The following is a 56170-nucleotide window of genomic DNA, read 5'->3' as shown; positions in this document are numbered from 1 at the left end:
CGCAGCCGGACGTGGCCTCGCAAGGCTCGTCAACTGCTACGGGGGGAGCGTGAGCTCTGTGGAGCTGCCGAAGGCTGCGATCTTTTGACGGTATTTTGGTGGGCACAAAAATGCCGCGCAATGCGCGGCTTTTAATGTGGTGGGCCCAGCAGGACTCGAACCTGCGACCAAGGGATTATGAGCCCACTTAAAACACCAGGGTTCATTGGTAAAACCCAGCAAATAAAGGTTTTTACGAATATTTATTCCCATATTTCCCGCATGTACTCGATGGATCTGGACACGCTTTGAGACTGGCTTCTCACAACCCTACAAAACCTTTCACTCTGGCAATGGCCTCCAAGCTGTCAGACCCCAGACACGACGTGGCCTAGCTGATTGATTGCACTCCCCCCTGGGTTTGCACAAAAAAAGGACGCGAAGCCCGTCGGCGGGAGGGGGATAAGTGCTTTTTCAGATGTTTTTTTATTGGCATAAGGATTTTTTCAAAAGATTGGTGGTTATAGTGTTGATAGTTTTTTGCTGGTGGGTATAATAACTACAAAATGAGGCGATAAGGAGGTGATGTGAATAGCCGACAGCTGATTAATGCAATAGAAGCTGACGGTTGGTATCTGGTACGGAGTAAGGGGAGCCACCACCACTTCAAGCATCCAACGAAGCCGGGACTGGTAACGATTCCTCACCCGAAAAAGGATCTACTGACCAAAACGATAAACAGCATTTTGAAACAAGCCCAACTCTGATGAGCTGGGTGCTACACCAAGTCCTATGGAGGGCCAGATAATGCTTTACCCAATTGCGGTTCGCCCCGGTGATACGCAACATGCATGGGGCGTAGAAGTCCCGGATATACCAGGATGTTTCTCTGCTGGGGAGGATCTTGATGACGCGATGGCAATGGCACGTGAAGCCATTGAAGGACACCTAGAGATTTTGGCCGAGGATAACGCCAAGATTCCTGTAGCAACCAAGGTAAGCGCTCACGTATCCAATCCCGATTACGAGGGTTGCATCTGGGCTGTAGTCGATATCGACATCACCAAATATCTTGGGAAGGCTGAAAAGCTGAACATCACCTTACCTGGATACCTACTGAACCGTATTGATGAGTATGTGAAGCACCACCCGGAAGAAAAAAGCCGTTCTGGATTTTTAGCATCAGCGGCATTAAAGGTCCTGCAGGAAGCGTAGACCGACAGGAAATAGCCTGTTTCCTAGCACCTAGTGTTAGGGTTGAAATGGATGTCAGAGAAGAAAGCGCACCCGCCCTATGGCGGGTTTTCTTTGCCTATCGAAAAAAATGTTAAAGTTGATTAAGCCGACGCATGTTATGGCTGCCATATCAGAGAACCATTTCAAGCGAATATTCATCAGAATTAATATCCTGATCTTTCGATCATTTTAGTCTAAGCCAAAGCATATTGGATCCGAACAGAAAACCTTGCTGTTGCACTGGCTGACTACATGCTTGTTATATATGCTGAGCGATTGAATATCATTATGTATGTGAAAGGATTTAATTTCTTTTGTCGCTTTAAAATTTTCGATCTCTTCCTCTGTCATTCTTCCCGGGACGATAGAGTCAATGTCCGTGAATATGTATCTAATGAAACTTTTCGAAGTTAAATTAAAATCAAATGAGAGGTGGTCATTCTCAGGAAGCGGTGTGCTGAATCCTCTATCAGACAAAAGGCAAGAATGATCTTCAAAAGTATAAATTATAACAGCTACATAGTAATTTTTGTTGGAAAGTAGATGTTCAGTCATGGTGTTTATAAAGTTGCTTTCATTTTTCGCTAAGGGAGCTAGCGCAATAAATATTATTCCTAGCCAGTCAGTGTAATCTTCTTTTGATATGTTGAGTAATTCGCAAAGGTATTTTTGCTGTGGTTTACTACCGTTAAGTACTCTTTCAAAGTTAGCTAGATGGGAATTATCTGTTGGTTTGAGATTTCTTAAATGGGGGAGAGTGTTAAGTACTTCTTTTGCTGAGTAAGGGTTTCGGACAAGGTTCATATATTTAATAGCAAAAATGCTCTGTATCTCTGAGGCTACATCGGTTCCTGGAGTTTTCAACTTGCTAAGCAGGTTTAAAGTTATGTCTCTGACTTTGTGTTCGTACGTTTTGAATAGGTCTTCGAAGTTATATCTATCATCGCCGTTGCTAGGGATATCAAAGCTGAATAAGTCGATAAAACTAAGTGATTTTCTTATTGGTCTGCCTTTTTTAGAGCATGGCTCGATCTTGAAATTCTCTCGATCAATAACATTGAATTCGAAAATTCGTGCATTTTTGTGATCGGAGGGGATAGGGTTGGATGCATTTAATCGTTGCTCTGACTGTGATAGGAAATGTTGATTTTTTGTTTTGTTTTTTAGATCCACTTTCACGCCTCTCCCCTGCTTATGTTTCCTCACAATACACTATGGATCTATACAAAAAAACGATGCGTATATTTACAAGGTGATTGGTCTCAGCTTTCCGGCGAGCATAATCGTTTTAGCTCGTAAAGCTATGAACGCAGTTGCCTCTACGGGGCTCGAGATCGGCCCCGGAGCATGTGTATGCTCCGCCATCCGCGTATTCATTTTCTCCACCAAGTCGAGCAAATCACACACCACCTGGAACAGGTTCACGCTCTCAGAGCCGATTCAGTTTTTCGGTGCGACCAACCGCTGGCTCTCCCCGGCCACACTCTTGCGCAGTCCCTCGATCTGCTCCTGCATATCGCTACCCGCGGTGGCGTTGTACTTATCCCCAACCACCAGATTCAAATCCCGGCCCGTGGCCTGGTGCAAGTCATCCACAGCCGCCACGCTCATCGATCCGCCTGCTAGCAGTTTCACGGCACCCATGGCTTCGATAGTTTTGATGCCGCCTACTGTCTCCTTTGAATGGTCGTCCACTTCTTGGGTGTGGCTTTGATAGTGCTCCTGGTTGTCCAGAGCCTGTACTTCGCGATCGGCTGAAAAGTCCTGTATGCGACCGTCGGTTTGCCGCGACCAGTTGCCGTCGGCGTCCACGCGCTGCTGGGCGGTTTCGCCGTGCTGCCAGACTTGATCCCCTTTGGGCACCTTGGGCAGGCTCAGGCCGTGGGGCAGGATGGTCTGGATAAAGGGCTTTATCGGTATGCCGTAGGCGAAGTTGACCACGACCATGCTGCTTTCCCCGTACCTGCATCCGGACAACAACGCGCAGTTGTTAGGTGCTGCGATTGCGTTGGGTACCGGGTTTTCGAGCAACCTTATTATTTTCGGCAGCCTGGCCGGGATCATCGTCGTGGAACAGGCGGCGGGGTGCGGTATCAAGATCTCGTTCGGGTCATTCGCAAAGTCCGGGGTGCCAGTGACCTTGGTGACCTTGCTGATGGCGGGGTTGTGGATTGCGTTTTTGTGAGGGGAGGGGCTCGGCAGCGGCTACAGGGGTTTAGTGTTCGCTGTCTGTAGGAGCGAGCTTGTCTCGCGATCTTTTCAGCGTGGTTTACGGCTGCTGCGCAGCCGGACGTAGCCTCGCAAGGCTCGTCAACTGCTACAGGGGGAGTGGGGCGATGAGCTCTTTGTTAAGGGCACAAAAAAGCCGCGCAATGCGCGGCTTTTAATGTGGTGGGCCCAGCAGGACTCGAACCTGCGACCAAGGGATTATGAGTCCCCTGCTCTAACCAACTGAGCTATAGGCCCTAAGTAAGCCGGGGATTATAACGATGGTTTCTTAGGAGTGCTATCCGAAAAATCTTAATTAGAGGTACGAAGAATTCTGTGTGCGAATTCTGTCGCATTTGAAGGCGTGCAGACGCTGTATTGCCCATAAAGCAAAACCCCCGGCAGGGCCGGGGGTTTTGGGATCACTCGTCGAGGAAGGAGCGTAAGTGCTCGCTTCTCGTCGGGTGGCGCAGCTTACGCAGCGCTTTGGCTTCGATCTGACGAATCCGCTCACGGGTAACGTCGAACTGCTTACCAACCTCCTCAAGGGTATGGTCGGTATTCATGTCGATACCGAAACGCATGCGCAGTACTTTGGCTTCACGTGCCGTCAGGCCGCCGAGTACGTCGCGTGTCGCTTCTTTAAGGCTCTCAACGGTGGCTACATCGATTGGCGACTGCATGGTCGAGTCTTCGATGAAGTCGCCCAGATGGGAGTCTTCGTCATCACCGATCGGGGTTTCCATGGAGATCGGCTCTTTAGCGATCTTCAATACCTTGCGGATTTTGTCCTCAGGCATTTCCATGCGTTCGCCCAGCTCTTCCGGGGTCGGTTCACGGCCCATTTCCTGCAACATCTGGCGGGAAATACGGTTGAGCTTGTTGATCGTCTCGATCATGTGCACCGGAATACGGATGGTGCGGGCCTGGTCGGCGATCGAGCGAGTGATCGCCTGACGGATCCACCAGGTGGCATAAGTCGAGAATTTGTAGCCGCGGCGGTATTCAAACTTGTCTACCGCTTTCATCAAGCCGATGTTGCCTTCCTGGATCAGGTCGAGGAACTGCAAGCCACGGTTGGTGTACTTCTTGGCGATGGAGATCACCAGACGCAAGTTCGCTTCGACCATCTCTTTCTTCGCGCGGCGGGCCTTGGCCTCACCGATCGACATGCGACGGTTGATGTCCTTGATCTCAGCAACCGTCAAGCCGGTTTCTGCTTCCAGTGCCGACAGCTTTTGCTGGCAACGGATGATATCCGGTTGCAGGCGGCCAATGGCTTCAGCGTATTTGCTTTTGCCTTTAGCCAGCGAATCGCTCCAGCTTTCGTCAACTTCGTTGCCCGGGAACAGGCGCAGGAAGTCGGCGCGTGGCATACGTGCATCACGTACACACAGCTGCATGATGGCGCGTTCTTGTGCACGCAGACGCTCCAGGGCACTGCGAACACGCTCAACCAAACCTTCGAATTGCTTCGGAACCAGTTTGATCGGCATGAACAGCTCAGCCAGGGCAACCAGTTCGATGATGGCTTGCTTGCTGTCGCGGCCGTGCTTTTTCAGCGCCTTGCGAGTGATTTCCATCTGATCAGAGACGGCACCAAAACGCTGGGCAGCAATGACCGGATCTGGACCGCTTTCGGCTTCTTCTTCATCGTCTGAAGATTCTGCTTCGTCATCGTCGCTGTCGTCGTCAGCTTTAGCAGCTTTGGCGTCGACAGGTGGCGGAACTTCGGCAGCAGGTGGCGTAATACCGTCGTCCGGGTCGATATAACCGCTCAGAACGTCGGACAGGCGGCCACCTTCGGTGGTGACGCGAGTGTACTCGGAGAGAATGTGGTCAACCGTGCCAGGGAAGTGCGCGATTGCGCTCATCACCTCACGGATGCCTTCTTCGATACGCTTGGCGATTTCGATTTCGCCTTCACGTGTCAGCAACTCTACCGTACCCATTTCACGCATATACATACGTACAGGGTCAGTCGTACGACCAATATCGGTCTCTACTGCCGCCAACGCTGCGGCTGCTTCTTCAGCAGCGGCTTCGTCGGTGTCAGCATCGGCCAACATAAGGGCGTCCGCATCCGGAGCACTCTCGTGTACGGGGATCCCCATGTCATTAATCATGCGGATGATGTCTTCCACTTGCTCCGGATCTGAAATATCTTCGGGCAGGTGGTCGTTGACCTCTGCGTAAGTCAGATACTTCTGCTCACGGCCGAGGGTGATCAACTCTTTGATACGAGACTGCTGTTGCGCTTTTCCGGACATAACACCCTATCCACTGAAGGTCTTGGCGGGCAAAAAACAAGCCGAGGATTATACCTTAGCTGTGACCTCACGCGCCAGTTGAGGTCGGGTTTGATGCAGGATTATTGCGACTCAAGAGGTCGCGTAACTGGTTTTTTTCCTCGGTACTAAGCTCGCCTTGACGTGCTTTTCGAAGAAGTTGCTCTAGATTTCGCTCACGTTGGCGTGCTGACAAGCTAGTTATGGTGTCGAAAAACTGTTGTTCAAGGTTGTCGGCGTCAATTAGCCATTCCTTTTCCAGCAGTCGTTGTAACAATCGACCCTGCTCAGTGCCGTGCCAGCGCGACAGCAACTGAATAGAGCTTAGCTTAGGATTTTTCTGTACGGCTTCTACCAGAGCAATCAGTAACTGATTATTGGTCTGGTCTTCGGCCGCAAAGTGCCCGGCGTCCTCAACTTTTTTTGCCAGTTGGGGATGGTGCAGCAGGGTGCGCAAGGCCGTTAGCGTGGGTGGTTCGACGCCGACCGGCACCCAGGCCTGCTCGCGCTCGGCGCCTCGTTTACCTTTTTTGTCCCAAGGTTTGTTTTCCCACTTTTTACCGCCAGCGCCAGGCTTTTTCGGGGTCCATTCCTGTTGGGGGATGTACACGTCCGGTTGCTGGAAGTCGCTGTAGTCGGGCATTGCGTCGTAATCAATGCCAGGGTCGTAAGCGGGTTGGGCCTGAGGTTTGACGGGCGCGCTTTGTGCCAGTTGGCTGACCATGTCGTGGGTCAGGCCGGTGATTTCGGTCAGGCGCTGACGCATCAGCGTGCGCAGGTTGGCGCCCGGCACTTTGTCGATCAACGGTGCTGCCAGCGTGACCATGTGGGCTTTGCCCTCAAGCGACCGCGGGTCGGCTTCTTCGGTCAGTTGCTGGAAAAAGTAATCGGCCAGCGGTTGTGCGTGCTGGTTGATGCGCGCCTTGAAGGCGTCGGTGCCTTCGGAGCGCACCAATGTGTCCGGGTCTTCGCCCTCGGGCAAAAACAGAAAGCGCGCACGGCGACCGTCCTGCAAGCACGAGAGGGTTGCTTCAAGGGCGCGCCAGGCAGCGTTGCGGCCAGCCTGATCGCCGTCAAAACAGAATAGAACGCTGGGCACCACGCGAAACAAGCGTTTCATGTGCTCTTCGCTGGTGGCGGTACCCAAGGTGGCGACGGCATTGCGCAGGCCTTGCTGGGCCAGCGCGATCACGTCCATGTAGCCTTCAACCACGATGATTTCATCGAGGCTGCGGTTGAATTTGCGTGCCTCGAACAGCCCGTAGAGTTCCTGGCCCTTGTGGAATACAGGGGTTTCCGGGGAGTTCAGGTATTTGGGCTTGTCGTCGCCGAGCACGCGGCCGCCGAACGCAATGATGCGGCCGCGGCTGTCGCGGATCGGGAACATCACGCGGTCGCGAAAGCGGTCGTAGCGTTTGCCGGTCTCGGCGTTCTCCACCAGCAGCCCGGCGTCAATCATCGCCTTTTGCTGCAGGGTGTCGTTGCTCAAGTGCTTGAACAGGTTGTCCCAGCCGGGCGGGGCGAAACCGAGGCCAAAGTCGCGAGCGATTTCGCCGGTCAGGCCGCGGCCTTTGAGGTATTCGACGGCGACTTTGCGTGCAGGATGACTCTTGAGCGCTTGCCGGTAAAAGTCGGCGGCAGCGGTCAGAAGCGGGTAGAGCGGTGAGTCGGTAGGTTGCCGTGGCTTGTGTGATCGGCCGCCTTCTTCTCGGGGGATCTCCATGCCGGCAGCTTTTGCCAGTTCTTCGACGGCCTGGGGGAAGTCCAGGTTGTCGTGGTCCATGATGAAGCCGAGGGCATTGCCGCCTGCGCCGCAGCCAAAGCAGTAATAAAACTGTTTGTCGGGGCTGACACTGAACGAGGGCGTTTTTTCTTTGTGAAACGGGCAGCAAGCCGTGTAGTTCTTGCCTGCTTTCTTCATTTGCACGCGCGAGCTGACGACATCGACGATATCGGTGCGGTTCAGAAGGTCGTCAATAAAGCTCTGGGGGATTAACCCGGCCATGGCGTTCTCGTCATCACGGAGCAGAAATTAACCCCGATGAGTGGCTTGGCATGATGGCGTGCACGCAGGTGCATGGCTCGATCGTGTGGCGTCTGCTCAGTCATTGTGGGGAAGTGTATCTGTCGAATCTCATCTGACTAGGGTTTTAATCAGTACGAATATGTTCGATAGGTGTTGCGCTCTGAGTCCGAATTGACCTGTGGTGGGTCTCGGGTGGCTCATAAGCAGGCACAGGAGAAGTACCTTGGGCTGATTGTCTTGGGAGAATCAGGAAAAGTGTGCTCGTCGGTAGCCTTGTAAGGCTCGTCAGTAAAGACGTGCACCGCTGGTTGTTAAAACCAGGTCTGACGTGGTGTTACGCTTTGTCGCGGTCGCATCTGCGGCCTTGACGGTAGAGCGTGTAACTTGCTGCAACTGCCTACGGCCCGGCTTTAGGCCGGGCTTGGCAGAAGCTTGCAACGAACGTCTGTGTATTAGTACAGACGAACGGCGCGGCGCTGCTCGCGCTGAACTTTCTTTGCGTGACGCTTAACAGCTGCTGCTGCTTTGCGCTTACGCTCAGAAGTCGGCTTCTCGTAAAATTCGCGGCTGCGAACTTCAGCCAGTACACCGGCTTTTTCGCAGGAGCGCTTGAAACGACGCAGAGCTACGTCGAAGGGTTCGTTCTCTTTTACTTTGACGGCTGGCATCCAGAGCTACCTTCATTCATTACCGGGGTCAACGTCCCAAGGCTAAATTGCGTTGTAAGACGTCGGTTTTTAAGGGTTGCGGATGTTAACCCCTCAACGCCCGGAATGCAAAGCCTCTGATCGAAAACCGCTGGTCGGGGGCGGGAGTGGCGACTATTATGCGCGCCTTCGAATTGAGCCTCAACAAGGCGTAAACCCATGCTAGTACTGGGATTAGAAACTTCCTGCGACGAAACCGGCGTCGCGCTATACGACAGTGAACGCGGGCTTTTGGCCGATGGGCTGTTCAGTCAGATCGACCTGCACCGCGCTTATGGCGGTGTGGTGCCGGAGCTTGCCTCGCGTGATCACGTCAAGCGCATGCTGCCCTTGATTCGTCAGGTGTTGGCTGAGGCAGATTGCGTGCCTACAGAGATTGACGCCATTGCCTACACGGCAGGGCCGGGACTGGTCGGGGCCTTGCTGGTCGGGGCTTCGTGTGCCCAGGCGCTGGCTTTTGCCTGGGGTATACCTGCCCTTGGCGTGCACCACATGGAAGGCCATTTATTGGCCCCCATGCTGGAAGAGCAGCCACCAGAGTTCCCGTTCGTCGCTTTGTTGGTGTCGGGCGGCCATACGCAGCTGGTGCGTGTCGATGGTATCGGTCAATACGAGCTGTTGGGCGAGAGTCTGGATGATGCGGCGGGTGAAGCCTTCGACAAAACCGCCAAGATGATGGGGATGCGTTATCCGGGTGGCCCTGAGATCGCGCGGCTGGCTGCACAAGGGGTTGCCGGGCGTTTTGTGTTCCCGCGGCCGATGACCGATCGTCCGGGGCTGCAATTCAGTTTTAGCGGCCTTAAAACCTTCGCGCTGAATACTTGGCAGCGTTGTGTAGACGCGGGCGAGGATACGGAGCAGGCGCGTTGCGATATTTCGCTGGCGTTTCAGCAAGCCGTTGTCGAAACCCTGACCATCAAGTGCAAGCGCGCGCTGAAGGCTGCCGGGATGAAGCGCCTGGTTATTGCCGGGGGGGTGAGTGCGAACAAGGCGCTGCGTGAATCGCTCGAGAAAATGCTCGGCGAGATGAACGGTCAGGTGTACTACGCTCGCCCCGAGTTCTGCACCGATAATGGCGCGATGATTGCTTATGCCGGGTGTCAGCGTTTGCTGGCGGGCCAGCACGAGAGCCTGGCGATCAGCGTGCAGGCACGCTGGCCGATGGAGCAGTTGCCACCGCTGTAAGGGTTCAGAAATGCCGTTCGCGCCCAGCCATCAGGTCGCGTAGATTGCTGCGGTGCCGCCACACAATGAGCGTCGTCAGAGCGCTCATGGGCAGCAGCGCTGCAGGTTCTTGCCAGGCCAGCAAGGGCAGGGTGAGGGGGGCGGCAATCAGTGAGGCCAGCGAGCTCGTGCGGCTGAGCTGGAAGGTCAGCAGCCATGCGACAGCAGCCAGCAGCGCGGCGGGCGGATAAAGGCCCAGCAGCATGCCGGCAGCGGTGGCAACGCCCTTGCCGCCGCGAAAGCGGAAGTACAGTGGGTACATGTGCCCTACAACGGCGCAGGCGCCGATCCAGGCTTGTTGCTGGAGCGTGCAGCCCAGTTGATAGGCCAGCAATACCGGTAAAAGCCCTTTGCACAGATCGCCAAGCAAGGTCAGGATGGCGAGCTTTTTACCGGCCAGGCGCAACATGTTGGTTGCGCCGGCATTGCCTGAGCCACTCATTCGCGGGTCGGGGTTTCCCGTCAGGCGGCTGAGCAAAATAGCGAAGGACATAGAACCAAGCAGGTAGGCGAGCATCGCCAGTAACCAAAACATGCTAACTATTCCGGGCAAGGACGCCCTGATTCTAACGGCGCATTGCGCCCTTGTCGTGCTGCGGAGAAGAGTGCTTGGACAGAGTGTTTATCGAAGGCCTGGAAGTTGACACCGTTATCGGTGCTTATGACTGGGAGCGCGGCATCCGTCAGTGCCTGCGGCTAGATCTGAGTTTTGCGTGGGATAACCGCCCGGCAGCGGCCGGAGACGACCTGACCCTGGCATTGGATTACGCCAGTGTGTCGGCGCGCATCCAGGCGTTTGCCGAGCAGGCTCAGTTCCAGCTGGTAGAAACATTTGCCGAACGTTTGGCGCAAGTGCTGATGAGTGAATTCAATATTCCCTGGTTGCACCTCAAGCTGACCAAGCCCGGCGCCGTTGCGGCGGCCACAGGGGTGGGTGTGGAGATTGAGCGCGGATGCCGCTAACAGAGGTTTATCTCGGGCTCGGTAGCAATACCGAGCGTGAACGGCATTTGTGTGCCGGGCTGGACGCGCTTGCGGGCTTTTTGCAGGGCATGACGTGTTCGGCGGTGTTTGAAAGTCAGCCGGTGGGCATCAAAAGCGGGCCATTTTTCAATCTGGTGGTCGCGGCCAAAACCGATTTGCCACTGATGGAATTAAGCCGACGTTTGAAGTTGATTGAAGCGGATAACGGGCGTTATGCCCCGGATCGCAAAGGGCTGCCGCTGGATATCGACGTGTTGTTTTACGGCGATCTGGAGGGCGACTTTGAGTTCCTGACCTTGCCGCGAGCAGAAATTCTCAAGAATGCGTTTGTGCTTTGGCCGTTGTCGTTGATGGCGCCAAATAAGGTACATCCGGGCGTAGGTAAAACCCTTGCCCAGATGTGGGCCGAAGCGCAGATCGACCAGGTATTGGCGCCTGTGGCGTTTGAGTGGCGGGGCGTGCAATTGACGCCGGCAGAGATGCTTGAACGCTCGGTTTAAGGGGGCGCGCAAAACCCTGTAGCAGTTGACGAGCCTGCGAGGCTACGTCCGATTGCGTAGCGATCGTAAACACCAACTGCAAGGTTTTACGGTCGCCCCGCAGTGTTTGATTTACGACTGCTGCGCAGCCGGACGTAGCCTCGCACGCTCGGCAACTGCTACGGCATCGTCTTGTGTTTGGCGGCGTCTTTGTAGGCTTGCAGGGCCTTGAGCCGTTCGTGCTTGAGGGCCTCGCCCAGTTCGGGGCCTTTGAAGCCTTGTTCGATCAGCGGTTGTACGGTCACGCCTTGTGCTGCCAGGGCCGCGCCGCGCAGATAATCCGCCTGCGGGTAAGGGCGGTTTTCCAGGCCTAAACGCCCTCTGGCGTCCATTTCGCAGGCCACCACAAACTCCTCAAAACGCTGAGGGCGGCGATACACATCAAACCGCTGCAGCAACTCCAGCAATGTCGATGCCTTGAGCTCCAGGGCGCGATGACCATGGGTGTGGTACTCGCCCACCAGCAGCGCCAGTTCCTGGCAATCTCTCGGTACTTTGTAGCGTTCGTTGACGGCTTTGATCAGACGCAGCCCTTTGTGCTCGTGGGCAATGTGTCGTGGCCACTGGCTTTCGGGTGTCAGCCCTTTGCCCAGGTCGTGCAGCAGGCAAGCCCAGCGCACAGTCAGCGGTTGGTGGTGCAAGGCGGCTTGTTCGAGCACGCTCAGCGTGTGCAGGCCGCTGTCGACTTCGGGGTGATGAACGGGAGGTTGTGGCACGCCAAACAAGGCGTTGACCTCTGGCAGTAGCACCTCAAGCGCGTCGCAACTGCGCAGCACTTCGATGAATACCTGTGGGTGATCTTCCATGAGTGCGCGAGAGATTTCTTTCCAGCAACGCTCGGGCGTCAGGGCCTGCAGTTCGCCAGAGGCGGACAGTTGGCGCATGAGTTCCAGGGTCTCGGGAGCGATGCTGAAACCAAGCCCTGCATAACGGGCGGCAAAGCGGGCAACACGCAGGACTCGCAAGGGATCTTCGGCAAACGCGGGGGAAACGTGGCGCAGAATGCGTGCCTCTAAGTCTCGCTGGCCGTGGTACGGGTCGGTGATATTGCAATCAGCGTCTTCGGCCATCGCATTGATGGTCAGGTCGCGGCGTATCAGGTCGTCTTCGAGGGTGACGTCGGGGCTGGCATGGAAGATAAAGCCACCATAGCCATGGCCGCTTTTGCGTTCGGTTCGGGCAAGTGCATATTCTTCACCGGTTTTTGGGTGAAGAAATACCGGGAAGTCTGACCCCACCGGGCGAAACCCTTCGGCGAGCATTTGCTCGGCAGTCGCGCCCACCACCACCCAGTCGATGTCGGTGACGGGTTTGCCCAGCAAGCGGTCGCGCACTGCGCCGCCCACTTTATAGATCTTCATAAAAAGCCTCCGTTAGCGCGACAGGATAACCCGTGTGCCGCGTTAGCGGAGGTCGATGTGGTTACAGGTGGACGGCGGACAAGTCCAGACGGCCGTAGTCGTTTTCACCATGCTCGCCTTTGGGCGGTACGTGCTGGACCTTCATGATCTGGTCGCCTTGCAGGGTCTCCAGATGGATATCGAAGCCCCACAGACGGTGCAGGTGCTTGAGTACCTCGTCGGTGGAGTCACCCAGAGGTTTGCGGTCATGTTGTTGGTGGCGCAAGGTCAGGGAGCGGTCGCCGCGTCGATCAATGCTCCAGATCTGCACGTTGGGTTCACGATTGCCCAGGTTGTATTGCGCTGCCAGCGTTTCGCGGATGGTGCGGTAACCGTTCTCGTCGTGAATCGCAGGCACCAGCAGGTCGTCCTTTTGATCGTCGTCCATGATGCTGAAGAGCTTGAGGTCGCGAATGACCTTGGGCGACAGGTATTGCAGGATGAAGCTCTCGTCCTTGAAGCTGCTCATGGCAAATTTGATGCTGGTCAGCCAGTCGCTGCCTGCAAGGTCCGGGAACCAGCGCCGGTCTTCTTCGGTGGGGTGCTCGCACATGCGGCGGATGTCCTGGTACATCGCAAACCCCAGAGCATAGGGATTGATGCCGCTGTAGTACGGGCTGTCAAAGCCTGGCTGGAAGACCACGCTGGTGTGCGAGGTGAGGAACTCCATCATGAAGCCATCGGTGACTAGCCCTTCGTCGTACAGGTCGTTCATCAGCGTGTAGTGCCAGAACGTGGCCCAGCCCTCATTCATCACCTGGGTTTGGCGCTGCGGGTAAAAATACTGGGCGATTTTGCGCACAATGCGCACGACTTCACGCTGCCAGGGTTCCAGCAGTGGCGCGTGTTTTTCAATGAAGTACAGGATGTTTTCCTGCGGCTCATCCGGGAAGCGGGCGTTGTCCTTTTCACTGGATTTGCCCACCCCTTTGGGGATGGTGCGCCACAGGTCGTTGATTTGCTTTTGCAGGTGCTCTTCGCGGTCTTTCTGGCGACGGCGTTCTTCTTCGGCAGAAATCGGATAGGGCCGTTTGTAGCGGTCCACGCCGTAGTTCATCAAGGCATGGCAGGAGTCGAGCAGGTCTTCGACGGCATCGATGCCGTGGCGTTCTTCGCACTGCATGATGTACTGCTTGGCGAACACCAGGTAGTCGATGATCGAGCTGGCATCGGTCCAGGTCCGGAACAGGTAGTTGCCCTTGAAGAAGCTGTTATGCCCGTAGCACGCGTGGGCCACGACCAGGGCTTGCATGCAGATGGTGTTTTCTTCCATCAGGTAGGCGATGCACGGGTCGGAGTTGATCACGATTTCGTAAGCCAGCCCCATCTGCCCACGGCTGTAGGACTTCTCGGTACTCAAGAAGTGTTTGCCGTAGGACCAATGGTGGTAACCCAGCGGCATGCCGACGGACGCGTAGGCGTCCATCATTTGCTCAGCGGTAATCACCTCAATCTGGTTGGGGTAGGTGTCCAGCGCATAACGTTCCGCGAGGCGGCTGATTTCGCGGTCGTAAGCCTGGATCAGCTCAAAGGTCCACTCGGACCCTGTGGAAATGGGTTGGCGTTTATGCTCTTTGGCGGTCATGTGGCTAACCTGCGCTGGAAGAGTTCACGGAAGACCGGGTAGATATCGCCGGCCGAGACCAGTTGCTGTTGAGCGAACGTGTCGGGGAACGAGTCTCTGATGCGCTCGTATTCGAACCAGAGCGCCTGATGCTCGCGCGGGGTGATCTCAACGTAAGTGTAGTACTGCACGAACGGCATGATCTGGTTGACCAGGATGTCGCGGCAAATAGGCGAGTCATCGTTCCAGTTGTCACCGTCCGAGGCCTGGGCCGCGTAGATGTTCCATTCATTGGCCGGATACCGCTCGGCCATGATCTCTTGCATCAGTTTGAGTGCGCTGGACACGATGGTGCCGCCGGTTTCCCGGGAATAGAAAAACTCCTCTTCATCGACCTCGCGGGCGCTGGTGTGATGGCGGATGAACACCACGTCAATCTTGTCGTAGTTCCGTTTCAGGAACAGGTACAAGAGGATGAAGAAGCGCTTGGCGATGTCTTTGGTGGCCTGGGTCATGGACCCGGAAACGTCCATCAGGCAGAACATCACCGCCTTGGAGCTGGGGTTGGGTTGTTTGACCAGCAGGTTGTACTTGAGGTCGAACGTATCAAGGAACGGCACGCGGTGTATCCGCGCGCTGAGTTTCTCTATTTCGGCCTCGATGTCTTTGATATCGCCGAAGTTGTCTGGTTCTTCGCGTTTTAGCCGCTCAAGTTCAGCTTTGGCTTCTTTGAGTTTTGCCCGGCTGCTGCCGGACAGCGCGATGCGCCGTGCGTGGGCCGAACGCAGGGTGCGGATGATGTTGATGCGCGACGGATTGCCTTCGTTGCTGATGCCTGCGCGCACGGTTTTGAAGGTGTCGGTGCCGGTCAGGTGGCGTTTGATCAGGTTCGGCAGTTCGAGGTCTTCGAACATGAATTCGAGGAACTCTTCTTGGGTGATCTGAAAGACGAATTCGTCCATGCCCTCACCGGAATTACCCGCTTTGCCAGGGCCGCCGCCCCCTCCGCCGCCCCCTTGCGGGCGCTGGATATGTTCGCCGCTGGTGAATTCCTTGTTGCCGGGGTGAACCGTGGTTTGCTTGCCACCACGGCCGTGGTGAAGCACGGGCTCATCAATGTCGCGGCCCGGGATGCTGATTTGCTCGCCATGCTCCATGTCGGTGATGGAGCGGTGGCCTACGGCCTCTTCGACCGCCTTTTTGATGTGGTCGCGGTAACGCCGCAGGAAACGCTGACGGTTTACCGTGCTTTTATTCTTGCCATTGAGGCGTCGGTCGATCACATAGCTCATAAGGCCCTCCGGGCAGCTTCAAGTTGTCAGCTGCAAGCTGCAAGTCGAAGCACAGCGCGTGTGTTTTCTTCTTGCAGCTTGAGGCTTGAGGCCTACAACTGCCTCACTGCGATTTTCTGACTCGCAGATACCACTCGGAGAGCAGTCGTACTTGTTTGTCGGTGTAGCCGCGTTCGACCATGCGGGTGACGAAGTCGTTGTGTTTTTGCTGGTCCTCTTTGCTCGCTTTGGCGTTGAAGCTGATAACCGGTAGCAAGTCCTCGGTGTTGGAGAACATTTTCTTCTCGATGACCACGCGCAGCTTCTCGTAGCTGAGCCAGGTCGGGTTTTTGCCATTGTTGTTGGCGCGGGCGCGCAGCACGAAGTTGACGATTTCGTTGCGGAAATCTTTCGGGTTGCTGATGCCGGCCGGTTTTTCGATTTTCTCCAGCTCTTCGTTGAGCGCTACGCGGTTGAGGATTTCGCCTGTTTCCGGGTCGCGGTACTCCTGGTCCTGAATCCAGAAATCGGCGTAAAGCACGTAGCGGTCGAAGATGTTTTGCCCGTACTCGCTGTAGGACTCCAGGTAAGCGGTCTGGATTTCCTTGCCGATGAATTCGATGTAGCGCGGTGCCAGGTATTCCTTGAGGAAGCGCAAATAACGCTCGCGGGTTTCCGCCGGGAACTGCTCTTGCTCGATCTGTTGCTCCAGCACATAGAGCAGGTGCACCGGGTTGGCAGCAATTTCGTGCGGGTCAAAGTTGAACACTTTGGAAAGGATTTTGAACGCGAAACGGGTCGACAGACCGGTCATGCCTTCATCCACGCCCGCGCTGTCGCGGTACTCCTGAATCGACTTGGCTTTCGGGTCGGTGTCTTTGAGGTTCTCGCCGTCATAGACCCGCATCTTGGAGTAGATGTTGGAGTTCTCTGGCTCTTTGAGGCGCGACAGGACGGTGAACTGCGCGAGCATTTTCAGGGTGTCCGGCGCGCAATGGGCCTTGGCCAGCGAACTGTTGAACAACAGCTTGTCGTAGATTTTGACTTCGTCGCTGACGCGCAGGCAGTACGGGACTTTGACGATGTAAATCCGGTCGATGAACGCTTCGTTGTTCTTGTTGTTGCGGAAGGTGTGCCACTCCGATTCGTTGGAGTGAGCCAGCAGGATGCCGTTGAACGGAATCGCGCCCAGCCCTTCGGTGCTGTTGTAGTTGCCCTCTTGGGTGGCGGTGAGCAGAGGGTGGAGGACCTTGATCGGTGCCTTGAACATCTCGACGAATTCCATCAGGCCCTGGTTAGCCCGGCACAGTGCGCCCGAGTAGCTGTAGGCGTCGGCGTCGTTTTGCGGGAATTCTTCGAGTTTGCGGATATCGACCTTACCGACGAGGGCCGAAATGTCCTGGTTGTTCTCGTCACCGGGCTCGGTTTTGGCCACGCCGATCTGATTGAGGATCGAAGGGTAGAGTTTAACCACGCGGAACTGGCTGATATCACCACCGAATTCGGCCAGGCGTTTAGTGGCCCAAGGCGACATGATGGTGTTCAGGTAGCGTTTTTGGATGCCGAAGTCTTCTTCAAGAATCGCGCCGTCTTCGGTCGCGTTGAACAGCCCCAGCGGTGATTCAAAGACGGGTGAGCCCTTGATTGCATAGAACGGGACCTTCTCGATCAGTTCTTTGAGCTTTTCAGCCAGCGAAGACTTGCCGCCGCCCACCGGGCCGAGCAGGTAGAGAATTTGTTTTTTCTCTTCCAGGCCCTGAGCGGCATGGCGAAAGTACGACACGATCTGGTCAATGCACTCTTCCATTCCGTGGAAGTCGGCAAAGGCCGGATAGCGGCGAATCACTTTGTTCGAAAAAATGCGCGACAGGCGGGAATTGGTTGAGGTGTCCAGTAGTTCCGGTTCACCGATGGCCATCAGCAGCCGTTCGGCAGCTGAGGCGTATGCGCTTTTGTCTTGTTTGCACAGCTCAAGGTATTCCTGGAGCGTTAGCTCTTCTTGGCGTGTGGATTCAAAGCGTTGTTGGAAGTGGCTAAAAATACTCATGACGTCACCTCGCTCGATACGTGGAGCCGGCGATTGATCGGTCAGTTCGAGTGCTGGCATGCAGCAACGTTGCAGTTGCCGTGTACCCCCCAGGACACCATCAAGGGGCTTAACCCCTTGAAGTTACTACTGATGATCCATACACCGGTGTACCGGCTCTCCCCAGATTCGGATGGCCTGCGCTTAAGGATAGTTGGTAATCGGGGAGGTCAAGAAGAGATGCGCGAATAGTTGGCGCGACCGTTGGTCTGCAAGAGCGCCAGCCCGCTCAGGACGCGGGCTTGGGCGGATGAAAATATTTTTCGGGCTACTTATTGGGACGTTTCTGCGGGGTAGGTGGTGCGCCACAGTTCGAAGCCGCCATCGAGGCTGTAAACGTCAGAAAACCCTTGGCTGATCAGGTAAGCCGCTGCGCTTTGGCTGGAGTTGCCGTGGTAGCAGGTGACGATCAGCGGGGCGTCGAGGTCGGCTGCGCGGATGAAGTCAGCGATCGACTGGTTGTCCAGATGCTGTGAGCCGGTGATATGCAGGGCGGCATAGGTGGGCTGGTCGCGGATGTCGACGACTACAGCGCCTTTTTCGCGCAGGGCTTGGGCTTCTTGTGGGGGAATGCGTTTGAATTCAGTCATGGGAGTTTCCTTTAGCCAGGCAGCGCGTGCGAATCAGGGCGCGAGCGGCGGTTGCGAAGAAGGGGTTGGAGGGCAAAGCAGTTGAGGGGCCGGGTGCCCCTGCTCATCACAGTCGCAGCTCAGGCGCAGGCCGGTATCGACATTGAGCAAGGTCATCGCCCCGCCCCAGACGCAGCCGGTATCGAGTGCGAACACGCCAGGCTCAGAGCATTGGCCTTCAAGTGCCGCCCAGTGGCCAAAGATGATCTTGGTGTCCCGGGTTTTGCGTTCTTTGTAGCTGAACCATGGCGCAAAGCCCGGCGGCGCGGTACCCAGACCTTCTTTGCTCTTGAGGTCGAGTTTGCCGTCGCGGGTGCAAAAGCGCATGCGGGTGAAGTAGTTGGTGATGACCCGCAGGCGGGTGATACCGGTGAGGTCACTGTCCCACTTGGCCGGATCGTTGCCGTACATGCCGTCCAGGAACGGCTTGATGAGGCTGTCATCGCGCAAGGCGTGCTCAACTTCACCGGCGTATTTGAGGGCTTTTTTCAGTGACCACTGTGGCGGTATCCCGGCGTGCACCAGCGCCGTGTTGCGCTCGGCGTCGTAGTGCAGCAGCGGTTGCTGTCGCAGCCAGGTGAGCAGGTCGTTGCAATCGGGCGCTTGCAGGATGTCGCGCAGCGTATCGCCCTTTTTCAGCCGTTCGATGTTGTAGGCAACCGCCAGCAGGTGCAGGTCGTGATTGCCCAGCACGCACACCACAGATTCGCGCATACGGTAGAGAAAACGCAGGGTTTCGAGTGATTCCGGGCCGCGGTTGATCAAGTCGCCGACAAGCCACAGTTTATCGTTGGCCGGGTCGAAGGCCACTTGCTCCAGCAAGCACTTGAGCGGCTGCAAGCAACCTTGCAGGTCACCCACGGCATAGACCGCCATCAGTGAAGCGCTCCGGGTACGGCCAGGCGGAAGGGCTTGATGATGGCTTTGAACTGATGGCCGTCATTTGCCTGCATCAGGTAGCTGCCCTGCATGGTGCCCACTGTGGTGGTGAGGACCGAACCGCTGCTGTACGTGTGCTGCTCGCCGGGCTCGATCAATGGCTGTTGCCCGACCACTCCGGCTCCGCGCACTTCTTCGACATGCCCGTCACCATCGGTAATCACCCAATGCCGGGACAGCAGTTTGGCCGCCACGGTGCCTGTGTTGCTTACTGTAATGGTGTAGGCAAAGGCGTAGCGCTGATGCTCGGGTTGAGATTGTTCTGGCAGGTAACGCGTGACGACGCTGACGTCGATCACATAGCGGGGCTCATGCATGCGAGAGGCCTTACTGAAAAGCGCAGACAACGTTCGGAATAAAACAGCTGCCTGAGTCTAGGCTAGAGGGCGGGTGCCCGGCCAGAGGCTATGTCTGGTACGGGCACCGTTTTTTCTCAGTAATCAGTCAGCGACGGGCGCGTTAGCCGCTTTTTCGCTGAGTGTGTCGGCCAGGCGCACGAAAGCGGCGAGGTCGAGTTGCTCCGGGCGCAAGCTGCCATCGACGCCGGCGGCTTCGATTTCGTCGTTGCTGAGCAAGGCTTTAAGGGTGTTACGCAGCGTTTTGCGGCGCTGGTTGAAGGCTTCACGCACCACGCGCTCCAGCAGGCGGTGATCCTTGGCCGGGTGGGGCAGTACGTCGTGTGGCACCAGGCGGACAATCGCCGAGTCGACTTTTGGCGGCGGGTTGAAGGCGCCAGGGCCGACGTTGAACAGGTGTTCGACGCGGCAATGGTACTGAACCATGATCGACAGACGACCCCAGTCTCCGCCGCCAGGCCCTGCTGCCATGCGCTCAACCACTTCTTTTTGCAGCATGAAGTGCATGTCGCGGATCAGCTCGGCGTTTTTCAGCAGGTGAAAAATCAGCGGCGTGGAGATGTTGTACGGCAGGTTGCCGACGACACGCAGTGTGCGTGGCGCAGCATTGAGCGTGGCGAAGTCAAACTTCAGCGCGTCGCCCTGGTGCAGGTTGAAGTTGCTCATGCCGGCAAATTGCTGATTCAGGATCGGGATCAGGTCTTTGTCCAGCTCGACAACGTCCAGTTGCCCGCCGCTGCTCAGAATGCCTTGGGTCAGTGCGCCCTGGCCCGGTCCAATCTCCAGCAGGCGGTCGCCCGACTTGGCATTGATCGCGCGCAGGATGCGATCGATAACGCCCGCATCGTGCAAGAAGTTTTGGCCAAAGCGCTTACGCGCCTTGTGTTGGTATTGCTCGGTCATAGTTGCGTCTCGGCCATCTGATAGGCGGTTTCCAGGGCGACTTGCAGACTGCCAGTGTCGATCTTGCCGCTGCCTGCCAGATCCAGGGCGGTGCCATGGTCGACAGACGTGCGGATGATCGGCAAGCCCAGGGTGATGTTGACGGCGGCGCCAAACCCTTTGTACTTGAGCACGGGCAGGCCTTGGTCGTGGTACATCGCCAGCACTGCATCGCAGTGCTCCAGATATTTGGGGGTAAACAGAGTGTCGGCAGGCAATGGGCCGCGCAGGTCCATGCCTTCGCTTCGCAGACGCTCCAGGGTGGGTTCGATGATGTCGATTTCTTCAAAGCCCAAGTGACCGCCTTCACCGGCGTGGGGGTTGAGCCCGCACACCAGGATACGCGGTTGGGCGATGCCGAACTTGTGTTGCAGGTCGGCATGCAGAATTCGGGTTACCCGGGTTATACGCTCAGGTGTGATTGCATCGGCCACCTGACGCAGCGGCAGGTGAGTGGTCACCAACGCGACGCGAAGCCCGCGCGTGGCAAGCATCATCACGACTTGCTCGGTGCCGGTCAGGTCTGCCAGAAATTCGGTGTGGCCAGAAAACGCGATGCCGCCTTCGTTGATCACGCCTTTGTGTACGGGCGCGGTGATCATGCCTGCAAAATCGCCTGCAACACAGCCAAGGGCTGCACGGGTCAGGGTTTGCAGTACGAACGGGGCGTTGGCTTTGTCCAATGTGCCTGCGGTGACAGGGGCATTGAGCGGCGTGTCCCAGACATAAAGGCTGCCTGCAGGTGCCGGTTGGTCGGGCCAGTTGTCCGGGCTGACGGGCAGCAAACTGACAGCCACGCCCAGTTGCGCGGCCCGCTCATGGAGCAGGTCGCGGCTGGTAATGGCAATCAGGGGATGTGGCTGGCGTTGCGAGGCGAGAAGCAGGCACAGGTCGGGACCTATGCCTGCCGGCTCGCCGGGTGTCAGTGCAAAACGCTGTGTTTTCACTGTGCTGGGTCTGCGCTCTCTGCCTGGTTGGTTGCGCCAGGGAGTTTGATTTCTACGTAGGCTTCGTCACGGATCTGACGCAGCCAGCTTTGCAGCTCTTCGTCGTACTTGCGGTTACGCAAGGCGTTCATGGCTTGCTGCTCGCGGGCCTGGGTGGTGCTGTCAGTGGAGCGACGGCCCAATACTTCCAGAACATGCCAGCCGTATTGAGTACGGAATGGCTTGGACAGGACGCCTTGTGGGGTTTCAGCCATGACTTCACGGAACTCCGGCACCAGCGCGTTCGGGTCGATCCAGTTCAGGTCGCCGCCGTTAAGGGCTGAGCCTGGGTCTTCCGAATAGGTTTTGGCCAGGGTGGCAAAGTCTTCGCCCGACTGAATGCGGTCGTAGATTTTTTGTGCCAGTTCCTTGGTTTGCGCTTCAGTGCGGATTTCGCTTGGCTTGATCAGGATGTGACGAACATGAACTTCGTCGACCATCACGGTCTGGCCGCCGCGCTTGTCGAGCAGCTTGAGAATGATAAAGCCGCCAGGCGTGCGGACCGGAGGCGTAATGTCGCCTGTCGGCATGCTGCTCAGCATACGATCGAACGGAGGTGGCAACTGGCCCGCTTTACGCCAGCCCATGTCGCCGCCATCCAGAGCGGTATCGCTGCCGGAGCGGGCGATCGCCAACTGGGCAAAGTCAGCACCTTGTTTGAGTTGCTTGTAGAGGTCTTCAGCCTTCTGGGCCGCCGCCTGGACTTCACTTGAACTCGCGCTGTCAGACGTCGGGATCAAGATGTTGGCCAGGTGGTATTCCTCGGACAATTGCGCCTTGCCCAGGTCAGAGGCGAGGAAGTTTTTCACTTCCTGATCGGTCACCTGAATACGCTCGGCCACACGGCGTTGACGTACACGGCTGATGATCATTTCGCGGCGAACCTGCTCGCGCGCATCGTCATAGGACAGGCCGTCGTGGGCCAACGCCTGACGGAACTGATCAAGGGTCATGTTATTGCGCTGGGCAATGGTGCCGATGGCCTGGTTCAGTTCTTCGTCAGTGATACGAATGCCCGAACGCTCGCCGATCTGCAGTTGCAGGTTTTCGACAATCAGACGCTCAAGCACTTGTTGGTCCAGAACGCTGGCAGGGGGGACACCCTGCCCGCGCTTGGCGATGGTTTGCTGAACTTCATGGACACGCTGGTCCAGTTGGCTCTGCATGATCACGTCGTTATCGACGATGGCCACCACCTTATCAAGGGGCTGAACTGCAGCGTGTGCCGCCGCAGTACCTAGGAACAATGCGCCCAATACTAGGGGGCGCAGACACTCAGAAAGCTTGATCTTCACGTTCACGATAACCTTGGATGCCTTTGTCGAGGAAGCTCTCTACTTTGGCGCCTGTAACGCCGCCGAGACCTTTCAGCACAATTTGAAGGAAGATCCCATGGTCGCCCTTTTCGTTTTGCGGGGCTTCTTGGGTGTATTCGTCGTTGGAAACCCAGTAGCGGCTGATCAGGCGCATTTTCCAGCAGCAGTTGTCGTACTCAAAGCCACCGAAGGCTTCCAGGGTACGGTTGCGGTTGTAATCGTACTGCCAGCGGCTGATGACGCTCCATTGCGGCACGAGCGGCCAGATCACCGAGAAGTCGTGCTGCTGGATTTTGTAGTAATCCTTGATGAAGCCAGGATCGCTCGGGGTCAGGTAATCACCGCCGAACTGCCACTTGCCGGTGTACTGGTTGTACACCACCTGGTCGTTGCGATAGCGATAGCCCAGGTTGACGACCTTGTTCGGGTTGTCTTCTGGCTGGTAGTGCATCATCGCGCTGCCAGAACGTGGGCTACGGGTTTCCGGGTCCCAGTTGTAGTCAGCGGTTGCACGCCAGTCGCGGTTGAAGCGGTAAGCGTATTCCAGTGCATATGGAGACACACGTGACGTCGAGTCATCGCGATCGTCGCTCACGCCTGGCAACTGAACCTTGCGGTCTTTGAAGTAGTACGCCTGGCCAATGCTCACGCGTTGACGCTCAAAGCCGTTTTCTTCGATCCAGCGGCTGGTCAGGCCCAGCGACAGTTTGTTTTCGTCGCCGATGCGGTCAGAGCCGGTGAAGCGGTTGTCACGCCACAGCGAGGAATAGCTGAACGAGCTTTCGCTGGTGTCGAATACAGGGATGTTCGCCTGGTCACGCTCAGGCACATACAGGTAGAACGCCCGTGGTTCCAAGGTCTGGCGGTAGTTATTGCCGAACCAGTTGGTGTTGCGGTCGAAGTACAGGCCGCTGTCAACGCTGGCGATCGGTACGCTGCGGCTGACCGAACTGTCGAACTTGTCGCCAGCCGTGACCATTTGCGTTTTGCCACGGCCATCAAGATCCAGATCGTACTGGGTGTACGCGTACTTGAGGGACGGGGTCACGAAACCGTAGCTCGAAGTCATCGGCAACGACATGGCTGGCACGAGGTTCAGACGTGTGCCGTTGGCGCGCGCCAGGCCTTGTACGTTGTTATCCAGACGCGGCGTGGTGACGCCGTATTCGTCGGTGTAGTTGCCGTTTTCCAGGTCACGCTCAAACCGCACCAGCTCGGTGTTGTAGGAGAAGTTCACGCCACCCGGGTGATACGGCAGGCCACCATTGAAGGTGAGCTGTGGCATCTGGTTGTACGGCGTGACCTGGGTCACGGTCGCCAACTGGTAAGCGTGCACGTTCAGCTTGGCGGTGAAGTCATCGCCACGGTAGCTGACAGCTGCTTGCTGGTTCAGGTAGTCACGGCTTTCGACGCCGACCTGATCACTTTGCAGATCCTGGAAGTAGTACGGATCGCTGATCTTGGTGTAGTCAACTTCGGTCAGCACGCGCGAATCAAGCCCGCCCTTGTGCTGCCAGTTGTACATGTAGCGGGTTTTTTCGTAGTCGGTCTGCAGCTTGCGATCGTCGTTGTCGTCGTTGAGGTACGCGGCACCGAACTGTCCTTCGCTGGACTCGGTCAGGTAGCGGAACTCACCTTCCATCAACAGACCGCGCTTGGTCATGTAGCGCGGGTACAACGTGGCATCGTAATTGGGTGCCAGGTTGAAGTAGTACGGGGTCACGAGCGTAAAGCCGGTGTCGGAGCTGCTGCTGAAGGACGGCGGCAGGAAACCGGACTGACGGCGATCATCGATCGGGAAGTAAATGTACGGGGTGTAAAGGACAGGAATGTCTTTAACCCGCAGTGTCACGTTGGTTGCGGTACCGAAACCGGTGGCCGGGTTCAACGTGATGTTGTTGCCTTTGAGCTGCCAGGCGTTGCTGTTCGGTTCGCACGTGGTGTACGTACCGTCCTTGAGGCGGATGATCGCGTCTTCGGCACGTTTGGCGTACAGCGCGCTGCCGCGAATACGCGACTTGTGCAACACGTACTCGGCGTTGTCGACCTTGGCGGCACCGGTGTCCAGCTGCACATCGGCGTGGTCGCCAACCAGCAGTGCACCGTTGTCACGCAGACGCACATTGCCGCTCAACTCGCCACGGCTCTCGGCCTGGTACAAGTTGGCTTCGTCAGCCTCGACCTGCATGCTGCCCTGGCGCATGACCACATCACCGGCCAGGGTCGCGATTTGCTCTTCCTGTTGGTAGCGGGAAGCTTTGGCGCCAATGAAGGTCGGCGAATCGCTTTTGCTGGTGGTGTCACGCATGCCGGGACGCGTAGGCTCGATATAGGCGCCAGAGCAATACGGGCCGGTTTCAGCCAGTTGCGCCGGCGTGAGCTTGTCACGCGGGACCCAGTCAAGGTGGCTGTAGTCAGCACTGCGCGCCTTGAGGCCACGACCTTTGGCGGATGTCACCAGCGGGGTTTGCTCACCTTGCTCGCCAGACTCACCATTGGCTTGCGCCACGGTGCCGTTGTGCGATGGGCGTGGTGGCAATTGCGCAGTATTTGCTTTCGGCGCGCAATCCCAGCCACCCGAAGCCGATGCGGAACAGTCATACTGCTCCTCGGCAAATACGAATGGCACGGCTAGAGGTTGCATGGCCAGCAGACTGCCAGTTACCAGCAACGGAAATTTTTTACGAAACGCGGGGGATTTCAATGCCATCTTATTAGTCCGGGCTTCCTGCGTGCCATCAGCCCGCGGTGGGGGGACCGCACGCCTATCGATGGTCTGGAAAAGATTCTGGATAATAAAGCATGACCCGCTTGACGGCTAGCGCCGTCGGAGACCCTTGTAATGCCTGACCAAGATGTACGCTTGCAACACCTGAACGTTTGGCTTGATGAACAGTTGCACACCTTGTTCGAGAACGAGGGATGGGGTCCCGTGCCCCCGGCCACATTGACTGCGGCCAGCAGTGACGCGAGTTTCCGACGCTACTTCCGATGGGAGGGCGAGGGCCGCAGTTTTATCGTGATGGACGCTCCTCCGCCCCAGGAAAACTGCAAACCTTTCGTCGAAATCGCAGATTTATTGCGTACCAGTTGGATAAATGTTCCAAAAATTTACGCTCAAGACCTGGAGCGCGGGTTCCTTTTGCTCAACGATCTGGGCAATAAAACCTTTTTGGACGTGATCAACAGCAGCAACGCCGATGAATTGTTCAAGGACGCCATCGAAGCCTTGCTGGCCTTCCAGCAATTGCCGATGACGGCCCCTTTGCCCAGCTATGACGTGGCCTTGCTGCGCCGCGAGCTTGAGCTGTTCCCTGAGTGGTACGTGCGCCGCCATTTGGGCGTCGAGTTCACCGAGCAACAATTGGCGGCCTGGCAGCGTGTCAGCACGCTGTTGATCGACAGCGCACTGGCGCAGCCCCAAGTGTTGGTGCACCGCGACTTTATGCCGCGCAACCTGATGCTCAGTATTCCCAACCCCGGCGTGCTGGATTTTCAGGATGCCGTGTATGGCCCGGTGACCTATGACATCACCTGCCTGTTCAAGGACGCATTCCTCAGTTGGCCCGAAGAGCGCGTGCGCGCCTGGCTGGAAGACTACTGGAAGCTGGCCTTGCCGCTGGGTATTCCGGTGGGTGCCAATTTTGAAGAGTTCTTGCGGGCCAGTGATTTGATGGGCGTGCAGCGCCACTTGAAAGTGATCGGTATCTTTGCCCGTATTTGCCACCGTGATGGCAAACCCCGCTACTTGGCCGACGTGCCACGCTTCTTCTCTTATATAGAAGCGGTTCTGGCGCGCCGTCCTGAACTGGCTGAGCTGGGTGAATTGTTCGCCAGCCTGCCCCTGTCTGCCGAGGCCCGTGCATGAAAGCGATGATTTTGGCTGCGGGCAAAGGCGAACGCTTGCGCCCGTTAACCCTGGACACGCCCAAACCGTTGATTCGCGCAGGCGGTGTGCCGTTGATTGAGTACCACCTGCGGGCACTGGCAGCGGCAGGTTTTACCGACATCGTGATCAATCACGCCTGGCTCGGCCAGCAGATCGAAGACCACCTGGGCGATGGTGCACGCTTTGGCGTGAGCATTCAGTACTCCGCCGAAGGCGAGCCGCTGGAAACCGGTGGAGGCATTTTTAAAGCCTTGCCGCTGTTGGGCGATAAACCTTTTGTCGTGGTTAACGGCGACATCTGGACTGATTACGACTTCGCCAGGTTGCGCCAACCGCTGGCCGGGCAGGCGCATTTAGTGCTGGTGGACAACCCGGCGCATCATCCTGCCGGCGATTTTTCGCTGAGCGATGGCCGCGTGCAGGACGCGCTGCCCGGTGCCGACACGCTGACTTACAGCGGGATTGCGGTCTTGAGCCCGACGCTGTTCAACGGCTCGACAGCGGGGGCATTCAAGCTGGCGCCTTTGCTGCGCACCGCCATGGCTGCAGGTGCAGTGACAGGCGAGCGCTTGCAGGGGCGGTGGGTGGATGTCGGTACACATGAACGGTTGGCAGAGGCTGAGTTGTTGATTAAGGGCAAACACTAAGATGCTGTGGCCAGGGACTCTGATCGGAGCCGGGGCTGGCTTTTTCATCGCCAGCATTCCGGGGGCCATGCTTGGCGCTTTGTTGGGGCAAGCCCTGGACCGGCGCTTGCAACTTCACAGTTGGGCGCAATTGCGTGAGCGTCTGGGCGGCCGCCCGGCCTTGCGTAATGATGAGCTGCTGTTTGTTTTACTCGGTCGGCTGGCCAAGAGCGGCGGGCGGGTTGTGGATAAACATATCGAACAGGCGCGCCAGGAAATGCGCCAGCTCGACATGAACCCGGCCGCGCAGCAGCGTGCGATTGCCGCGTTTAACCGGGGCAAGTCCGGGCATGACTCGTTGCGCGGTTATCTGCTGCGCCTGCGGGCGCAACCGACGGCGGCCGAAGGCGTGTTGCGTGCCTGTTGGCGAATGATTGTGGCGGACGGTCGGGTTGACCCCAAAGAGCGGACATTGATTTTTCAGTGGGGCCGTTGGTTGGGCTGGGCCCCGCAACAAGTGCAGCTGCTGGGGGCCGACTACGAGCCGCAGAAAAAAACGCCCGCGACCCGGGGCGGCACGTACCAGCAGGCGCTGGCCTTGCTTGGCGTGACCGCGAGCACCGACCCCGAGCACATCAAACGGGCTTACCGGCGTTTGCTCAGCCGTCACCACCCGGACAAAGTGGCGGGCGCCGGTGCAACCCCGGCGCAGGTGCGTGAGGCCACCGATAAAACCCGTGAGCTGCATCACGCGTATGCGTTGATCCGTGAGTACCGCGGTTTTCGTTAGTCCGGCTTGTCCACTGCCTTCGGGCTGAGCCAGCCGCGGACTCTGCGCAACAGTTGTTCCTGTTCAGCCTCGCGATTGCCGGCAATGGTGTCCAGGCCGACCTGGTTGAAATTTGAGCGATCCATGCGTTTGCTGGCGTGTAGCCGTTGCAAGGCAGCTTTGCGCATAAGCGGTTTGTCTTTGTAGAACACATCCAGAAGCTCAACCGAGAGCGCCGGGGCCAATACATTGATATCGGGTTCGACCTGAGCGGGTGACTGCGCTGCCACCAGGATCAGCTTTTGCACCTGCTTGGGCTGCTTTTCGTTCAGGTAACGCGTTGCCCAATAAGCCCCCGTGCCGTGACCGAGCAGCACAATACTGCGCATGTGTTGCTGCTGAGCGAAGGCAATGGCCGCGTCGATGCGGGCGAAAATGCGCTCGGCGTCAGCGTTGGTCAGCGCTTCCAGGGTTTGCTCGGGTTGCAGCTCGGTGTCCGGGTTCTCGGTACCGACACTGGCGGCCTGCTCGATGGGTTTGGCTGTGGTGCTGGCCTCTTTACTGCTACTGTTCGGCGCGGGCTCTGTAGGAATTTTCTCTGGTTCGGCAGCGCGCGGTTGGCTGGCTTCGCTGCGCAGGTCAGGCAAGCTCAGGCTCAGGCTGGCCCAGTTGGCGTCTGGCAGTTTATTGCGCAATGGGCCTACGACCCGTGGCCAGTCGGCGTTTTCACCGGCGCCGGGGACGATCACCACGACGCCGCTGGGGTCACTGCTGTTGGCCGGTTTCCAGAGCGCCAGAAAAGTATCCTGCGCGGCTTGCAGGTGTTGCTGCTCAGCGGCCGGCACTTGTCGTTCCAGTGCAGTGGCGTCTTCCTGGCTGCGTTCAGGCAAAGGTTGACGCACCACGGGTGCGGGTTGCGCGGGTGTGGTGTCGGGAGCTGGCTCGGCCGCCAGGACCGGTAAGGCAGATGACAGGTACAACGCCGCCAACGCCAGGCGCAAAGAAGACATAAGTAATTCCAGGCCAGAAGTTATCCCGGCAGCGTAATGGGTGTGAGTGTTGCGATGAAGCGTTTTTGCTATCTGTTGGTTATCGGCTGGTTGTGGCTGCCCTTGATGGGGCACGCGGCGTCCATCCCGGCTGCGCAATTAAGTCCTGAGCAACAGCAATGGCTGGCGCAGCATAAAGCGCTGCGGGTCGGCCTGGTATTGCAGGCGCCTTATGCCACGTTTGACCAACGCTTGCAGCAGTTGTCCGGGGCCAATGTTGAGCTGATGAAATGGCTGGCGCAGAGCCTGGACATCGACCTGACCTGGCGCACCTACCCGGACCTTGAGCAGTTGGAGAAGGCCGCGCGTGAGGGGCAAATCGACATCGCGCCGGGTCTCAAGCAAACCCCGGCCGGGCTGCGCGTGTGGATTTTTTCTGACCCTTATATGCGGGTCCCGCAATTGTTGGTCGGTGAACGCAATGGCTCAGGTTCGGTAGACCTTGATCGCATCGACAGCAAAACCCGTGTCGCCGTGCGGATGCCCGGAGCCACGGCAGATTTTTTGCGCTCCAGTTATCCAGGGCTCAATCTGCAAGGCGTGCCGCTGGAGCGTCAGGCCCTGCAACTCCTGCTGAGTCAGCAAGCCACCTATGCGGTGATTGATGAAGCGCAACTGGCGCGGCTTTCTGCCGAGCCTGAGTTCACAGCGTTGGCGGTGGTTGGCGACATTGGCTTGCCGCAGCTTTTACGGGTGGGTACGCGTCGGGACTTGCCCGAGCTGGCCGGCATCGTGGAGCGCGGGCTCCATGCGATTTCTGCGCGGGACATGGAACAACTGCACACGCGCTGGTTGCAGCCCAAGTTCGCGCGCTCAACCCATTCGCCCGGCTTCTGGCAAAACCTCGTGCTGTTGTTCGCAGCGCTGATGTTGGCCAGCATGGCCATTGTTGTGTGGCAGCGCCGCCAGCAGAGTGTTCTGGAGCAGGCGCTGTTGAAAGCCCGTGAAGACCTCGCCGAGGGGGCTGCCAGCGCCGAGGCCCTGCGCCTGACGCAGTTTTCCATCGACAAAAGCCCGGTGGGCATTTTATGGGTTAACTGGGACAGCCATGTCCGGTACGCCAATCTTGCGGCCGAAAACATGCTGGGGTACTCGCCCGGCGCGGTGCTCGACCGACCATTGAGTGATTTTGAGCCGGGCCTGGACATGGACCGCTGGTTGAGCTTGTGGCGCCGCGCACGGGGTAACGAAGACACGGCGCAGCGCATGGAAGCGATTTGCGTGCGGGCTGATGGCAGCGAGTTCCCGGCTGACGTGACGTTGAGTTTCCTGCGTTTCAAGCAAGCCGAATACCTGGTGGTTTACCTGCATGACATCACCGAGCGCCGCCGTGTGCAGGCCGCGTTGCAAGAAAGTGATGCGCGCCTGCAAGGCATTGCAGCCAACGTGCCGGGGCTGGTGTTTCGACTGGAGCGCTCGTTGCTGACGGGCGAGCTGGATTTCCCTTACATCAGTGAAGGCAGCGAGAGCCTGGTGGGGTTTTCTCCGGCGACCTTACGCCGACATGACGTTGGTCTGCGCAGCCTCGTGCACCCGGATGACAGAGCCGATTACCATCGGGTGCAGGACGTGGCCATAGACAGTGACAGTGACTGGTCGTGGCAAGGGCGAATCCTGACCCGCGAAGGGCTGCAACGCTGGGCCGAGATCAAAGCCATTACCCGCCGTCTTGAAGACGGCACGGTGGTTTGGGACGGGATTGTCTGGGACATCAGCGAGAGCAAGCGCATCGAGCTGGAGCTGGACAGCTCGCGCGGTCAGCTTCGTGAGTTGTCAGCGCACCTGGAGAGCGTGCGCGAGGAAGAAAAGGCGCGAATTGCCCGCGAGGTTCATGACGAGCTGGGGCAAATGCTCACGGTGCTTAAACTCGAAACCTCGATGTGTGAGCTGGCCTATGCGGACCTTGATCCGGGGTTGCGCGAGCGGCTCAATAGCATGAAAAAACTCATCGCCCAGTTGTTCCAGCTCGTGCGTGATGTGGCCACGGCCTTGCGCCCGCCGATTCTGGATGCCGGGATCAGCTCGGCGATTGAATGGCAGGCCCGTCGTTTTGAGGCGCGCTCGCATATCCCGTGTCTGGTACAAGTCCCTGAACAACTGCCGCCGTTGAGTGCGGCCAAGGAAGTGGGCCTGTTCCGGATTTTGCAGGAAGCCCTGACCAACGTGCTGCGCCACGCCGATGCGCAAACGGTTGAGTTGACCCTGAGTGTCGAAGGTCGGGAGTTGTGCCTGACCATCAGTGATGATGGCCGGGGCTTTGAGCCGACGGCCGGGCGCTCGACCTCCTTCGGCCTGGTGGGCATGCGCGAGCGCGTCCTGATGCTTGGCGGCACCCTGGACCTGCACAGCGAACCGGGCGAGGGCACTACCCTGACGGTGCGCGTGCCATTGATTCAACGCCAGCCAGACCCAAGTGACTCTGAATAAGGAAGGACCTGTGATTCGTGTACTGGTAGCAGAAGATCACACCATCGTGCGTGAAGGCATCAAGCAATTGATCGGCCTGGCGAAAGACTTGTTGGTGGTGGGCGAGGCGAGCAATGGTGAGCAATTGCTTGAAACCTTGCGGCATGTGCCGTGTGAAGTGGTGCTGCTGGATATCTCCATGCCGGGGGTGAATGGGCTGGAGGCCATCCCGCGGATTCGTGCGTTGAACAACCCGCCGGTTATTTTGGTGTTGTCGATGCACGACGAAGCGCAAATGGCGGCCCGGGCCTTGAAGTTTGGCGCGGCGGGTTATGCCACCAAAGACAGCGACCCGGCACTGCTGTTGACCGCCATTCGCAAGGTGGCCGCGGGCGGGCGTTATATCGACCCGGAGCTGGCAGATCGCATGGTGTTTGAGGTGGGGCTGACGGATGAGCGGCCGCTGCACGCGTTGTTGTCCGAGCGCGAGTTTTCGGTGTTTGAGCGCCTGGCTCAAGGCGCGAACGTCAACGACATTGCCCAGCAACTGGCGCTGAGCAGCAAGACCATCAGCACCCATAAAGCGCGGTTGATGCAGAAGCTCAACGTCACCTCGCTGGCGGAGCTGGTGAAGTATGCGATGGAGCATAAGTTGATCTAAACCGTAGGTGCGAGCTTGCCTCGCGATTTTTAGAAGGCAAAAAAGATCGCGAGGCAAGCTCGCGCCTACAGTTTTTTTGGGAGTGCATATCTGTTTGCGACAGTTTTGTGGCGGCTCTCAACGCAGGCGCTGGGCCGGGTGGAAGGAGGCGTTCTGTTTGCGACATTGCTATAGGGCAATCCCTACAAAAAGCCTTCCAACTCGCTGATGTAAATCTCTCCTGCGCCCCGATTTCTGTGGGCTGGCACCTTCTTTAGTCTTGGACTACAGCAGTCCAAAACAAAAGGTGCGGTTATGAGTGAGGTCGGTGCAAGCGCTGGGGCGAGTGATGTATTGGTCAGCTTCCGTGGCGTGCAAAAGAGCTATGACGGCGAAAACCTGATCGTCAAAGATCTTAATCTGGATATTCGCAAAGGCGAGTTTCTGACCTTGCTCGGACCGTCCGGTTCGGGCAAAACCACCAGTCTGATGATGCTGGCCGGCTTTGAAACGCCGACCGCAGGCGAGATTTTGCTGGCCGGACGGGCCATCAATAATGTGCCGCCGCACAAGCGCGACATCGGCATGGTGTTTCAGAACTACGCCTTGTTCCCGCACATGACCGTGGCCGAAAACCTCGGGTTTCCGTTGACGGTGCGCGGCCTTAACCGCACCGATGTCAGCGAGCGGGTGAAAAAAGTCCTCAGCATGGTCCAGCTCGACGCGTTTGCGCAGCGTTATCCGGCGCAACTGTCGGGTGGCCAGCAGCAGCGTGTTGCCCTGGCGCGGGCGCTGGTGTTCGAACCGCAGTTGGTCCTGATGGACGAACCGCTGGGCGCACTGGACAAACAGCTGCGTGAACACATGCAGATGGAGATCAAGCACCTGCACCAACGCCTGGGCGTGACTGTGGTGTACGTGACCCACGACCAGGGCGAAGCGCTGACGATGTCGGACCGGGTGGCAGTGTTCCATCAGGGCGAGATCCAGCAAATTGCCCCGCCGCGTACCCTCTACGAAGAACCTAAAAACACCTTTGTGGCCAACTTTATTGGCGAAAACAACCGCCTCAGCGGCCGCCTGCACAGCCAGGACGGGGAGCGCTGCGTGGTCGAGTTGAGCCGTGGCGAGAAGGTTCAGGCGCTGGCCGTGAACGTGGGCCGCACGGGCGATCCGGTGACGCTGTCGATTCGTCCCGAGCGCATCACCCTCAAGGACGCGAGCGAGTCCTGCGCCAACCGTTTCTCGGGGCGTGTCGAAGAATTTATCTATCTGGGCGACCACGTCCGGGTTCGTCTGGAAGTCTGCGGCAAGACCGATTTCTTTGTGAAACAGCCGATTGCCGAGCTGGACCCCACCCTGGCCGTCGGTGACGTCGTGCCGCTGGGCTGGCAAGTCGAACATGTACGTGCGCTGGACCCTGTATTAGAGGCGAATTGATCGCCCGGCTTCACCCACCCTGCACAGCGGAGAACACACAATGCACAAGACTTTAAAGTTAACGGCTCTGAGCCTCGGCCTGATGTTTGCGGGCAGTGCGCTGGCCGCGACTGACCTGACCGTAGTGTCGTTTGGCGGCGCGAACAAGGCGGCGCAGGTCAAAGCGTTTTACCAGCCGTGGGAAACCAAGGGCGACGGCAAAATCATCGCCGGTGAGTACAACGGTGAAATGGCCAAAATCAAGGCCATGGTCGACACCAAAAGCATCTCTTGGGACCTGGTAGAAGTTGAGTCGCCAGAACTGGCCCGTGGTTGCGATGAAGACATGTTTGAAGCGTTGGACCCTGCACTGTTCGGCAACCCGGACCAGTACGTCAAAGGCGCAATCCAGACTTGCGGCGCGGGCTTCTTCGTGTGGTCAACGGTACTGGCTTACAACGCCGACAAACTGAAAACTGCTCCGACCAGTTGGGCGGATTTCTGGGACACGCAAAAATTCCCGGGCAAACGCGGTTTGCGTAAAGGTGCCAAATACACCCTCGAATTTGCCTTGATGGCCGACGGCGTGGCGCCGAAAGATGTGTACACCGTGCTGGCGAGCAAGGACGGGCAGAACCGCGCCTTCAAAAAACTCGATGAGCTCAAGCCTTTCATCCAATGGTGGGAAGCGGGCGCTCAGCCGCCGCAGTACCTGGCCTCTGGCGACGTCGTCATGAGCTCGGCGTACAACGGCCGGATCGCTGCGGTACAAAAAGAAAGCAATCTGAAGATCGTCTGGAATGGCGGCATCTATGACTTCGATGCATGGGCCATCCCTAAAGGCCTGAGCAAGGCTAAAGCCGACGTGGCGAAGAAGTTCATGGCTTTCACCTTGCAGCCGCAACAGCAGAGCCTCTACTCGCAAAACATTGCGTACGGCCCGGCGAACAAAGAAGCCATGCCTTTGCTGCCTAAAGACGTGCAGGAAGACATGCCGACCGCCCCGCAAAACATCGTTAACCAGGTGCAAATCGACGTCAGCTTCTGGGCTGATAACGGTGAGCAACTGGAGCAGCGTTTCAACGCCTGGGCTGCCAAGTAAGCAGTACGCAACTGCGGCGTGGCTGATCTGGCCACGCCGCCATCGTTTAAAGATTTCCGGAGTTCGCCATGGCCATCGCCGTTCCCCTGAACGAGGTCTCCAACACGTCGTTGAAAAAACGCCTAAAGCGTGCCGAACGGGTTAATCGCTGGAAAGCGCAGGCCCTGATCGCACCGTTGGTTATTTTCTTGTTGCTGGTGTTCCTGGTGCCCATCGCGGCCCTGCTCTACAAAAGCGTCGGTAACCCGGAAGTGGTAGAGGGCTTGCCGCGTACGGTGGTGGCCGTGCACAGCTGGGACGGTAAGGGCTTGCCCGCTGAGCCGGTGTACCAGGCGTTGAGTGAAGACTTGGCCGAAGCCCGCAAGAATCAAGTGCTGGGTGATTTGTCCAAGCGTCTGAACATGGAGTTGGCCGGCTACCGCAGCCTGCTGATGAAAACCGCCAAGGGGCTGCCGTTCAAGGCGCAGCCAGCGTCTTACAAAGACGCGATGGAAGGCCTGGATGAGCGCTGGGGTGACCCGGCTTATTGGCAGGCAATCAAGCGCAACACCTCAAGCGTTACCCCGTTTTACCTGTTGGCCTCCGTTGATCACCGTATCGACGACTTGGGCGAAATAGCCCCGGCCACTCCGGATCAGTCGATCTATCTGGACATTTTTGCGCGTACGTTCTGGATGGGTTTTGTCATCACGTGCATCTGCCTGGTGCTGGCGTATCCGCTGGCGTACCTGTTGGCCAACTTGCCAGCACGCAAAAGCAACCTGTTGATGATTCTGGTGCTGCTACCGTTCTGGACCTCGGTGCTGGTTCGGGTCGCCGCCTGGATTGTCTTGTTGCAATCGGGTGGCCTGATCAATAGCGGTCTGATGAGCCTGGGCATTATTGATAAGCCGCTGGAGCTGGTGTTCAACCGCACCGGTGTCTACATCGCGATGGTGCACATCTTGTTGCCGTTTATGATTCTGCCGATCTACAGCGTGATGAAAGGCATTTCTCCGACCTATATGCGCGCAGCGATCTCACTCGGTTGCCATCCATTTGCCAGTTTTTGGCGAGTGTATTTCCCACAGACCTATGCCGGTGTGGGCGCGGGTTGCTTGCTGGTGTTCATCATTGCGATTGGCTACTACATCACCCCGGCCTTGCTGGGCAGCCCGAACGATCAAATGGTCAGTTACTTCGTGGCGTTCTACACCAACACCAGCATCAACTGGGGTATGGCGACGGCATTGGGCGGCCTGCTGCTGTTGGCGACCGTGGTGCTTTATCTGATTTACAACTGGCTGGTAGGCGCAAGCCGCCTGCGCTTGAGCTAAGGAGACCGCCATGCTGAGTCCTTATATGTCGCCCATTGAGCGGGTGTGGTTTTACAGCTTGCGCATTCTGTGCGGGTTGATCCTGTTGTTTCTGATTTTGCCGGTGCTGGTGATCATCCCGTTGTCGTTCAACTCGGGCAGCTTTCTGGTGTATCCGTTGCAGGGCTTTTCGCTGCACTGGTACCAGGATTTCTTTGGCTCGGCGGAGTGGATGCGGGCCTTGAAAAACAGCGTGATCGTGGCGCCTGCCGCGACCGTGCTGGCCATGGTGTTTGGTACGTTGGCGGCCATTGGCCTGACCCGGGGGCACTTCCCGGGCAAGGCGCTGGTGATGGCCTTGGTCATCTCGCCGATGGTGGTGCCGGTGGTGATTATCGGTGTGGCCAGCTACCTGTTCTTTGCGCCGCTGGGCCTGGGCAACAGCTACTTTTCGTTGATCGTGGTGCACGCGGTGCTGGGTGTGCCGTTTGTGATCATCACCGTGTCAGCGACCTTGCAGGGCTTCAACCAGAACCTGGTACGTGCTGCGGCCAGCCTGGGGGCTTCGCCGCTGACGGCGTTCCGCCGGGTGACCTTGCCACTGATTGCACCGGGGGTGATTTCGGGGGCGTTGTTTGCCTTTGCGACCTCGTTTGATGAAGTGGTCGTGACCCTGTTTTTGGCCGGGCCCGAACAAGCGACCTTGCCACGGCAGATGTTCAGCGGCATCCGCGAAAACCTCAGCCCGACCATTGCCGCCGCAGCGACGTTGTTGATCGCCTTCTCGGTGGTGTTGCTGCTGACCCTGGAGTGGCTGCGCGGGCGCAGCGAAAAAATGCGCACGGCCCAGGCATAAGGGTTACATCCAGCACGCATCCCATAAGGGATAGTCCCCGATTCGTGTGGCCAGGCCCGCACGGATCGGGTTTTGTACGATGTAGCGGGCGGTTTCTTTGAGGTCATCTTCACGGCGCAATGCCCTGTCGTGATAACCCTTTTGCCATAGTCGACCGCTGGACTGGCTGGCGTTGTTAACGGTCACGCTGCTGCGTGACTTGATACGGCACATTAATTCGCCCAGTGTTTTGTTGTTCAGTTCGACTAACCAATGAAAATGGTCCGGCATCACGACCCATGCCTTTGATGTCACGATGCCTTCGTCATGGGCTTGTTTAAATTGATCGACTAAAAGCCTTCCTAGCTGAAAGTCTTCAAACACTGGACGCCGTTGATCAGTCACCGTGGTGAGTAGATACAGTCGTCCTGGTTCGCAGTAGCGGCCTTTTAATAGGCGATTGCTGGTATAGCAACGCGGCATTCCTTTGCCCTCGTCTAGGTCCGTGTTTTTTAAAACTAGCCGTTGGGCGTAGACGGAGCCGCCTTCTTTATTCGCAAGATATTGCGGGAAGGTCCTTTGGCCCTTATCGCAGCCTTCGGCAGCGACTACATAGGTATGTGCCCTGTAGTCGCTGCCGCAGGCTGCGATCGGGCGCGAAGCGGTCGTGAAGTTGGCTTTAGGCGCCAATCATCACGGTGCGGTGGCGCTTCTTGGCAGGGCGTATACAATGCCCGCCACCGTGATTTGCTTATTAAAAGGTGCGTTATGCAGCCCTTCGCTATTGCCCCATCGATTCTTTCTGCCGATTTCGCCCGCCTGGGCGAGGAAGTCGACAATGTGCTCGCCGCGGGCGCTGATATCGTGCACTTCGATGTCATGGACAATCATTACGTCCCCAACCTGACCATCGGCCCGATGGTCTGCGCCGCGCTGCGCAAGTACGGCATCACCGCGCCCATCGATGCCCATTTGATGGTCAGCCCGGTCGACCGGATCATTGGCGACTTTATCGAAGCCGGGGCGACTTACATCACCTTCCACCCCGAAGCCACTCAGCACATTGACCGCTCTTTGCAGTTGATCCGCGAAGGCGGCTGCAAGGCGGGCCTGGTGTTTAACCCGGCCACGCCGCTGGATGTGCTCAAGTACGTGATGGACAAGGTCGACATGGTCTTGCTGATGAGCGTGAACCCGGGCTTCGGCGGGCAGAAGTTCATTCCCGGTACGTTGAACAAGCTGCGTGAAGCCCGTGCACTGATCGACGCTTCGGGCCGTGATATCCGCCTGGAAATCGATGGTGGCGTGAACGTCGGCAATATCCGTGAAATCGCTGAAGCCGGTGCCGACACCTTTGTCGCCGGTTCGGCCATTTTCAACACGCCGAACTACGAAGAAGTCATCCAGAAAATGCGCGCCGAGCTTGCGTTGGCACGCCCATGAGCCGTTTTGAGCAGTCGCTCCAGGGGCCGCTGCCTAAACTGGTGATGTTCGATCTGGATGGAACCTTGATCGACTCGGTTCCAGATCTGGCCGTCGCCGTTGAGAGCATGCTGCTCAAACTGGGGCGTCCACCGGCGGGCATCGAGAACGTGCGGATGTGGGTTGGCAACGGTGCGCCGTTGCTGGTGCGCCGTGCGCTGGCCGGCAACATGGACGCAAAGGGCGTCGATGACGCCGAAGCCGAGCAGGCGCTGGAGATTTTTATGGAAGCCTACGCGGGCGGCCATGAACACACCAAGGTTTACCCGGGTGTGCGCGAAAGCCTCAAGTGGCTGCAAAAGCAGGGCGTTGAAATGGCCCTGATTACCAACAAACCCGAGCGGTTTGTGGCGCCCTTGCTGGATGAGATGAAGCTGGGCCGGTTTTTTCGCTGGATTGTCGGCGGCGATACCATGCCGCAGAAAAAGCCGGACCCTGCAGCGCTGTTTTTTGTCATGAAAATGGCCGGTGTTACTCCGCAAGAGTCGCTGTTTGTCGGCGATTCGCGCAATGACGTACTGGCGGCCAAGGCCGCAGGTGTGCGCTGTGTTGCGCTGAGTTACGGCTATAACCATGGTCGACCGATTGCCGAAGAATCACCAGATGCAGTTATTGATAACCTGCAAGAGCTGATAGCCGGTTGCTTAGATTCGGCGCCTGAGATAACGTTGGGCGCTCCTGTTCACCCCTCTCAAAGAGATTCCATCGTGGTGGTCACTCGCAAACTCTGGATGAAAGTTATCAAGGCCCTGGCCCGTTGGCGTTGGCGCGCCTGACTTTTATCTGGCCGGAGATCCGGCACGTTTGCATACCTGACTGTTTTACCTCAGACCACGAGGCACCTCATGATCCGCGAAGAATTCCTGCGCTTGGCCGCTGCTGGCTACAACCGTATCCCGCTTGCACGTGAAACCCTTGCCGACTTCGACACGCCGCTGTCGATCTACCTGAAACTGGCCGACCAGCCTAACTCCTATCTGCTGGAGTCGGTGCAGGGCGGCGAGAAGTGGGGGCGTTATTCGATCATTGGTTTGCCATGCCGCACGGTGTTGCGTGCCCATGAGCAGCAGATCCGCATCACCCACGACGGTGTAGAAATCGAAGCTCACGAGGTTGAAGACCCGTTGGCTTTCGTTGAGGCGTTCAAAGCGCGTTACAACGTACCGACCATTGCCGGTCTGCCGCGTTTTAACGGCGGTCTGGTGGGCTATTTCGGCTACGACTGCGTGCGTTATGTCGAGAAGCGTTTGGGTAAATGCCCGAACCCGGACCCGCTGGGTGTGCCGGACATTTTGCTGATGGTGTCGGACGCTGTCGTGGTGTTCGATAACCTGGCCGGCAAGATGCACGCAATTGTGCTGGTGGATCCGTCTGAGGCCGATGCCTATGACGAGGGTCAGGCGCGTCTTGAGGCGTTGCTTGAGCAGTTGCGCCAACCGATTGCCCCGCGCCGTGGCCTGGATTTCACCCAGCAGCAAGCCGCTGATCCGGTGTTCCGTTCCAGCTTCACCCAGGCCGATTACGAAAAAGCCGTTGATACGATCAAGGACTACATCCTGGCGGGCGACTGCATGCAGGTTGTGCCGTCGCAGCGCATGTCGATCGACTTCAAGGCCGCGCCGATTGATCTGTACCGCGCGCTGCGTTGCTTCAACCCGACGCCGTATATGTACTTCTTCAACTTTGGTGACTTCCACGTGGTGGGCAGTTCGCCGGAAGTGCTGGTGCGGGTGGAAGACAATCTGATTACCGTGCGCCCGATTGCCGGGACTCGCCCACGCGGCGCCACGGAAGAAGCGGACCTGGCGTTGGAAAAAGACCTGCTCGGTGATGACAAGGAAATTGCCGAGCATTTGATGCTGATTGACCTTGGTCGTAACGACACGGGGCGCGTCTCGGAAACCGGTTCGGTGAAGCTCACCGAGAAGATGGTGATCGAGCGTTACTCCAACGTGATGCACATTGTGTCTAACGTCACTGGCCAGCTCAAAAGCGGCCTGACCGCAATGGACGCGTTGCGCGCCATTTTGCCTGCGGGCACGTTGTCGGGTGCGCCGAAAATTCGCGCGATGGAGATCATCGACGAACTGGAACCGGTCAAGCGTGGCGTGTATGGCGGCGCAGTCGGTTATTTCGCCTGGAACGGCAACATGGACACGGCCATCGCGATTCGGACCGCCGTGATCAAAGATGGCGAATTGCATGTACAAGCCGGCGGCGGCATTGTCGCTGACTCGGTACCGGCCCTGGAGTGGGAAGAGACGCTGAATAAACGTCGCGCGATGTTTCGTGCCGTAGCGCTCGCTGAACAAACCCCCGCATCCGACGCCTGAGGAGCTTTGCCATGTTGCTGATGATCGACAATTACGACTCTTTTACTTACAACGTTGTGCAATACCTCGGCGAGTTGGGTGCCGAGGTCAAAGTGGTGCGCAACGACGAATTGACCGTGGCCCAGATCGAGGCGCTCAAGCCTGAACGCATTGTGGTCTCGCCCGGCCCGTGCACGCCTAACGAGGCGGGCATTTCCCTTGAAGCGATCAAGTACTTTGCCGGCAAGCTGCCGATTCTGGGTGTGTGCCTGGGCCATCAGTCCATCGGCCAGGCTTTTGGCGGTGACGTGGTTCGCGCCCGGCAAGTGATGCACGGTAAAACCAGCCCGGTCTATCACCTGGACACGGGTGTATTCCAGGGCCTGAACAACCCGCTGACCGTGACGCGTTACCACTCGCTGGTGGTCAAGCGCGAAACCCTTCCGGAGTGCCTGGAACTCACGGCCTGGACGCAACATGCCGATGGTTCGGTTGACGAGATCATGGGCCTGCGCCACAAAACGCTGAACATCGAAGGGGTGCAATTTCACCCGGAGTCGATTCTGACTGAGCAGGGCCACGAACTGTTCGCTAACTTCCTCAAACAAACTGGCGGCACGCGCTAAGGACTTCTTATGGATATCAAAACAGCCTTGAGCCGTATCGTCGGTCACCTTGATTTGAGCGAAGCCGAGATGCGCGATGTGATGCGCGACATCATGACCGGCAAATGTACCGAAGCGCAGATTGGCGCGTTCATGATGGGCATGCGCATGAAGAGCGAGAGCATCGACGAAATCGTCGGTGCCGTCACGGCCATGCGTGAGTTGGCGGACAAGGTCGAGCTCAATACCCTGGACGGCGTGGTGGATATCGTCGGCACCGGGGGCGATGGCGCGAACATTTTCAACGTCTCCACGGCGTCTGCCCTGGTGATTTCTGCTGCAGGTTGCACGGTGGCCAAACACGGTAACCGTGCGGTGTCGGGCAAGAGCGGCAGTGCCGATCTGCTTGAGGCCGCCGGTGTGTACCTGAACCTGACACCTGTTCAGGTGGCGCGTTGCATCGACAGCGTCGGCATTGGCTTTATGTTTGCCCAGTCTCATCACGGCGCCATGAAGCACGCGGCGGTCCCGCGTCGCGACCTGGGGCTGCGCACCTTGTTCAACATGCTTGGCCCGCTTACGAATCCGGCTGGTGTGTTGCATCAAGTGGTCGGGGTGTTCAACCAGGCGCTGTGCCGTCCGCTGGCTGAAGTGTTGCAGCGTCTGGGCAGCAAACACGTGCTGGTGGTGCATTCGCAAGACGGTCTGGATGAGTTCAGCCTGGCCGCGCCAACGTTTGTAGCCGAGCTGAAAAAAGGTGAAATCACTGAGTACTGGGTTCAGCCAGAAGACTTGGGTATAAAGAGCCAGAGTTTGTTTGGCCTGGTGGTGGATAGCCCGGCGCAATCATTGGAGCTGATCCGCGATGCCTTGGGCCGTCGCAAAACTGAGGCGGGCCAGAAGGCCGCTGAAATGATCGTACTCAATGCAGGCGCTGCGTTGTATGCCGCTGACCTTGCCTACACGCTCAAAGAGGGTGTGGCCTTGGCCCACGATGCGTTGCACACAGGTCTGGCGCGAGAAAAACTCGAAGAGCTGGGCGCCTTTACCGCGATCTTCAAGCAGGAGAATGAAGCATGAGTGTGCCTACCGTTCTGGAAAAAATTCTGGCGCGTAAAGTTCAAGAAGTCGCCGAGCGCAGCGCACGCGTGAGCCTGGCGGAGCTTGAAGGTCTGGCGGCTCAGGCAGATCCTGTACGCGGTTTTGCCAAAGCCTTGTTGGCCCAGGCCAAACTGAAGCAACCGGCGGTGATTGCCGAGATCAAAAAGGCATCGCCGAGCAAGGGCGTGATCCGTGAAGATTTTGTTCCGGCCGACATTGCCAAAAGTTATGAGCTGGGCGGCGCAACGTGTTTGTCGGTGTTGACCGACGTTGACTACTTTCAGGGCGCCGATGCATACCTGCAACAAGCCCGTGCGGCGTGCAAGTTGCCGGTGATCCGCAAGGACTTCATGATCGATCCTTATCAGATCGTTGAAGCGCGCGCATTGGGGGCGGACTGCGTTTTGCTGATCGTCTCTGCGCTGGATGACGTGAAGATGGCCGAGCTGGCTGCCGTTGCCAAAAGCGTCAACCTGGATGTGCTGGTTGAAGTGCACGATGCCGATGAACTGGAACGTGCCTTGAAGACCCTGGATACCCCGCTGGTGGGTATCAACAATCGCAATTTGCACACCTTTGAGGTCAGCCTGGAAACCACGCTGGACTTGTTGCCACGGGTGCCGCGTGATCGCTTGGTGATCACTGAAAGCGGGATTCTCAACCGGGCCGACGTTGAGCTGATGGAAATCAGCGAGGTGTATTCGTTCCTCGTCGGTGAGGTGTTTATGCGCGCTGAGCAGCCAGGTGTTGAGCTGCAGCGTTTGTTCTTTCCGGAGCGTAGCGTGCATGTGACAGGCTCGACGCTGGATTAACCCGTTTTGTGTCAGGCAGGTCTCTATGGCGCTTATCCAGCAACTCACCGTTGAAGCAGGTCTTAAAGCCGAGCAGGATTTGCTGGCCTCGGTGTGTGCTGGGAATGAGGAGGCGGGTTTGCTGTTATGGCAGCCTACTGACCGGGCGCTGGTGATGCCTCGGCGCTTGAGCCGGTCGGCCGGGTTTGATGAGGCCAGTATTGAATTGGCCGCCAGTGGTTGGCCGATTCTGCTGCGTGAGACGGGCGGAGAGCCTGTTCCTCAATCGCCTTCTACCGTCAATATCGCGCTGGTGTATGCACCGCCCCGCAGCGAAGGCGATCACGGTCGTATCGAAACGGCCTATCGCCGCTTGTGTGACCCGATCTGTGATCTGTTGACGGCTTTGGGCGGCACGGCGTCTTTAGGCGAAGTCGAAGGCGCCTTTTGTGATGGCCGTTTTAACGTCAATCTCAATGCCCGCAAACTGGTTGGCACGGCTCAGCGCTGGCGCCAAAGCCAGGGCGGCCAACGGCCTGTAGGTCTGGTGCACGGTGCACTGCTGGTTGAGGATGAACGTGAGTCGATGGTGGCTGCCGTTAATCGTTTCAATCAGCGCTGTGCGCAAGGCAAACACTGCCTCGCTGACAGCCATATTGCCTTGCATGAAGTGTTTGCCGCGCCCGATTTCTTCGAGCGCCTGGGTGCCAGTTATCAACAGATTCTGGCGCCCCTGCTGCGCCCTTAGCGGGTGCCGTACACCACCATGGTTTTGCCTTTGACGCTGACCAGGTTTTGCTCTTCAAGACCTTTGAGCACACGGCCGACCATCTCTCGTGAACAGCCGACAATTCTGCCGATTTCCTGACGCGTGATTTTGATCTGCATCCCGTCCGGGTGGGTCATGGCGTCGGGTTGTTTGCACAGGTCCAGCAGGCAACGCGCGACTCTGCCGGTGACATCAAAGAACGCCAAGTCGCCCACCTTGCGGGTGGTATTACGTAAACGCTGAGCAATCTGGCCGCTCAGGGAGTAAAGAATCTCGGGTTCTTGTTGTGCGTACTCTCGGAACTTTACGTAGCTGATTTCTGCGACTTCGCATTCAGTCTTGGCTCGAACCCAAGCGCTGCGGGGTTGTTCTTGCCCTGCCTGTTCAAACAAACCCAGCTCGCCAATAAAGTCGCCTGAGTTGAGGTAGGCAATGATCATCTCGCGCCCTTCGTCGTCCTCAATCAGGATGGTGACAGAGCCTTTGAGGATGAAAAACAGCGTGTGTGAGTGTTCGCCTGCGCAGATGATATTGCTCTTGGTTGGATAGCGTCTGCGTTGGCAATGAGTCAAAAATTTGTCGAGATTCTTGATCTTGGATAGAGGGGTAATAGCAACCATGGTTGTATCCCGAAAGCGTACACAGTAAGGGGCAGATCTATTTATATAGAGAGCGCTGGCTGGCTGGCGCCAGTGATTTGGCGCCAGCTTAACAGACAGATTCTGTATGGTTTGTAGATTTTTTATTATGGGCTGACGGATAAAGCCTTTGGTGCGGTGAGTCACCGCTTTCAGGCCCTGTGCTAAGCTGGCGCCCCTTTTAGAACAGTGGAGTCTGGGTGATGAAGGCACGCATTCAATGGGCTGGTGAAGCCATGTTTCTGGGCGAATCAGGGAGCGGCCATGTGGTTGTCATGGACGGCCCTCCTGAGAGTGGCGGTCGTAACCTGGGCGTACGGCCTATGGAAATGCTCCTGCTTGGGCTCGGTGGCTGCAGTAACTTTGATGTCGTCAGTATCCTTAAAAAGTCGCGTCAGCCGGTTGAAAGCTGCGAGGCTTTTCTGGAAGCGGAACGCGCCACTGAAGACCCAAAAGTGTTCACCAAAATTCACCTGCACTTTGTCGTCAAGGGCCGCGGCTTGAAAGAAGCTCAGGTCAAGCGTGCGATCGAGCTGTCTGCCGAGAAATATTGCTCGGCGTCGATCATGCTGGGCGCAGCAGGTGTAGCTATCAGCCACGACTATGAAATTGTTGAGCTAGGCTGAGCCGACATCCAATTTACATAAAAGCATTGCAGACTCTGGCGATCAGAAGCTGACGTCTGCATAATGCGCCACTTTTTTAAGGGCAGTGGCAGGGAATAACCCCGGCTCACGTCCGAACAAATAACCAAAATCGCCATCGCGAAGAGGTGTTAACCGTCCTACGCAGGTGCGTCCACGCACTTGACGGGCATGCTGGATCACGCGGCCGAGCCGCATCGACATAGAGAGTTTTATAACGGTGAAAAGCAAACTCAAGCTCCACGGGTTCAATAACCTGACAAAGACCTTGAGCTTCAACATCTATGACATCTGCTACGCGGAAACCCCGCAAGACCAGCAGGCATACGTTGAGTACATCAATCAAGAGTACGACGCAGAACGCCTGACGCAGATCCTCACAGATGTGGTCGATATCATTGGGGCCAATATCCTGAACATCGCTCGTCAGGATTACGATCCACAAGGCGCCAGCGTCACTATTCTGATTTCTGAGCAGCCGGTAACGCCTACCGAAAGCCAGATCGAAGAATCCCCTGGCCCGCTGCCAGAGACCATTTTGGGTCATCTCGACAAAAGTCATATCACGGTGCACACCTATCCAGAGATTCATCCTGTGGACGGTATTGCGACTTTCCGTGTGGATATTGACGTGTCGACGTGCGGCGTTATTTCACCGCTTAAAGCTCTCAACTATCTGATCCATCAGTTTGATTCGGATATCGTGACGGTCGACTATCGTGTGCGTGGTTTTACCCGTGACGTAGAAGGCAAAAAGCACTTCATCGATCACGAGATCAACTCGATCCAGAACTACCTCTCCGAAGACACCCGCGACGGTTACCAGATGACCGACGTGAACGTGTACCAGGAAAACCTGTTCCACACCAAGATGCTGCTCAAGAACTTCGAACTGGATAATTACCTGTTCGGCGACGCGACCAGCAATCTGTCGGTTGAACAACGTGCGCAGGTCACTGAGCGCGTGAAGCACGAAATGCTCGAAATCTTCTACGCCCGCAATATGGGGTAAGTTTTCGCGCAACAAAAAAAGGCGGCTACCGAGAGGTAACCGCCTTTTTTATGGCTTGGATGCCGGGATCAGATGCGATAGGTGCTTTTGGTCATGACTTTCGCCAGCAGGCTCATGCCAAATTTTACCGGCGCCGGGAAGCGGTAGCCGCCTGCATTCAATGCTGACTCGGCGTGCTGTTCTTCGTCGAGGCGCATCTGCTCGAGGATAGCGCGGGATTTTTCATCTTCGGCAGGCAGTTGCTCAAGGTGCTCGTTGAGGTGTTTGCACACTTGGTCTTCAGTCGCGGCAACAAAGCCGAGGCTGACTTTGTCGCTGATCAGGCCGGCGACGGCACCAATGCCAAATGACATGCCGTAGAACAGCGGGTTGAGCACGCTGGTATGGCTGCCCAGTTGGTGGATACGGTGTTCGCACCAGGCCAAGTGGTCGATTTCTTCTTCAGCGGCATGTTCCATCGCTTCGCGCACGTGCGGTAACTTGGCGGTTAAGGCCTGCCCTTGGTACAGCGCTTGGGCGCATACCTCGCCGGTATGGTTGATGCGCATCAGCCCGGCCACGTGGCGGGCGGTTTTTTCATCGAGCGGCTTTTCGGTTTTGACAATGGCCGGGGAAGGGCGATGCGGCTGACCACTGAAGGGCAGCAGGGTGCGCATGGCGGTATCGGCTTGCAACAGGAGACGGTCAATCGGCGAGTAGTGACGTTGGGTAGTCATGCTTACCTCCGGAAAAAATCACGGTGGTCAGTTTACCTCAAACGCGTAGGCAGGGTTTGCGTTGGATCATGCGTCGGCGTGGGAGCGGTGGCTCCCACGGTGTGTACGGGCGGGCAGAGCAATCAGCCCGGCGGCCAGTTCATCTGGCGTTGACCCAGAACGTGCATGTGAATGTGGTAAACCGTCTGGCCTCCATTTTCATTGCAGTTCATCACTACGCGAAAACCGTCTTCGCAGCCCAGCTCTTTGGCCAGGCGCTGCGCGGTAAACAGAATGTGCCCGGCCAGCGGCTTGTCTTCTTCGGTCAGGTCATTGAGGGTGGCGATGTGTTTTTTTGGAATGACCAAAAAGTGAACCGGCGCTTGGGGGGCAATATCGTGAAAAGCCAGCACTTGATCATCCTCGTAGATGATCTTGGCCGGTATTTCACGGTTGATGATTTTGGTGAACAGAGTATCCAAAGCGTTGTCTCCGTGAGTGAAGTCCGGTCTGAGTGTACTCACGGACACCGATTACGCCCAGTCTCGTTAACGCGGGCAGTAAGATTTGTTCACTGAGGCTGCGATTTTGCGGGTCAGCCAGCGAGAAAGCAGGCGTGGCATGCGCGTGAGCCAGCGGTTGCGCCAGCCGGGCATGATAATCGCCTTGTTCTTGTCGAGTGCGCGCACGGTGTAAAGGGCAACTTCTTCAGGGCTCAGGGCACTTTTATTACGTTTGACGGCTTCCGGGTTCATGTTTGCCGCGTCGAAAAAGCCGGTGCGGGTGACTCCGGGGCACAGCACTGAGACTTTGATGCCGGTTTTTTTCACTTCTTCGCGCAAGCCTTCGGAGAAATGCAGGACATACGCTTTACTCGCGAAGTAGGTGCTGAGCCACGGGCCGGGCTGGTAGGCGGCGATCGATGAGACGTTGAGGATTTGCCCGCCACCCTGCACGGCCATCATGTTGCCAATGGCATGGCACATGCGGGTCAGGGCCAGGATGTTGAGCTCGATCAGGTCTTGCTCGGCGCTCCAGTCATGGGCGAGGAACGGACCGCAAGTGCCAATGCCGGCGCAGTTGATCAGCAGGTCGATTTGCCGGTCACCTTCCTCCAGCTCCAGCAAAAAGCCGGACAGGCGCAGGGGTTCGCCCAAGTCACAGGCGCGGAACAACACCTCGACACCGAAACGCTGGGTCAACTCAAGCGCAATGCTTTCCAGCGCATCGCGCTGACGCGCTACAAGGATGAGGCTGCGCCCGCGGCGGGCAAGTGCTTCTGCCAAGGCCAGGCCAATGCCGCTGGAAGCACCAGTGATCAAAGCGTAACGGGTCATGTTTCTCTCCATCGCAACGGTACAGTCCGGTGACAATGATGTCCCTGGCGTTAACGCGTTCATTTAGCTGCGCAGTTTACAGGGTGTTGCTGGTGGCTGCGTTGATCAACGTTGCCATTAAGCCTAAAGCGAAGAGCGCCGCCATCACGAACAGGCTCAAACCGATGAAGAAAATGATGATCCACGCGCCGATGGTGACTGAGCGGCTGTTGGGCGGTGGCGGCGGGCCGTATTTGTTCGGGCCTTCTGTGCCGGGCATCAGGAGCATCATGACCGCGAGTACCAGGTTGGCCATCGGTACCAGATGAAGCAGCAACATCCAGGCGGACCAATTGAGGTCATGCAGGCGCTGGGCGCCAATTCTCAGGCTAATGAACGCATAAGCAATGGCCAGTGTTGCGCCGCAGGTAATACCCAATGTGGGTGAAACATTGACGGCCAGCAGTACCAATACCCCGGTCACGATAGCAATGAGGGTGATCACGGTGCTCCAGACCAAAAATCGCAAACGGCCGATGCGACCGTCGAACCCCAGAGGGTCCAGCGTGGCGAAAGGTGTTTGTGAGGGTGTATTGCCCAGGCTCGGTTCTGGCATGGTGGCTTCCTTGTCGGTGTGTCTTTAAAAAAGCCCGCCGGGTGGGCGGGCTTCGAGGTGTCAGTGTCGCGGCCAATGCTGGGCCAGTTGTGAGGTAAGGCTTAACGCTGTGCGGTACTCCTCGTCCATGCGGGTAATTAATTGCTCGGTTGTCGGGAGATCGGTGATTTCTCCTACACCCTGACCCGCGGACCATACGGTTTTCCAGGCTTTGGCTTCGTCAGTGAGCGGCTTGAGTTTTACTTCGCCCTGGGTTTTAAGGGCTGCCAGATCAAAACCTGCATTCTCAAGGCTTTGACGCATGAAACTGGCGGGTACGCCCGATACCGCCGCAGTGTGGATGATGTCGGCGGCATGGGAGGCCACTAGCATCTCTTTGTATGCGTCAGGGGCATGGCTTTCCTGAGTGCTGATAAAGCGTGTACCCAAGTAAGCGAGGTCCGCGCCCAACACTTGAGCGGCCAAAATTTCGTGGCCGTGGTTGATGCAACCGGCCAGCAAAAGGGTTTTGTCGAAGAACTGACGAATTTCTGCCACCAGCGCGAGCGGGCTCCAGGTGCCAGCATGGCCACCGGCGCCTGCGGCCACAGCAATCAGGCCATCTACGCCCGCTTCAGCGGCTTTTTCGGCATGGCGGCGGGTGGTCACATCGTGGAAAACCAGCCCGCCATAGCTGTGGACAGCATCAACGACCTCTTTAACCGCGCCCAGGCTGGTGATGACGATGGGCACTTTATGCTCGATGCAAATCGCCAGATCCGCCTGCAGCCGTGGGTTGCTGTTGTGCACAATCAGATTAACGGCGTAGGGCGCCGGGTTTTCCAATGTCGCCAGCCCGGCTTCGATTTCTTCAAGCCAGGCTTTGAAACCACTGCTGTCACGTTGATTGAGCGCCGGAAAGCTGCCCACGACACCATTGCGGCAACACGCCAGGACGAGTTGCGGATTGGAAATCAGGAACATGGGCGCGGCAACTACCGGCAGGCGCAAGCGTTGATCCAGCAAGGCAGGCAGTGACATTGGATAACCTCAAGGTTGGGAGAGTTGAATTCAGAACGGTTTGACCACCACCAGGATGACGATGGCCAGCAGGAATAAAACAGGGACTTCGTTGAACCAGCGATAAAACACGTGGCTGCGTGTGTTCTCGCCACGGGCAAAGCGTTTTACCTGAGCGCCACACATGTGGTGATAACCGATCAGCAGAAACACCAGGGTCAGTTTGGCGTGCATCCACCCTTGGCTGAGAAAGCCCGGGGTCAGGTAGAGCAGCCAGCCGCCGAAGATCAGTGTGGCGATCATTGCAGGGCCCATGATGCCGCGATACAGCTTGCGTTCCATGAGGCTAAATCTTTCTTTGCTGACGGAATCTTCGCTTTGTGCGTGGTAAACAAAGAGGCGAGGCAGGTAAAACAGGCCTGCAAACCAACAGACGATGCTGATGATGTGGAAGGCTTTGATCCATAGATAAAGCATTTTTAGTTATTCCCAGGTTCACGGTAGACCAAATAGTAGTAGTAGAGCGTCTGAGAGTCACCTTGACGGTTGTCGCAGGGGCGCGGTGTCCCTATTATCGAGGGCTTTCCAGTGGGTTCGTTGAGGGCAGGTTATGGTCAAGGTCGGTATTGTCGGCGGCACGGGTTACACCGGTGTCGAATTACTGCGTTTGCTGGCACAGCATCCGCAAGCTGAAGTGGTTGCCATCACTTCTCGATCCGAGGCGGGCCTGCCAGTTGCCGATCTGTACCCGAACCTGCGCGGTCACTATGACGGCCTGGCGTTCAGCGTGCCGGACACTCAGACATTGGCGGCCTGCGACGTGGTGTTTTTCGCCACGCCTCACGGCGTTGCTCACGCACTGGCTGGCGAATTGCTGGCGGCTGGCACCAAGGTGATCGACCTGTCTGCAGACTTCCGCTTGCAGGACGCGGATGAATGGGCCAAGTGGTACGGTCAGCCGCACGGCGCGCCAGAGTTGTTGAAGGAAGCTGTTTATGGTTTGCCTGAAGTTAACCGCGAGCAAATCAAACAGGCCCGCCTGATTGCGGTGCCGGGTTGCTATCCAACGTCCGCACAACTGGGCTTTTTGCCGTTGCTGGAAGCCGGGCTGGCTGATACCTCTGTGCTGATTGCTGACTGTAAATCGGGTGTCAGCGGTGCCGGGCGCGGTGCGAGTGTCGGCTCGTTGTATGCCGAGACGTCCGAAAGCATGAAAGCTTATGCGGTAAAAGGGCATCGCCATTTGCCAGAAATTCGTCAGGGCCTGCATCGTGCTGCAGGTAAAGACGTGGGTTTGACCTTCGTCCCACATCTGACGCCGATGATTCGTGGTATTCATTCCACGCTTTACGCCACTGTGGTGGATCGTTCGGTCGACTTGCAGGCGTTGTACGAAAAGCGTTATGCCAACGAGCCTTTTGTTGACGTGATGCCTGCCGGCAGCCACCCGGAAACCCGCAGTGTGCGCGGGGCGAACGTATGCCGTATCGCGGTGCATCGCCCACAGGACGGTGACTTGGTCGTGGTGTTGTCGGTTATCGATAACCTGGTTAAAGGGGCTTCTGGCCAAGCGGTGCAGAACATGAACATTCTGTTCGGTCTGGATGAGCGCCTGGGCTTGTCTCACGCCGGGATGTTGCCGTAAGAGCAGCTGTAAGCTTCACGTTGTGCGCGGCAAGCGTGTAGCTTGAAGCTTGCCGCTGCTCCCTTAATAGTTGACCGCTTTTCTAGGAGAAGCGGATAATGCGCTTCATCACGCATTATGGCGGCATAGCGCCGGGAGATAGTCAGCATGAGCGTCGAATCCTTCACCCCCACGGCTTTGCAATTCACCGAAGGTGCTGCGCACAAGGTGAAGAGCCTGGTCGATGAAGAGGGTAATGATCGTTTGAAGTTGCGCGTATTTGTAACGGGCGGCGGTTGTTCCGGTTTTCAGTATGGTTTTACTTTCGATGAAGACGTGGCCGACGATGACACCATCGTTGAGCGCGAAGGCGTAAGCCTGGTGGTCGATCCGATGAGCTTCCAGTACTTGGCAGGTGCCGAGGTGGATTATCAGGAAGGCCTGGAAGGTTCGCGCTTTGTCATCAAGAACCCGAATGCGACCACGACCTGTGGTTGCGGATCATCGTTCTCGATTTAAGTTCGCGATACCTGCTACACCCTTAACGCCGCGTTGAATCGCGGCGTTTTGCTGTCTGCGATCAGGCGGGGTATATAGCGCCTAGAACACGCAGGCCGCGTGCCCCGGTGACGCTTGGGCGGTTGGTGGGGATGTTTTCAAGGCAGCAGTGCGCAAGCCATGCAAAGGCCATCGCCTCAACCCAGTCAGGATCAACGCCTTTGGCCTGGGTGCTGCTGACTTGTGTTTGCTGCAGTAACTGAGCGAGGCGGGCCATCAATGCACCGTTATGCGCTCCACCCCCGCAGACTAATAGTTCGCTGGTACGCGCTTGGGCTGCCTGCAGTGACTGCACGATAGTCTGCGCGGTGAGCTCCAGCAGGGTGGCCTGAACATCTTCTGCGGCAAAGGCCGGAAGCGCGCTCAGGTGATTCTGCAGCCATGGGAGGTTAAACACCTCGCGGCCTGTACTCTTTGGGCCCTTTGTTTGAAAGAAAGGGTCATTCAGCAAGGTGCTAAGCAGAAGAGGGGCGACATTGCCGCTGGCTGCCCATTGGCCATTTCGGTCATAGAGTTGATTGCGTTGCGTTTGTATCCAGGCATCCAGCAGAACATTCCCCGGGCCGCAGTCGAACCCTGCGACGGGGTTTTCAGGAGTAATCAGACTTAAATTGCTGAAGCCTCCTACGTTCAATACTGCTCGGTAGCCTACATCATCGGTAAACAAGGCTTCATGGAAGGCTGGAACCAGCGGTGCGCCTTGACCGCCAGCGGCTACGTCGCGACGGCGAAAGTCACTCACTACGCAAATATTGGTGAGCTCTGCCAGCAAGGCAGGGTTGCCGATCTGGACGGTGAAACCTTGTGCAGGCTCGTGCCGGATCGTCTGGCCATGGCTGCCAATGGCGCGGATGGCATTGGGCGATAGCTGCTGCTGCTTGAGCAGGCTATTGATGCCCTGAGCGGCCAGTTCGACCCAATGGTTTTCAGCGATGGCACAACGGGCTATTTCGTTTGGTCCGCTGCTGCACAAGCCCAGTAGTTCACTGCGCAGTGCGTCTGGCATGGGCGTGTAGTGGGTGGCGAGCAGTTTGATGCTCGCTCCCAGCTCTATAAGTGCAATGTCCAGACCGTCCAGGCTGGTGCCGGACATTACGCCTATATAGAGAGCCATGGCTTAGCGCTTGCTCGAAGCCAGGAGAGTGGCTTTCTCTTGGTTCATGCGGGCCATTAACGGTTGGCTTTGTTGCAGGAAGCGGGTGCGCTCTGCTTTTGCGATCGGGTCGGCCATTGGCAGCTTTTGGCCAAGCGGGTCTACGTGAACGCCATTGACCTGGAACTCGTAATGCAGGTGCGGTCCGGTGGACAGGCCCGTTGTACCGATGTAACCAATCACTTGGCCTTGCTTCACTGTGCCACCGGTTTTAATGCCTTTGGCGAAGCCTTGCATGTGCCCGTACAGGGTGCGGTAGGTGTTGCCGTGCTGGATGATGACGGTGTTGCCGTAACCACCTTGGCGGCCTGCAAGGAAGACTTTGCCATCGCCCGTTGCCTTGATCGGTGTGCCGCGCGGAGCCGCATAATCGACGCCTTTGTGGGCACGGATTTTGTTCAGGATGGGGTGCTTGCGGCCTGAAGAGAATCGCGAGCTGATACGGGCAAAATCAACCGGAGTACGGATGAATGCTTTGCGCATGCTGTTGCCGTCAGCGGTGTAGTAATTGCTGATGCCTTGCTTGTTGGTGTAGCGCACTGCGGTGTAGGTTTTGCCGCGGTTGGTAAAGCGGGCAGACAGGATGTTGCCGGTGCCGACGCTCTTGCCGTTAATCACTTTTTGCTCGTAGATGATTTCGAACTGGTCGCCAGGGTGGATGTCCTGAGCGAAGTCGATGTCGTAGCCGAATACCTTGGCCATTTGCATGGTCATGCTGTGCGGCAAGCCTGCACGCTGGCCGGAGGCAGACAATGAGCTGGTGATAACGCCGTGTACGTAGGCGGATTTGAGAGTCGGTTGTGCGGTCACGCGGCGAAACGTGTAGCCCTTGGCACTTTTGGTGAGGGTAATGGTTTCAAGATCACTTACCTGGCTGTGCAGGTTGTTTAGCTGACCGTCAGGGCCCATTTCAAACTCAAGTTTCTGGCCGTGTTTGAGCTGGCTGAATTGCTTGGCTTGTTTGTCGCTGGCCAAAATTTCATGAACGGAGGACGCGGGCAGGCCTACTTTTTCGAATAAAGTAGACAGCGTATCGCCTTTGGTGACGACCACTTCACGATGGTTTGGGGCTTTGGGTTCTTCGACTTTGGCGGTGGCTTCGGGTGGGCTGTCTGGCTGTTCTATTTGAGCAAAAGGCGCTGGGGTAGCGTCGTTGGTCGTCTGGACCAGCTCTTCGCTGCCTTGGTCTTGCTTGAGTTGCTCGGCAGGGGTTTCCAGTTCGAGGCTCAGGGTTGTTCTTTTTGCTTCTACTTCGCTCGATGGGAAAACCAACAGGGCCAAGCTTAAAAGGGCGGCGATACCACTTGCGGCAAGCAGGTGGGTCTTCGGATAAAGCGGTGGCGCTTTAGGCGGTTGACTGGTCATAGATAATTTGACTTTGAATAAAGGATGAATTGGAAAAGATGACTGACACGGTAAAGATGAAATAACTGTATAAAATATAACCAAATCACCCTTGAAGCAAGTCGACGAACCTTTCCTGGGCGGATGGTCGCCATATGCCGGGCAGAACTTGTAATTAGTCTCTGATCTTGTATGGTTGGTTCCTTTTTGAATTTGAGCCTTACGGGTCTGATATGAAGTCGGTTGAAGAGCAGCTAGCGCTAATCAAGCGTGGTGCCGAAGAGGTGCTGGTCGAGTCTGAATTGGTCGAGAAACTCAAGCGCGGCCAGCCGTTGCGTATTAAGGCAGGTTTCGACCCGACGGCGCCGGATCTGCACTTGGGGCACACCGTACTTATTAATAAGCTGCGCCAGTTCCAGGATCTGGGGCATCAGGTGATTTTCCTTATTGGGGACTTCACCGGGATGATTGGCGATCCAAGTGGCAAGAGTGCTACGCGTCCTCCGCTGACGCGTGAGCAAGTACTCGATAATGCCGAGACTTATAAAACCCAAGTCTTCAAGATTCTTGATCCGGCCAAGACCGAGGTGGCGTTCAACTCCACCTGGATGGATCAAATGGGGCCTGCTGACTTTATTCGTCTGACGTCTCAATACACCGTTGCTCGTATGCTCGAGCGCGATGACTTCGACAAGCGCTACACCACCAACCAGCCAATCGCTATTCATGAGTTCCTTTATCCGTTGGTGCAAGGTTATGACTCTGTTGCGCTGAAGGCTGATGTTGAGCTGGGTGGTACTGACCAGAAGTTCAACTTGCTGATGGGGCGTGAGTTGCAGCGCGGCTACGGCCAGGAAGCTCAGTGCATCGTGACGATGCCGCTGCTTGAGGGGTTGGACGGTGTTAAGAAGATGTCCAAGTCTTTGGGTAACTACGTCGGGATCCAGGAAGCGCCGGGCGTGATGTATAGCAAGCTGGTTTCTATTCCGGATGCGTTGATGTGGCGTTACTTCGAATTGCTGAGCTTCCGTTCGATGGACGAAATCAATGCTTTGCGTGCTGATGTTGAGGCGGGGGCTAATCCGCGTGACATCAAGATCAAGCTGGCTGAAGAGATTGTGGCGCGCTTCCATGGTGAAGAGGCGGCAGCTAATGCTCATCGCGGTGCGGGTAACCGGATGAAGGATGGCGAGTTGCCGGATGACTTGCCTGAGATTGAACTCGTGTCGGCAGAAGACATGCCGATTGCGGCCGTCCTTAATAAAGCAGGCTTGGTGAAGAACTCTGCGGTTGCGCGGGATTTGCTGAGCTCGGGTGGTGTGCGTATAGATGGTGAGGTGGTTGATCGCTCCTATATATATGCAGTGGGTTCGACTCACGTTTGCCAGGCTGGCAAGAAATCTTTTGCGCGAATTACGCTAAAAGCTGAATAAAACTGAAATTAGTGCTGGACGGCGCATTTTATTAGCCTATAATGCGCCCACTTCCGGCACAGTCGAAACGGAAAACTCTTTGAATATCAATGAGTTGGATGATTTTTACGGTGCCAGCTTCAATTCATCGAAGCAGGAAATGAGGTGTTGACAGCAGCGTGTAACGCTGTAGAATTCGCCTCCCGCTAACGAGAGATCGAAAGCGCAAGTGGTTGATGTTGCAAAGGAAACTTTGAAAACATCTTAAAATAACCGCTTGACAGCAACAGAGGCTGCTGTAGAATGCGCGCCTCGGTTGAGCGAAAGCTTAACCAACCGCTCTTTAACAACTAAATCAAGCAATTCGTGTGGGTGCTTGTGGAGTCAGA

54 protein-coding genes, 1 tRNA gene and 1 pseudogene are annotated in these 56170 nt (G+C 57.1%); 27 read left to right on the top strand and 29 right to left on the bottom strand.

The window, feature by feature from the left end; all coding sequences use genetic code 11:
• Positions 1–566: 566 nt before the first annotated feature.
• Entirely contained in the window at positions 567–746 is a 180-nt protein-coding gene (locus TU84_RS25720) for a type II toxin-antitoxin system HicA family toxin (protein WP_082148774.1), read from the top strand.
• A 40-nt stretch (positions 747–786) separates the two neighbouring features.
• On the top strand, positions 787–1194 hold the full coding sequence (locus tag TU84_RS20285) for a type II toxin-antitoxin system HicB family antitoxin (RefSeq protein WP_048372252.1): 408 nt from the start codon (positions 787–789) through the stop codon (positions 1192–1194).
• A gap of 210 nt (positions 1195–1404) precedes the next feature.
• Here TU84_RS20285 and TU84_RS20280 read toward each other — a convergent pair whose 3' ends face one another.
• Both TU84_RS20280 and TU84_RS25290 read right to left on the bottom strand, forming a co-directional pair.
• Complete coding sequence (locus TU84_RS20280) at positions 1405–2394, bottom strand: hypothetical protein (protein ID WP_053225281.1); 990 nt, start codon at positions 2392–2394, stop codon at positions 1405–1407.
• A gap of 66 nt (positions 2395–2460) precedes the next feature.
• Positions 2461–3171: pseudogene (locus TU84_RS25290) on the bottom strand (hypothetical protein); the annotation flags it as partial.
• Between TU84_RS25290 and TU84_RS25285 the strand changes: the two are divergent.
• Positions 3161–3400, top strand: coding sequence for a hypothetical protein (locus TU84_RS25285; protein WP_053225279.1), 240 nt, complete (start codon positions 3161–3163; stop codon positions 3398–3400). The pseudogene TU84_RS25290 and the gene TU84_RS25285 sit on opposite strands and share 11 nt — an antisense overlap.
• 204 nt (positions 3401–3604) lie before the next feature.
• Here the strand turns inward: TU84_RS25285 and TU84_RS20270 are convergent.
• From TU84_RS20270 to rpsU, 4 genes are all read right to left on the bottom strand, one after another.
• Positions 3605–3681, bottom strand: a tRNA-Ile gene (locus tag TU84_RS20270).
• Between the two features lie 164 nt (positions 3682–3845).
• Complete coding sequence (gene rpoD, locus TU84_RS20265; protein WP_048372251.1) at positions 3846–5693, bottom strand: RNA polymerase sigma factor RpoD; 1848 nt, start codon at positions 5691–5693, stop codon at positions 3846–3848.
• A 67-nt stretch (positions 5694–5760) separates the two neighbouring features.
• Entirely contained in the window at positions 5761–7716 is a 1956-nt protein-coding gene (gene dnaG, locus TU84_RS20260; RefSeq protein WP_048372249.1) for a DNA primase, read from the bottom strand.
• Positions 7717–8189: 473 nt separating this feature from the next.
• On the bottom strand, positions 8190–8405 hold the full coding sequence (gene rpsU / locus TU84_RS20255) for a 30S ribosomal protein S21 (protein WP_002551877.1): 216 nt from the start codon (positions 8403–8405) through the stop codon (positions 8190–8192).
• Between the two features lie 198 nt (positions 8406–8603).
• Between rpsU and tsaD the strand changes: the two genes are divergently transcribed.
• Positions 8604–9629, top strand: a complete 1026-nt coding sequence (gene tsaD / locus TU84_RS20250; protein ID WP_048372246.1) for a tRNA (adenosine(37)-N6)-threonylcarbamoyltransferase complex transferase subunit TsaD — start codon at positions 8604–8606, stop codon at positions 9627–9629.
• A gap of 4 nt (positions 9630–9633) precedes the next feature.
• On the opposite strand, the gene plsY is transcribed toward tsaD, so the two are convergent.
• On the bottom strand, positions 9634–10203 hold the full coding sequence (plsY, locus tag TU84_RS20245) for a glycerol-3-phosphate 1-O-acyltransferase PlsY (protein ID WP_048372243.1): 570 nt from the start codon (positions 10201–10203) through the stop codon (positions 9634–9636).
• A gap of 74 nt (positions 10204–10277) precedes the next feature.
• Here plsY and folB point away from each other — a divergent pair, with 74 nt between their 5' ends.
• Together folB and folK are read left to right on the top strand one after the other, a co-directional pair.
• Positions 10278–10631, top strand: a complete 354-nt coding sequence (gene folB / locus TU84_RS20240; protein ID WP_048372241.1) for a dihydroneopterin aldolase — start codon at positions 10278–10280, stop codon at positions 10629–10631.
• The gene (gene folK / locus TU84_RS20235) at positions 10622–11152 is read left to right on the top strand and encodes a 2-amino-4-hydroxy-6-hydroxymethyldihydropteridine diphosphokinase (RefSeq protein ID WP_048372239.1); all 531 of its coding nucleotides are present in this window, start codon (positions 10622–10624) and stop codon (positions 11150–11152) included. Before folB ends, folK begins: the two co-directional genes overlap by 10 nt.
• 158 nt (positions 11153–11310) lie before the next feature.
• Here folK and TU84_RS20230 read toward each other — a convergent pair whose 3' ends face one another.
• The 11 genes from TU84_RS20230 to TU84_RS20180 form a co-directional block, all read right to left on the bottom strand.
• Positions 11311–12552 carry a multifunctional CCA addition/repair protein gene (locus TU84_RS20230; protein WP_048372236.1) on the bottom strand — a complete coding sequence of 414 codons (1242 nt, stop codon included), beginning with the start codon at positions 12550–12552 and terminating at the stop codon, positions 11311–11313.
• A gap of 61 nt (positions 12553–12613) precedes the next feature.
• The gene (locus tag TU84_RS20225) at positions 12614–14176 is read right to left on the bottom strand and encodes a SpoVR family protein (protein ID WP_048372235.1); all 1563 of its coding nucleotides are present in this window, start codon (positions 14174–14176) and stop codon (positions 12614–12616) included.
• On the bottom strand, positions 14173–15447 hold the full coding sequence (locus TU84_RS20220; protein WP_048372234.1) for a YeaH/YhbH family protein: 1275 nt from the start codon (positions 15445–15447) through the stop codon (positions 14173–14175). Before TU84_RS20220 ends, TU84_RS20225 begins: the two co-directional genes overlap by 4 nt.
• 103 nt (positions 15448–15550) lie before the next feature.
• Complete coding sequence (locus TU84_RS20215) at positions 15551–17473, bottom strand: PrkA family serine protein kinase (RefSeq protein WP_048372233.1); 1923 nt, start codon at positions 17471–17473, stop codon at positions 15551–15553.
• 311 nt (positions 17474–17784) lie between these two features.
• On the bottom strand, positions 17785–18102 hold the full coding sequence (glpE, locus tag TU84_RS20210; protein ID WP_048372231.1) for a thiosulfate sulfurtransferase GlpE: 318 nt from the start codon (positions 18100–18102) through the stop codon (positions 17785–17787).
• 33 nt (positions 18103–18135) lie between these two features.
• On the bottom strand, positions 18136–19017 hold the full coding sequence (locus tag TU84_RS20205; RefSeq protein WP_048372229.1) for a symmetrical bis(5'-nucleosyl)-tetraphosphatase: 882 nt from the start codon (positions 19015–19017) through the stop codon (positions 18136–18138).
• Positions 19017–19397, bottom strand: a complete 381-nt coding sequence (gene apaG, locus TU84_RS20200) for a Co2+/Mg2+ efflux protein ApaG (RefSeq protein ID WP_048372227.1) — start codon at positions 19395–19397, stop codon at positions 19017–19019. Before apaG ends, TU84_RS20205 begins: the two co-directional genes overlap by 1 nt.
• A 123-nt stretch (positions 19398–19520) precedes the next feature.
• Complete coding sequence (gene rsmA, locus TU84_RS20195; protein ID WP_048372225.1) at positions 19521–20339, bottom strand: 16S rRNA (adenine(1518)-N(6)/adenine(1519)-N(6))-dimethyltransferase RsmA; 819 nt, start codon at positions 20337–20339, stop codon at positions 19521–19523.
• Complete coding sequence (pdxA, locus tag TU84_RS20190) at positions 20336–21325, bottom strand: 4-hydroxythreonine-4-phosphate dehydrogenase PdxA (protein WP_048372223.1); 990 nt, start codon at positions 21323–21325, stop codon at positions 20336–20338. The genes rsmA and pdxA overlap by 4 nt, the downstream gene beginning before the upstream one ends.
• Positions 21322–22659 carry a peptidylprolyl isomerase SurA gene (gene surA, locus TU84_RS20185; protein WP_048372368.1) on the bottom strand — a complete coding sequence of 446 codons (1338 nt, stop codon included), beginning with the start codon at positions 22657–22659 and terminating at the stop codon, positions 21322–21324. The genes pdxA and surA overlap by 4 nt, the downstream gene beginning before the upstream one ends.
• The gene (locus TU84_RS20180) at positions 22640–25390 is read right to left on the bottom strand and encodes an LPS-assembly protein LptD (RefSeq protein ID WP_048372221.1); all 2751 of its coding nucleotides are present in this window, start codon (positions 25388–25390) and stop codon (positions 22640–22642) included. The genes surA and TU84_RS20180 overlap by 20 nt, the downstream gene beginning before the upstream one ends.
• A 132-nt stretch (positions 25391–25522) precedes the next feature.
• On the opposite strand from TU84_RS20180, the gene TU84_RS20175 reads away from it, so the two are divergent.
• The 3 genes from TU84_RS20175 to TU84_RS20165 are packed head-to-tail and all read left to right on the top strand — an operon-like array spanning position 25523 to position 27985.
• Positions 25523–26548: an aminoglycoside phosphotransferase family protein gene (locus tag TU84_RS20175; protein WP_048372218.1), complete on the top strand. Its 1026-nt coding sequence runs from the start codon at positions 25523–25525 to the stop codon at positions 26546–26548.
• Positions 26545–27216: an N-acetylmuramate alpha-1-phosphate uridylyltransferase MurU gene (murU, locus tag TU84_RS20170; protein ID WP_048372217.1), complete on the top strand. Its 672-nt coding sequence runs from the start codon at positions 26545–26547 to the stop codon at positions 27214–27216. The genes TU84_RS20175 and murU overlap by 4 nt, the downstream gene beginning before the upstream one ends.
• A gap of 1 nt (position 27217) precedes the next feature.
• Entirely contained in the window at positions 27218–27985 is a 768-nt protein-coding gene (locus TU84_RS20165; protein ID WP_048372216.1) for a TerB family tellurite resistance protein, read from the top strand.
• Here TU84_RS20165 and TU84_RS20160 read toward each other — a convergent pair.
• Positions 27982–28974 (bottom strand): alpha/beta hydrolase family protein, encoded by a 993-nt coding sequence (locus tag TU84_RS20160; RefSeq protein ID WP_048372214.1) that lies wholly within the window; start codon positions 28972–28974, stop codon positions 27982–27984. The genes TU84_RS20165 and TU84_RS20160 overlap by 4 nt on opposite strands.
• 54 nt (positions 28975–29028) lie before the next feature.
• Between TU84_RS20160 and TU84_RS20155 the strand changes: the two genes are divergently transcribed.
• The 6 genes from TU84_RS20155 (at position 29029) to TU84_RS20130 (ending at position 36731) form a co-directional block, all read left to right on the top strand.
• On the top strand, positions 29029–31440 hold the full coding sequence (locus TU84_RS20155) for a PAS domain-containing sensor histidine kinase (protein WP_048372213.1): 2412 nt from the start codon (positions 29029–29031) through the stop codon (positions 31438–31440).
• A gap of 10 nt (positions 31441–31450) precedes the next feature.
• The gene (locus tag TU84_RS20150) at positions 31451–32080 is read left to right on the top strand and encodes a response regulator (RefSeq protein WP_048372210.1); all 630 of its coding nucleotides are present in this window, start codon (positions 31451–31453) and stop codon (positions 32078–32080) included.
• Positions 32081–32374: 294 nt separating this feature from the next.
• Positions 32375–33499, top strand: a complete 1125-nt coding sequence (locus tag TU84_RS20145) for an ABC transporter ATP-binding protein (RefSeq protein WP_048372209.1) — start codon at positions 32375–32377, stop codon at positions 33497–33499.
• 40 nt (positions 33500–33539) lie between these two features.
• Positions 33540–34580: an ABC transporter substrate-binding protein gene (locus TU84_RS20140; protein ID WP_048372207.1), complete on the top strand. Its 1041-nt coding sequence runs from the start codon at positions 33540–33542 to the stop codon at positions 34578–34580.
• A gap of 68 nt (positions 34581–34648) precedes the next feature.
• Positions 34649–35896 (top strand): ABC transporter permease, encoded by a 1248-nt coding sequence (locus tag TU84_RS20135; protein ID WP_048372205.1) that lies wholly within the window; start codon positions 34649–34651, stop codon positions 35894–35896.
• Between the two features lie 10 nt (positions 35897–35906).
• Positions 35907–36731 (top strand): ABC transporter permease, encoded by an 825-nt coding sequence (locus TU84_RS20130; protein WP_048372203.1) that lies wholly within the window; start codon positions 35907–35909, stop codon positions 36729–36731.
• Positions 36732–36734: 3 nt separating this feature from the next.
• Here the strand turns inward: TU84_RS20130 and TU84_RS20125 are convergent, their stop codons facing one another.
• Entirely contained in the window at positions 36735–37193 is a 459-nt protein-coding gene (locus TU84_RS20125; RefSeq protein WP_048372365.1) for an REP-associated tyrosine transposase, read from the bottom strand.
• A 285-nt stretch (positions 37194–37478) separates the two neighbouring features.
• Here TU84_RS20125 and rpe point away from each other — a divergent pair, with 285 nt between their 5' ends.
• From rpe to TU84_RS20090, 7 genes are all read left to right on the top strand, one after another.
• Positions 37479–38153 (top strand): ribulose-phosphate 3-epimerase, encoded by a 675-nt coding sequence (gene rpe / locus TU84_RS20120; RefSeq protein ID WP_048372202.1) that lies wholly within the window; start codon positions 37479–37481, stop codon positions 38151–38153.
• Entirely contained in the window at positions 38150–38968 is an 819-nt protein-coding gene (locus TU84_RS20115; protein ID WP_048372200.1) for a phosphoglycolate phosphatase, read from the top strand. Before rpe ends, TU84_RS20115 begins: the two co-directional genes overlap by 4 nt.
• A 69-nt stretch (positions 38969–39037) precedes the next feature.
• Positions 39038–40525 carry an anthranilate synthase component I gene (gene trpE / locus TU84_RS20110; RefSeq protein WP_048372199.1) on the top strand — a complete coding sequence of 496 codons (1488 nt, stop codon included), beginning with the start codon at positions 39038–39040 and terminating at the stop codon, positions 40523–40525.
• Positions 40526–40536: 11 nt separating this feature from the next.
• Positions 40537–41130, top strand: coding sequence for an aminodeoxychorismate/anthranilate synthase component II (locus TU84_RS20105; RefSeq protein WP_048372197.1), 594 nt, complete (start codon positions 40537–40539; stop codon positions 41128–41130).
• 9 nt (positions 41131–41139) lie between these two features.
• Positions 41140–42189 carry an anthranilate phosphoribosyltransferase gene (gene trpD / locus TU84_RS20100; RefSeq protein ID WP_048372195.1) on the top strand — a complete coding sequence of 350 codons (1050 nt, stop codon included), beginning with the start codon at positions 41140–41142 and terminating at the stop codon, positions 42187–42189.
• Positions 42186–43022 (top strand): indole-3-glycerol phosphate synthase TrpC, encoded by an 837-nt coding sequence (gene trpC, locus TU84_RS20095; protein ID WP_048372194.1) that lies wholly within the window; start codon positions 42186–42188, stop codon positions 43020–43022. The genes trpD and trpC overlap by 4 nt, the downstream gene beginning before the upstream one ends.
• A 25-nt stretch (positions 43023–43047) precedes the next feature.
• Positions 43048–43749, top strand: a complete 702-nt coding sequence (locus TU84_RS20090) for a lipoate--protein ligase family protein (RefSeq protein WP_048372192.1) — start codon at positions 43048–43050, stop codon at positions 43747–43749.
• Here the strand turns inward: TU84_RS20090 and crp are convergent.
• On the bottom strand, positions 43746–44390 hold the full coding sequence (crp, locus tag TU84_RS20085; RefSeq protein WP_048372190.1) for a cAMP-activated global transcriptional regulator CRP: 645 nt from the start codon (positions 44388–44390) through the stop codon (positions 43746–43748). The genes TU84_RS20090 and crp overlap by 4 nt on opposite strands.
• A gap of 221 nt (positions 44391–44611) precedes the next feature.
• On the opposite strand from crp, the gene TU84_RS20080 reads away from it, so the two are divergent.
• Together TU84_RS20080 and speD are read left to right on the top strand one after the other, a co-directional pair.
• Positions 44612–45034, top strand: a complete 423-nt coding sequence (locus tag TU84_RS20080) for an OsmC family protein (RefSeq protein ID WP_048372189.1) — start codon at positions 44612–44614, stop codon at positions 45032–45034.
• A 238-nt stretch (positions 45035–45272) separates the two neighbouring features.
• The gene (gene speD, locus TU84_RS20075; RefSeq protein WP_048372186.1) at positions 45273–46064 is read left to right on the top strand and encodes an adenosylmethionine decarboxylase; all 792 of its coding nucleotides are present in this window, start codon (positions 45273–45275) and stop codon (positions 46062–46064) included.
• 68 nt (positions 46065–46132) lie between these two features.
• Here speD and coq7 read toward each other — a convergent pair whose 3' ends face one another.
• The 6 genes from coq7 to hemJ form a co-directional block, all read right to left on the bottom strand.
• The gene (gene coq7 / locus TU84_RS20070) at positions 46133–46780 is read right to left on the bottom strand and encodes a 2-polyprenyl-3-methyl-6-methoxy-1,4-benzoquinone monooxygenase (RefSeq protein WP_048372185.1); all 648 of its coding nucleotides are present in this window, start codon (positions 46778–46780) and stop codon (positions 46133–46135) included.
• Positions 46781–46902: 122 nt separating this feature from the next.
• Positions 46903–47241, bottom strand: coding sequence for a histidine triad nucleotide-binding protein (locus TU84_RS20065; RefSeq protein ID WP_048372183.1), 339 nt, complete (start codon positions 47239–47241; stop codon positions 46903–46905).
• A 66-nt stretch (positions 47242–47307) separates the two neighbouring features.
• The gene (locus TU84_RS20060) at positions 47308–48096 is read right to left on the bottom strand and encodes an SDR family NAD(P)-dependent oxidoreductase (RefSeq protein WP_048372181.1); all 789 of its coding nucleotides are present in this window, start codon (positions 48094–48096) and stop codon (positions 47308–47310) included.
• A 76-nt stretch (positions 48097–48172) separates the two neighbouring features.
• Positions 48173–48691, bottom strand: a complete 519-nt coding sequence (locus TU84_RS20055) for a DUF805 domain-containing protein (RefSeq protein WP_048372180.1) — start codon at positions 48689–48691, stop codon at positions 48173–48175.
• Positions 48692–48751: 60 nt separating this feature from the next.
• Complete coding sequence (locus TU84_RS20050; RefSeq protein ID WP_048372178.1) at positions 48752–49711, bottom strand: NAD(P)H-dependent flavin oxidoreductase; 960 nt, start codon at positions 49709–49711, stop codon at positions 48752–48754.
• 30 nt (positions 49712–49741) lie between these two features.
• The gene (hemJ, locus tag TU84_RS20045) at positions 49742–50167 is read right to left on the bottom strand and encodes a protoporphyrinogen oxidase HemJ (protein WP_048372176.1); all 426 of its coding nucleotides are present in this window, start codon (positions 50165–50167) and stop codon (positions 49742–49744) included.
• A 133-nt stretch (positions 50168–50300) separates the two neighbouring features.
• On the opposite strand from hemJ, the gene argC reads away from it, so the two are divergent.
• Both argC and erpA read left to right on the top strand, forming a co-directional pair.
• A complete protein-coding gene (argC, locus tag TU84_RS20040; RefSeq protein WP_048372174.1) occupies positions 50301–51335 on the top strand; it encodes an N-acetyl-gamma-glutamyl-phosphate reductase in 1035 nt (344 codons plus the stop codon).
• A gap of 147 nt (positions 51336–51482) precedes the next feature.
• Complete coding sequence (erpA, locus tag TU84_RS20035; RefSeq protein ID WP_048372172.1) at positions 51483–51833, top strand: iron-sulfur cluster insertion protein ErpA; 351 nt, start codon at positions 51483–51485, stop codon at positions 51831–51833.
• A gap of 61 nt (positions 51834–51894) precedes the next feature.
• Here the strand turns inward: erpA and TU84_RS20030 are convergent, their stop codons facing one another.
• Both TU84_RS20030 and TU84_RS20025 read right to left on the bottom strand, forming a co-directional pair.
• A complete protein-coding gene (locus TU84_RS20030) occupies positions 51895–52986 on the bottom strand; it encodes an anhydro-N-acetylmuramic acid kinase (protein ID WP_048372170.1) in 1092 nt (363 codons plus the stop codon).
• 3 nt (positions 52987–52989) lie between these two features.
• Entirely contained in the window at positions 52990–54390 is a 1401-nt protein-coding gene (locus TU84_RS20025; protein WP_048372168.1) for a peptidoglycan DD-metalloendopeptidase family protein, read from the bottom strand.
• 212 nt (positions 54391–54602) lie between these two features.
• On the opposite strand from TU84_RS20025, the gene tyrS reads away from it, so the two are divergent.
• Positions 54603–55802 (top strand): tyrosine--tRNA ligase, encoded by a 1200-nt coding sequence (tyrS, locus tag TU84_RS20020; protein ID WP_048372167.1) that lies wholly within the window; start codon positions 54603–54605, stop codon positions 55800–55802.
• The last annotated feature ends 368 nt before the right edge of the window (positions 55803–56170 follow it).

Source organism: Pseudomonas helleri, from assembly GCF_001043025.1.
Lineage (GTDB): Bacteria > Pseudomonadota > Gammaproteobacteria > Pseudomonadales > Pseudomonadaceae > Aquipseudomonas > Aquipseudomonas helleri.
This window is presented reverse-complemented; position numbering and strand designations above follow the sequence as displayed.

Coding starts and splice junctions, on each gene's coding strand:
- TU84_RS20285 (WP_048372252.1), top strand. CDS start 787: ATGCTTTACCCAATTGCGGTTCGCCCCGGTGATACGCAACATGCATGG.
- TU84_RS25285 (WP_053225279.1), top strand. CDS start 3,161: ATGCTGCTTTCCCCGTACCTGCATCCGGACAACAACGCGCAGTTGTTA.
- rpoD (WP_048372251.1), bottom strand. CDS start 5,693: ATGTCCGGAAAAGCGCAACAGCAGTCTCGTATCAAAGAGTTGATCACC.
- dnaG (WP_048372249.1), bottom strand. CDS start 7,716: ATGGCCGGGTTAATCCCCCAGAGCTTTATTGACGACCTTCTGAACCGC.
- rpsU (WP_002551877.1), bottom strand. CDS start 8,405: ATGCCAGCCGTCAAAGTAAAAGAGAACGAACCCTTCGACGTAGCTCTG.
- tsaD (WP_048372246.1), top strand. CDS start 8,604: ATGCTAGTACTGGGATTAGAAACTTCCTGCGACGAAACCGGCGTCGCG.
- plsY (WP_048372243.1), bottom strand. CDS start 10,203: ATGTTTTGGTTACTGGCGATGCTCGCCTACCTGCTTGGTTCTATGTCC.
- folK (WP_048372239.1), top strand. CDS start 10,622: ATGCCGCTAACAGAGGTTTATCTCGGGCTCGGTAGCAATACCGAGCGT.
- TU84_RS20230 (WP_048372236.1), bottom strand. CDS start 12,552: ATGAAGATCTATAAAGTGGGCGGCGCAGTGCGCGACCGCTTGCTGGGC.
- TU84_RS20225 (WP_048372235.1), bottom strand. CDS start 14,176: ATGACCGCCAAAGAGCATAAACGCCAACCCATTTCCACAGGGTCCGAG.
- TU84_RS20220 (WP_048372234.1), bottom strand. CDS start 15,447: ATGAGCTATGTGATCGACCGACGCCTCAATGGCAAGAATAAAAGCACG.
- TU84_RS20215 (WP_048372233.1), bottom strand. CDS start 17,473: ATGAGTATTTTTAGCCACTTCCAACAACGCTTTGAATCCACACGCCAA.
- glpE (WP_048372231.1), bottom strand. CDS start 18,102: ATGACTGAATTCAAACGCATTCCCCCACAAGAAGCCCAAGCCCTGCGC.
- TU84_RS20205 (WP_048372229.1), bottom strand. CDS start 19,017: ATGGCGGTCTATGCCGTGGGTGACCTGCAAGGTTGCTTGCAGCCGCTC.
- apaG (WP_048372227.1), bottom strand. CDS start 19,397: ATGCATGAGCCCCGCTATGTGATCGACGTCAGCGTCGTCACGCGTTAC.
- rsmA (WP_048372225.1), bottom strand. CDS start 20,339: ATGACCGAGCAATACCAACACAAGGCGCGTAAGCGCTTTGGCCAAAAC.
- TU84_RS20180 (WP_048372221.1), bottom strand. CDS start 25,390: ATGGCATTGAAATCCCCCGCGTTTCGTAAAAAATTTCCGTTGCTGGTA.
- TU84_RS20175 (WP_048372218.1), top strand. CDS start 25,523: ATGCCTGACCAAGATGTACGCTTGCAACACCTGAACGTTTGGCTTGAT.
- murU (WP_048372217.1), top strand. CDS start 26,545: ATGAAAGCGATGATTTTGGCTGCGGGCAAAGGCGAACGCTTGCGCCCG.
- TU84_RS20165 (WP_048372216.1), top strand. CDS start 27,218: ATGCTGTGGCCAGGGACTCTGATCGGAGCCGGGGCTGGCTTTTTCATC.
- TU84_RS20160 (WP_048372214.1), bottom strand. CDS start 28,974: ATGTCTTCTTTGCGCCTGGCGTTGGCGGCGTTGTACCTGTCATCTGCC.
- TU84_RS20155 (WP_048372213.1), top strand. CDS start 29,029: ATGAAGCGTTTTTGCTATCTGTTGGTTATCGGCTGGTTGTGGCTGCCC.
- TU84_RS20145 (WP_048372209.1), top strand. CDS start 32,375: ATGAGTGAGGTCGGTGCAAGCGCTGGGGCGAGTGATGTATTGGTCAGC.
- TU84_RS20140 (WP_048372207.1), top strand. CDS start 33,540: ATGCACAAGACTTTAAAGTTAACGGCTCTGAGCCTCGGCCTGATGTTT.
- TU84_RS20135 (WP_048372205.1), top strand. CDS start 34,649: ATGGCCATCGCCGTTCCCCTGAACGAGGTCTCCAACACGTCGTTGAAA.
- TU84_RS20130 (WP_048372203.1), top strand. CDS start 35,907: ATGCTGAGTCCTTATATGTCGCCCATTGAGCGGGTGTGGTTTTACAGC.
- TU84_RS20125 (WP_048372365.1), bottom strand. CDS start 37,193: ATGCCGCGTTGCTATACCAGCAATCGCCTATTAAAAGGCCGCTACTGC.
- rpe (WP_048372202.1), top strand. CDS start 37,479: ATGCAGCCCTTCGCTATTGCCCCATCGATTCTTTCTGCCGATTTCGCC.
- TU84_RS20115 (WP_048372200.1), top strand. CDS start 38,150: ATGAGCCGTTTTGAGCAGTCGCTCCAGGGGCCGCTGCCTAAACTGGTG.
- trpE (WP_048372199.1), top strand. CDS start 39,038: ATGATCCGCGAAGAATTCCTGCGCTTGGCCGCTGCTGGCTACAACCGT.
- TU84_RS20105 (WP_048372197.1), top strand. CDS start 40,537: ATGTTGCTGATGATCGACAATTACGACTCTTTTACTTACAACGTTGTG.
- trpD (WP_048372195.1), top strand. CDS start 41,140: ATGGATATCAAAACAGCCTTGAGCCGTATCGTCGGTCACCTTGATTTG.
- trpC (WP_048372194.1), top strand. CDS start 42,186: ATGAGTGTGCCTACCGTTCTGGAAAAAATTCTGGCGCGTAAAGTTCAA.
- TU84_RS20090 (WP_048372192.1), top strand. CDS start 43,048: ATGGCGCTTATCCAGCAACTCACCGTTGAAGCAGGTCTTAAAGCCGAG.
- crp (WP_048372190.1), bottom strand. CDS start 44,390: ATGGTTGCTATTACCCCTCTATCCAAGATCAAGAATCTCGACAAATTT.
- TU84_RS20080 (WP_048372189.1), top strand. CDS start 44,612: ATGAAGGCACGCATTCAATGGGCTGGTGAAGCCATGTTTCTGGGCGAA.
- coq7 (WP_048372185.1), bottom strand. CDS start 46,780: ATGACTACCCAACGTCACTACTCGCCGATTGACCGTCTCCTGTTGCAA.
- TU84_RS20060 (WP_048372181.1), bottom strand. CDS start 48,096: ATGACCCGTTACGCTTTGATCACTGGTGCTTCCAGCGGCATTGGCCTG.
- TU84_RS20055 (WP_048372180.1), bottom strand. CDS start 48,691: ATGCCAGAACCGAGCCTGGGCAATACACCCTCACAAACACCTTTCGCC.
- TU84_RS20050 (WP_048372178.1), bottom strand. CDS start 49,711: ATGTCACTGCCTGCCTTGCTGGATCAACGCTTGCGCCTGCCGGTAGTT.
- hemJ (WP_048372176.1), bottom strand. CDS start 50,167: ATGCTTTATCTATGGATCAAAGCCTTCCACATCATCAGCATCGTCTGT.
- argC (WP_048372174.1), top strand. CDS start 50,301: ATGGTCAAGGTCGGTATTGTCGGCGGCACGGGTTACACCGGTGTCGAA.
- erpA (WP_048372172.1), top strand. CDS start 51,483: ATGAGCGTCGAATCCTTCACCCCCACGGCTTTGCAATTCACCGAAGGT.
- TU84_RS20030 (WP_048372170.1), bottom strand. CDS start 52,986: ATGGCTCTCTATATAGGCGTAATGTCCGGCACCAGCCTGGACGGTCTG.
- TU84_RS20025 (WP_048372168.1), bottom strand. CDS start 54,390: ATGACCAGTCAACCGCCTAAAGCGCCACCGCTTTATCCGAAGACCCAC.
- tyrS (WP_048372167.1), top strand. CDS start 54,603: ATGAAGTCGGTTGAAGAGCAGCTAGCGCTAATCAAGCGTGGTGCCGAA.